A 54,537-nucleotide genomic window follows, 5' to 3' on the forward strand; every position below is an offset into this window, starting at 1 on the left:
CGACGATCTGCCGCCGGAGCTTGCCGCAATTGCGCCGATCAAGCCGGGTAGCCGGTCGCTGTGACGCTTCCTCTGAACGTTTAGGATTCCGATGCTGTTTCGGCGGCGCCAGCCAGAAACTCGATTGCAGCGCGTGCGCTCGGCCCTGTGGCCGCGCCGCTCCTGGCGCCGTTCGCTGCGCTACATGCAGAAGCGCGTTCTGCGTCTGCGCGCCACGCCCCATGCCATCGCGGCGGGTGTTGCGGCGGGCGTCTTCGCGACCTTCACGCCCCTTATCGGGTTTCACTTCCTGCTCGCCTTCGCCCTTGCCTATTGCATCGCCGGCAACATGGCGGCCGCCGCGCTCGGGTGCCTTGCCGGCAATCCGCTGACCTTTCCCTTCATCTGGGCCTCCACCTACGAGGTCGGGCGCTGGGTGCTGCGGGCCGAGGTGCCGAACGGTGAGGCGCCTCCCGGTTTGCAGGCGGCGTTGGCGCAGTTCAACATTTCCGCCATCTGGGAGCCGTATCTCAAGCCTATGCTGGTTGGCTCTGTGCCGCTTGGGTTCGGCTTCGGCTTGGTGAGTTATGTCCTGGTTCGCTGGGGCGCGAGTTCATTTCAGGCCGCCCGCGCCAGGCGTGCTCAGGAAAAGGCCGCCGCGCGCCCGCGTCCCGCCATGATGACGTCCATTCGGCAGGATGCCGCCTGATGATCGTGGGAATCGGCAGCGACCTGATCGACATCCGGCGCATCGAAAAAACGCTGGAGCGGCACGGCGAGCGTTTCATCGCCCGTGTCTTCACGCCGATCGAACAGGCCAAATCCGAACGCCGGGCTCAGCGCGCGGCCTCCTACGCCAAGCGCTTCGCCGCCAAGGAAGCCTGCGCCAAGGCGCTGGGAACCGGCTTGTCGCAAGGCGTCTTCTGGCGTGACATGGGCGTCGTCAACCTGCCGGGCGGCAAGCCGACCATGGCGTTGACGCAAGGGGCGGCCGAGCGTCTGGCGGCCTTGATGCCGGCCGGCCATCGACCCGTGATCCATGTGACGATCACGGACGATTTTCCGCTCGCGCAGGCTTTCGTCATCATCGAAGCGCTGCCGCAAGAGTGCGCTTAACACTTCTCTAACGATTGCCTGTGGGCCGGCGAGGCTTTACAGAGCCCGTTGCATAGGGCGGCCTCGATAAGGGCCGCGGCCGAATCCCTTTCAGGCATGAGACCATCCGGCACGAGCCGATGGCGCGCGGGCAGGGCGGCGAACAGGAAGGACTCCGCATGGTCGACCGGACCGTTGGCAAGAAGAAGGAAGGTTGGGGCGAGACGATCAAGGTCATCGTCCAGGCGCTTCTTCTGGCGCTCGTCATCCGCACCGTCCTGTTTCAGCCCTTCTCGATCCCGTCGGGCTCGATGATGCCTACGCTTCTGATCGGCGACTATCTCTTCGTTTCCAAATGGAGCTACGGCTTTTCCAAATTCTCGCTGCCCTTTTCGCCAGATCTGTTCGAAGGGCGCATTCTCGCCTCCGATCCGCATCGCGGCGATGTCGTGGTGTTCCGCAAGCCGAGCGAGCCGCAGACCGACTATATCAAGCGTCTGATCGGCCTTCCCGGTGACCGCGTACAGATGCGCGATGGCGTTCTCTATCTGAACGGTCAGGCGGTTCCCAAAGACCCGGCCGGCTTCTTCGTCACCGGCGGCGGCACGCAGATTCCGCAGTTTCGCGAGACGCTGCCCAATGGCGTGACCTATCTGACGCTCGACGCCGATCCCGATTCCATCGGCGACAACACGCGCGAGTTCCTCGTGCCGCCCGGTCATTATTTCATGATGGGCGACAACCGGGACAACTCGCTCGATAGCCGCTTCGACGTCGGCTACGTGCCCTTCGAGAATTTCGTGGGTAAGGCGCAGGTCATCTTCTTCTCCATGGAGAACGACGCCTCGCCTCTGGAATTCTGGCGCTGGCCGACCAGCCTGCGGCCGAGCCGGATCCTCACATGGCTCGGGTGAGGGGCTCCGGCCCCGCGCTCGACCGGCTGGAAGAGCGCCTCGGTATCACCTTCAAGGACAGGGCGCGCCTTGAGCGCGCCCTGACCCATTCCAGCCTCGTCAAATCCGGATCGAGTTCGAGCTACGAGCGGCTGGAGTTCCTGGGCGATCGGGTGCTCGGCCTCACCATTGCCGAGAAGCTGTTTCAGCTGTTTCCCCAGTCGGACGAGGGCGATCTCTCGCTTCGGCTGAACGCGCTGGTCAGCGCGGAAACCTGCGCGGCCGTTGCCGACGATCTCGGCCTGCCGGAATTCATTCGCCACGGCGCCGATTTGAAGCGCGCGGCCGCAGGGCGTAACCGCAATATCCGCGCCGATGTCGTGGAAGCGCTGATCGCCGCCATCTATCTCGACCATGGGTTGGAGGTTGCGCGCAGCTTCATCCTGACTCATTGGGAAGAGCGCTTCGGCCAAGTCGCCGAAGCCCGGCGAGATCCCAAGACCGAGCTCCAGGAATGGGCGCACAAGCAGGCGGGCGTTCCGCCCGTCTATGAACAGATCGAGCGCAGCGGTCCGGATCACGAGCCGATCTTCACCGTGCGCGCGAGCGTGCCGAATTACGAGCCGGCTGAAGGGCGCGGGCGGTCCAAGCGGATCGCCGAACAAAACGCGGCGGAGGTCATTCTTCTGCGCGAGGGCGTCTGGCAGTCTGAGGCTGGCAAGACCCAATCGTAAGTGACGCCTGCGACCAGGAGCCGAGCGGCGTCCGACATGCTAAAAGGGCCGTCAAGCATCGGCCGAAACAAGGAGATCCTATTGACCGACGACCTGCCGAACGACCAACCTGCCACCGAAGGCACTGACACGGCGACCGGCCCGACCCATTCGGGCTTCGTGGCGCTTCTCGGCGCGCCCAATGCCGGCAAGTCGACGCTCGTCAACCAGCTCGTCGGCACCAAGGTTTCCATCGTCACGCACAAGGTGCAGACGACACGCGCGCTGGTGCGCGGCATTGCGATCCGCGACCGCACGCAGATCGTCTTCGTGGATACGCCGGGCGTCTTCAGCCCCAAGCGCCGCTTGGACCGCGCCATGGTCAAGACGGCCTGGGGCGGGGCCAAGGATGCCGATCTCGTCCTGCCGATCGTGGATGCCCAGCGCGGCGTTAGCGAAGAGGTCGAGGCCATTCTGCAGCGCTTGAAGGACGTCAAGCAGCCGAAGATCCTGCTTCTGAACAAGGTGGATCAGATCAAGCGCGAGAAGCTTCTGGGCCTGACGCAGGAAATCTCGGCCAAGGGCGAGTTCGAGCGCGTCTTCATGATCTCGGCTCTGAACGGCTCGGGCTGCGACGATCTGATGGCCTATCTCGCCCAGCGCCTCCCGGAAGGGCCTTGGTACTATCCCGAGGATCAGATTTCCGATCTGCCGCTGCGCCAGCTCGCCGCCGAGATCACACGCGAAAAGCTTTTCCTGCGCCTGCATCAGGAACTGCCCTACGCCTCGACGGTCGAGACCGAGCTTTGGGAAAACCGGCCGGACGGTTCGGTTCGCATCGAGCAGACGATCTATGTCGAGCGCGACTCGCAGAAGGCTATCGTGCTCGGCCACAAGGGCGAGACGGTGAAGGCGATCGGGCAGGCCGCGCGCAAGGAAATTGCCGAAGCCGCCGAGCAGAAGGTGCATCTCTTCCTGTTCGTCAAAGTGCGCGAGAACTGGGGCGACGATCCCGAGCGCTATCGCGAAATGGGGCTCGACTACTCGTCCTGACGCGACGTTGAAGCCGGGTTCGCAAGACCTTAAATTCTACGAATGACGAGCCGCGAAACCTCCTGTTTCGCGGCTCGTTCGATTCGAAGGCTGATCTATGGAATGGCGCGAGGAAGGCATCGTGCTCGGCGTGCGCCGCCAGGGCGAGACCAGCGCCGTTGCGGAGATCATGACGCGCGATCGCGGCCGGCATCTCGGCCTCGTGCGCGGCGGGCGCTCGCGCAAGCTTCAGCCGGTTCTCCAGCCAGGCAATCAGGTCGAGGCGACATGGCGCGCCCGGCTGGACGAGCATCTGGGTTTCATGACGGTGGAGCCCGTACAGCTCAGAGCCGCGCATCTCATGGAAAGCGCCATCGGCCTTCACGGCATTCAGCTGCTGGCAGCCCATATCCGGCTTCTGCCCGAGCGCGACCCGCATCCGCGCCTCTATGACGCCATTCAGACGATCGTCTCGCATCTGGGCACACCGCTTCTGGCTGGCGCTCTCATGCTGCGCTTCGAGGTCATGCTGCTGGAGGATCTGGGGTTCGGGCTCGATCTCGAGCAATGCGCCGCATCCGGCCGGCGGGACGATCTCGTCTATGTTTCGCCGAAATCCGGCCGCGCCGTCAGCCGCGAGGCCGGTGAGCCCTGGAAGGACAGGCTGCTACCGCTGCCCGGCTTTCTGGTCGGCGCGGACGAGACGCTGGATGGCGACGGTCTGATCGAGGGGTTCAGGATGACGCGCTTCTTTCTGGCGCGCCATGTCTGGGAGCCGCGCGCGATCGATGAGCCGGTGTCGCGAAACGGCACGCTGGGAGCGATCGAGCGGGGTCTGTCAGCGGGATAGGCCTCAGAGTTCCAAAGGCAGGATGAAGGGCGTTCCGCTGAAGGCGTTCTCGCCGCGCCCGATGGACCGGATCGCCTCGATCATGCGACCCTGCCGCCCGAGCCGGCTGTCTGCGAGGGAAACCAGAAGGGCATTGGGCGTCGCCGAAGGCGCGCGGCGGCGCAGTTCCTGCGCGAGTTTCATCTCGTCCAACTCCGGGTTGATCGCACAGGCCAGAATATAGGCCGCCGCAGTGGAGCGGCTGATGCCGGCCCAGCAATGGATGGCGAGCGGTTGGTGACGGTCCCATCGCAGGCCGAATTCCAGGAGCTGGTCGAGATGGTTTTCACCGGGCTGTGTCAGCCCCTCGGACGGAGCGGAGATATCGTTCATCCCGAGAAACAAGTGCCGCTCGGGGGCGATGCCGCTTGGGCGCTCGACAGGCGTGTCGGCATTGATCAGCGTGACGACATCGAGCGCGCCATGGGTGGCGACGGTGCCGGGCAGATCGGCGAGGGAGGAGACGACGAGATAGGTCATGACGGCACCTTCTTGGGCGGCGAGGAGGAGAGGCGAGGCGCGGCGTCGAGCTGGTCGAAGCGGCGCAGAAAGAGCGCGCCGACTTCCGAGGCGGGCAGGGGGAGAAAGCGGGCCTCATCGATTGCGCCCGCGCCGGGCTGCCCGAACAGATGGGTCGCCTCTTCGGGCGTGAAGCCCGCCAGAAGCTTGGCCTCGAAATGCGCCGATTGCCGATCGGCCGATTTGATCAGGCGCAGGATCGGCGCGGGCAGGCGCTCGGGCAGGCCGAAGCGGCGGTGGATCGCAGCCTGAAGACGCGCTTCGATCCCCTTGTAATCGCCACCGAGCACGGCCTTGAACGGCGAGATCATGTCTCCGATGACATATTCCGGCCCGTCATGAAGGAGCGCGGCGAGGCGCCAGCGCGGATCGGGCTCGTACCCGGCCACGATCTCTTCCACGATCAGCGAATGCTGGGCGACGGAGAAAGCATGATCGCCCGTGGTCTGGCCGTTCCAGCGTGCAACGCGCGCGAGCCCATGGGCGATATCGCTGATTTCGACATCGAGCGGCGAGGGATCGAGCAGATCGAGCCGGCGGCCCGACAACATCCGCTGCCAAACGCGAGGCGGCGTGGTTTTTCGCGGGGGCGCAGGCTGACGTGTCATGCTTCTCCGTCGCCCGCTTCTCCCGCATCGGGCAACGTATAGCCGGCCCAGGCCGGCACCTCGGCCTCGATGGGAACGCCGTCTGCCGAGAGCGTCTGTCCGGCCCTGAGCGCGTCCGCCAGACGGTCGATCCGGATCATGCCGATGCCCAGAGATTCGCTCGCGGAGAGAACCGTGCCGAGCGATTTGCCGCTGGATTCGATGGACGCCCCCGGCGTCAGATGCCGTTCGGCCCGCAGCACCATGATGCGGCGGCGGGCCGTACCGCGATGCTGCATTCGGGAGACGACCTCCTGCCCGACATAGCATCCCTTCCTGAAGGAAACGCCCTCGTTCTGATCAAGCAGCACGTCATGCGGGAAAACATCGGAGGCGGGAAAGTCGCGCTCGGCTTCCGCGATGCCGAGCGACAGGCGCAGGCGCTCGAACCCGGCCGCATCCTCTCCGGCCGCCTCGGCCGCTGCGCCATAGACCCGAAATACGCCGTCTGGAAACCGGCGATCGATCAGAGCCTCTGGACCGAGTGAATCCTCGCCCCAAAGCGCTGCGACGGCTTCGTCCGACGGTTTGATCTCGACCTTGGCGCGCAGCTTGTAGAGCGTCAGCCGCTTGGCGAGATCGCCGCGCGCGCCCGCTGCCACGTCCAGCCGCAGCGCCTCGCCTGTTTGGCTCACGAGAAAATCGAACAGGATTTTGCCCTGAGGCGTCAACAGCGCGGCCGGGCGGACTTCGCCCGGCGTCAGCTTGCCCAGATCGGCGGTCACGAGATTTTGCAGGAAATCCTGCGCGTCGGCACCCGACAGAATGAGCACGGCGCGGTCGGTCAGGCGAGCGGAGGGCATAAGCTTGCGTCCCATTGCGGCGTTTGGCGATCGAAGCTTCGACGTCCGAAAGCTTCGGCCCCGACAGTTGGAGAGCCGGACCCGACAGGCCTGTCCATGCTTCCCAACTGCCTCTAGAAGGCGTGGGGATCGTATCTGACGGAACGGCGCAAAGAAGCAAGGAGTGGATGATGAGCAAAGGGTTCGAGCGGGTTTTGCGAGGCGGAACCGTCGTCAATCAGGACGGGACGGGTCCGCGCGACATCGGCATCCGCGACGGGCGCATCGCCTTTATCGGTTCGATTTCCGCTGGCAGCGGCGGGGAGGAGATCGACTGCACGGGGCTGCACATCCTGCCCGGCGTGATCGACAGCCAGGTGCATTTTCGCGAGCCCGGCCCGACGCATAAGGAAGACCTCGAATCGGGCTCGCGCGCGGCCGTGCTCGGCGGCGTCACCTGCGTCTTCGAAATGCCCAATACCGACCCGCTCACCACCAGCGAGGCGGCGCTGGCCGACAAGGTGAAGCGTGGCCATCACCGAATGCACAGCGATTTCGCCTTCTGGGTCGGCGGTACGCGCGAGAACGCCCCCGATGTGGCCGAGCTGGAGCGCCTGCCGGGTGCGGCCGGCATCAAGGTCTTCATGGGCTCGTCCACGGGCTCACTGCTTGTGGAAGACGACGAGGGCGTGCGCGAAATCCTGAAGCGCACCCGTCGCCGCGCGGCCTTCCATTCGGAAGACGAATTCCGCTTGCGCGAGCGCCTTGGCCTGCGTGTCGAGAACGATCCGTCTTCGCATCCGATCTGGCGCGACGAAGTGGCGGCGCTGCAATGCACGGAGCGTCTGGTGCGTATTGCCGAGGAGACCGGCGCGCGCATCCATGTGCTTCATATCTCGACGGCCGAGGAGATTCTCTTCCTTGCCGAGCACAAGACCAACGCCACCTGCGAGGCGACGCCCCATCACCTGACGCTGACGGCGGACGACTATCTCAGGCTCGGCACCAAGCTTCAGATGAACCCGCCCGTGCGGGACGCGAAGCATCGCGACGGCATCTGGTTCGGCATCGAGCAGGGGATCGTGGATGTTCTCGGCTCCGACCATGCGCCCCATACGCTGGAGGAAAAAGCCAAGCCCTATCCCGCCTCGCCCTCGGGCATGACAGGCGTGCAGACGCTGGTGCCGGTCATGCTAGACCATGTGGCCAAGGGCCGTCTGTCGCTGGAGCGCTTCGTGGACCTGACCTCGGCCGGCCCGCAACGCATTTTCGGCCTTTCGGGCAAGGGGCGGATCGCGGTCGGATGGGACGCCGATTTCACCATTGTCGATCTCAAGCGCCGCGAGACGATCCGCAACGAGTGGATCGGCTCCAAGTCGCAATGGACGCCGCATGACGGGCGCGAGGTCATGGGCTGGCCGGTCGGCACGATCGTGCGCGGACGGCGCGTGATGTGGGACGGGGCGCTGGTCGAGACCGCACAGGGCGAGGCGGCGCGCTTCGTGGAGACCCTCGCGCCGCGCGCCTGAGGCGCAAACCTAAGACAGAAAAGCCGGCGACGCTCAGTCGCCGGCGATGAAGAACTCGAACCGACCTTCGGGCGAGATGCCGACGCGGTAGAAATCATAGGAGCCGTTGCCGACCATGCGCTCGTAATCGCCGGCGGTCACGAGTTCGAATAGTTCCACGAGCTGCGGCTTGGTCAGCTTTTCCAGATTCACCTGCGTGAAATAGGGCCACATATACAGCTCGTTCTCGCCGCCCGGATCGAGCCGGACATAACCCGCCTGAAGCGTTTCGAGCAGGATCGCCAGAAGCTCGACGCCTTGGCCGTCGCCCGAGGCGTTCTTGAGAATTTCGATCGGGTCCTGCCCGTCGTCGCTGGTGGAAACGGCCGTGGCTTCCGAGCCGGTTTCCAGGAGCGGGCGAAGCTTCTCGATCTCGCCGGTCTTGGCGGCTTCGATCAGCTTTCGCCTGAGATCGCGCACCGGGGCGGGCAGCTTGTCTTCGCCATAGAGGATCTCGGCCGGCGGAACGTCGCTGACGGGGGGGGCGCTCGCGGTCTTGTCCGGGTCTGCCACCTTGCCGGCGTCAGGTCCGCTGGCTGGTGCTGTGGGGGCGGCCTGTGCCGGGGCGGGCGGAGCGGCTTCCGGCGGGCGCTCGGTTGCAGGCGGGCTGTTGGGCGCGGGCTGCGCGGCGGCGGGAGGAGCCTCGCCCGGCGGTGTCGCGGGCGGTGCGGCCGGCGGCGCGGGCTCGGTACCGGGAACCGGGGGCAGCGGCACGGAAACGATGCCGCCCTGCCGTGTGGCTGCGGCGCCGTCCTGATCGGTGATCTGCGAAAAGGCGAGGGCGGAGGAGGAGACGCCGACCGCCATGGCCAGCGCCCCCATCAGCCCAAACACGCGGAATGAGGGGGGTCGCATGGAGAGATCCTTGGGAAGGCCTACTGAAGGGAGCGGTCGTGGCGGAACTCGCCGAATTCGATGCGCTTGCGCAGCGAATCGATCATGTCGAGCACCTCGGTCTCGCCGTAGCGGCGCACGAGTTCGGTGACGGCGGTCGAGATCGCCGTCTCGGCCAGGATCTCGGTCTCGATCCCGTCGGAGATCCCGTCCGCCCAAGCCTCGTTATGATACTCGATGGCGACCTGTTTCTTTTCGGCGATGATCATCTCGTCGAGTTCGGAACCGTGCAGGTCGATCATGCCGATGTCTCCATCTTTCAAGTTCAGCCCCGCGCCTCATGCGCGGGTCGAAACGGAGCGGCAAAGCTCCGTTCTTAATGCAATCTTAATTCCCGTACCTTGCGCTGATCTCTCGCGAAAGGTTCGCACCTTCTTCGAGGTATCTTTCCATGGCCACCGTCGCAGCCGGGGTACAGTTTCGATAGGTCGAGGCGAAGGAGCGGTAGCCCTGGTTGAAACTGGCCACGAGAAGTCGCTTGTCTGCCTCGTTGGGCGCCTGCGTCTTCAGGATGTCGTCCATCTTCTCGCGCCAGACGACGGCATCGGCATCCCCGCAGAGCCCGCGTAGGAAATGCATCGAGCCGAGAATCGTCGCTAGCCGCCCGAGCGGCTTCATATAGGCGGCGTTGGTCGGCTTCACGATGTCCTCGGCCGCAGGCTTGGCCTCGTCCGGCTTGGCTTTCTTGTCCTGCGCCGCTGCCACGCCGGCCGGCAGGAGGCCGAACAGAAGACTGAAAGCGCAAACTAGGGACGGCAAAGAACGCCTGAAACTCATGAGGCGAGGTTTGCCGGTGGATTAAGGAGATTGCAAGACGCACCGGGACAGGTCCGCAACATCCCCGCATTAAGGTTATCGCGGGGCGGTCCCGTGATGCTTTCGGGCCGCCGCAATGACGTCGAGCAAGCCATCCGTGGTCGCGCCGGTTTGGGATAGCATCTCCAGCTCCGCCAGCGACACGAAGCGCGCGTCGGCCGCATCGTCGGCCGCTTGCGGGGGCGTGTCGGGTGAAGCCGCCGCGAGCGCGCGAAACACCGCGATCACGGCATGAGCGCCGTTTGGCGCATCGATCGCCTCGTGAATCTGGACGAACGCCACTTCCGCGACGGGAAGGCCGGTTTCCTCCAGCGCCTCGCGCCGCACCGCATCCTCCAGCCGCTCGCCGAGCTCCACCCGCCCGCCCGGAAGGCTCCAGAGGCCGGCGAAGGGGGCTCGGCCGCGCAGGACGAGCAGCACCTCCTCGCCGCGAAAGATGCAGATGGAAACGGCGACGACGGGGCGGGGGGCGTTCATGGGGGAAGTTCTACTGCCTGCCACAGCGTCAGGCCAGCCCTTGCGCGTCGCGGGGGGGCGCGCCACCTTGCGCTCCATGTGTGGCCGCTTCACCTTGACCGATCCTCCGCGCGCGATTTCCGAGCGCTTCCTCGTGGACGCGCTGGAGCCTTTCCCGCCGCGCTACAATATCGCGCCGACGCAGCCCGTTCTGGTGCTGCGCGCCGACGAGCACCGGCGCGGCGAAAAGGGCGTGGTGCGCCGGATCGGCCATCTCGCGCGCTGGGGTCTTATTCCCTCCTGGACGAAAGACCCGTCCGCCATCCCGCTTCTGTTCAACGCGCGCTCCGAGACCGCGCATGAGCGCAACAGCTTCAAGGCCGCGTTTCGCCATCGCCGCTGCCTCGTTCCCGCCAGCGGCTTCTACGAATGGCGGCGCGATGGCGGTCGGCGCGGAACGCCGTTCTTCGTTCGCCCCACCGAGCCGGGCCCGATCGCCTTTGCCGGGTTGTGCGAGACCTATCTCGCGCCCGATGGCAGCGAGATCGATACGGCGACGATCCTGACCACAGCCGCCAATGCGGACCTTCGCGACATTCACGAGCGGATGCCGATCGTGATTGCGCCGGGCGAGGCGGAGCGTTGGCTCGATTGTCGGGACTGCGAACCGCGCGATGTCGCCGATCTTTTGAGCCCCGCGCCGGAGGGCTTTTTCGAGCCCGTACCGGTGTCCGACCGCGTGAACACCGTTGCCAATATGGGGCCGGAGGTGCAGGAGCGCGCCGATCAGCCGGGCAACGAGCCGCCGCCCGCGCAAGGTTCGTTGTTCTGAACCTGTTGCGCGATACAGCCTTTCGATGAAATAGCCGATCCCATTCATCCCGCCTGGATCGCGGCGCGAGACCCGCGCCCGATGCCGTCCAAACGGAGCTTCCCCGCATGAACATCGATCTTCTCAAGCGCTTGTGCGAGATGCCGGGCGTGCCCGGCCATGAGCACCGTGTGCGCGATCTCATCGCCGCCGAGGCGCAGGATCTGTTCGACACGATCGAGACCGATGTGATGGGCAATCTCATCTGCACCCGGAAGGGCCAGGGGGATGATCCCGAGCGCATCATGCTGGCCTGCCATATGGACGAGATCGGTTTTCTCGTCAGCCATATCAGCGACAAGGGATTCCTCAACGTCTCGCCGGTCGGCGGCTTCGACCCGCGCAATCTGTTCTCGCGCCGCGTCCTCGTCTGTACCTCCAAGGGAGACTACAAGGGCGTCATGATGGCCGAGGGCAAGCCAGTGCATATTTCGGCACCCGAAGACCGCAAGAAAGTGCCGGAGCCCACGGAGTTCTTCGTCGATCTCGGACTCGGCGCAGAGGCCAAGAACAAGATCCGCGTCGGCGATTTCGTGGTGATGGACGAGCCCTTCCTTGAACTCGGCTCCGAGCGCATCGTTTCCAAGGCGATCGACAATCGCATCGCCTGTTGGCTGGGTCTGGAAGCGGTCCGCAAGCTCCTGAAGGACGGCCATTCGCACCGCTGCGAATTGACGGTCGCCTTCACCGTGCAGGAGGAAGTGGGCCTGCGCGGCGCCAAGACCGTTGCCTTCGCCAAGCGTCCGCATATCGGCATCGGCGTCGACACGACGCTCGCTTGCGACACTCCTGGCGTGCCGGAAAAGGACAAGACGACCGAACTCGGCAAGGGCGTCGGCCTGCACATGAAGGACGGCTCCTTCATTTCCGACATGGCGCTGGTGGAAGAGTTCGAGACGGTGGCCGAAGCCGGGTCGATCCCCGTGCAGCGCACGATCCTCGCCGGCGGCGGCATGGACGGCGCGTCGCTGCAACAGGCCGCGAGCGGCGCGCGCGCCATCGGCATCGTCGTTGGCACCCGCTACATCCACACGGTCGGCGAGATGATCGATAAGCGCGACGCCATCGCCGCGCGCGATCTTCTGGCAGCCTTCCTCGCCACGCATTGAAACCCCTCGGCGGGCGGGGCGTGGTGTCCGCTCGCCGTTTCGCGGCGACCTTTGGACGCGTCCCGCCGTCCAAGGGGTCGCCGCGCTGGCCGAGCTGATTCGCTCGCCTATCTCTCCCCCAACGGATGATGCGCCGAACGGGTGATTTGCGCGCGCTTGCGCCGGCACCGCGTCACCGTCCGAGCCCGATCAGGTCAGGCGGAGGGTTTCATGTATCTCGACGAAAAGCGGGAATGGCTGCCGCCCGAATGGCCCGAGAAGCCGGAGCGCCGCCTAACCGAGAAGCAGGAGTCGCTTCTCATGTGGATCATGGCCGCCAATCTTCTGCTGCTCTTCGTGGCTCCGATTGCGGGGGTCACGCTGTTTGGAGCACTGTTCGCGCTGCTCGGTGGTTGACGCTCGGTCAGTTCGGTTTCCGACGGCAGGCGCGGACGATCGATTCACCGACCGTTCGAAACAAAAACGCGGGCCTTTATGACCCGCGCATGGCCTGAAGGCCTTTGATCGAATGTGTCGGTCGGCAATGCGCCGGTCACTTCGCCTTCTGAGAGTTGGCCGCCTGAGGCTTGGCCTCGCTCATGCCGTCGCCGCGGCAGGACTTGTGCGCGGCTGCGGCGATCGCGGCAATGCCGATCTCGCGATAATTCTTGAGAAGATCGTTTTCACGCTCCCGGTCGCGTTCGCTGCGGGATTTGAAGACGATGTTGGCGCGGCTCATTGTGAAGGCTCACATGCTAATGGGGTGAAAGCAAGAAACAGTCTGATTGCGTCAGATTAGAGGCATTTGGCTGAAAAATCCCTGAATCTATACTTAACATATCGTTGCAGTCCGGTGATGTTGCGTGAGCGTGACATGATGCACTGCGGCAAGACTTTACCCGGTGCCTTGCGTCTTTGCGGCGCTTTCGAGGCGAAAGGCTTCACGTGATCGGGAGCGCCAAGCCATTTGTGCGGGAAGTCGTTTGGCTGTAGCAGATCGGCCTCAGCCCGGATCGGGCTCAGCTGGAGACTAGGGTTTTGGACGACGGATTTCGTGGCCTTTTCCTGACCAACACTTTGACGCGCCGCAAGGAGCGCTTCGTGCCGCTGGATTGGCGCCATTCGTGCGATCACTGCGCGGAGGCCGATCGGCGCGTGCGCATGTATGTCTGTGGTCCGACCGTCTATGACTTCGCCCATATCGGCAATGCGCGCCCGGTCATCGTCTTCGACATTCTCTTCCGTCTCCTGCGCCATCTCTATGGCGCGGACCGGGTCGTCTATGCCCGCAACATCACGGACGTGGACGACAAGATCAACGCGCGCGCGCTGCGCGACCATCCCGACCTGCCGCTCAACGAGGCGATCGCCCGCGTGACGGAGGGAACGGCCGCGCAGTTCCATAAGGATGTCGCGGCGCTCGGCACGCTGCGCCCGACCTACGAGCCGCGCGCGACGGGCTTCGTCACGCCGCGCGCCGACGGGCTGCCGGATATGGTGTCGATGATCGGGACGCTGATCGCGCGCGGGCATGCCTATGTCGCGGACGGCGAAGTGCTGTTCGACGTCGGCTCCATGCCGACCTACGGCGCGCTGTCGCATCGCAAGCTGGAGGACCAGCAGGCCGGCGCGCGTGTCGCGGTGGAGGCGCACAAGCGCAATCCGGCCGATTTCGTCCTGTGGAAGCTTTCGGCCGCAGACGAGCCCGGCTGGGACAGTCCCTGGGGCCGGGGCCGGCCGGGCTGGCACATCGAATGCTCCGTCATGAGCGAGGCCTATCTCGGCCGCACCTTCGACATTCACGGCGGCGGCCTCGACCTGATCTTCCCGCATCACGAGAACGAGATCGCCCAAAGCTGCTGCGCCCATGGCACGGAGAAGATGGCCGAGGTCTGGATGCACAACGGCTTCCTGCAAGTCGACGGCCGCAAGATGTCGAAGTCGGAAGGCAATTTCGTCACGATCGCAGACATTCTGGAAAGCGACAAGGTGGGCGGCCGCTCCTGGCCGGGCGAGGCCGTCAGGCTTCTGATGCTGAAGACGCATTACCGCGAGCCGATCGACTTCACCGCCGCGCGGCTGGAAGAGGCCGTGCGCGAGCTCGACCGATGGGAGCGCTTCGCCAAGGAGGCGGGCGCTGCGGCAGCGGAGGCTCCGGACGAGGCCTTCCTCGCCGCTCTCTGCGACGATCTCTCGGGCTCGGCGGCCATCGCGCGCGTTCATCAACTCTTCGACGAGGGCAAGGCGGCAGAGGCCCTGGCCAGCCTCGCGCTGGTCGGGATCGACCCTGTGCGCAAGGCCGACGTGAGCGACGATGTCGCGGCGCGGATCGCCCTGCGCCTCGAGCTGCTGAAGGCGAAGGACTTCGCGGAGGCCGATCGCATCCGCGCCGAACTCGCAGCCGAGGGCGTCCTCTTGAAGGACGGCAAGGACCCTCAGACCGGTGAGCGCATCACGACCTGGGAAGTGAAGCGTTGAGCGGGTCGCCGCGCACGCTCTACCCTCCGATCCAGCCGTTCCGGACGGAGCGACTGGCGGTCGGGGGCGGGCATGTCCTGTATGTGGAGCAGTGCGGCAACCCGAGCGGCAAGCCGGTTCTTTTCCTGCATGGGGGGCCGGGCAGCGGATGCAGCCCGACCCACCGTCGCCTGTTCGACCCCGCGCGCTATTGCGTGACCCTGTTCGATCAGCGGGCCTGCGGTCGCTCCACCCCGCTCGGCTCACTCGACGCCAATACGACGCCCGATCTGGTGGCCGATATCGATCGCGTGGCCGATGCGCTCGGCATCGACCGCTTCATGCTGTTCGGCGGCTCTTGGGGCTCGACGCTCGCGCTGGCCTATGCGCAGGCGCGGCCCGAGCGCGTCACCGAGATGGTGCTGCGCGGCATCTTCACCGGCCGGCGGGCCGAGCTCGATTGGTATTACAAGGAAGGGGCGAGCCGGCTGTTTCCCGACGAGTGGGCGCATTTCATCGCGCCGCTCTCGGAGGCGGAACGGGCCGATCCGATCGCGGCCTACCGCCTGCGGCTCCTGGACGAGGACCGGACCGTGCGCGCTCTGGCCGCCCGAAGCTGGACCGACTGGGAAGCGCGCACGGTTTCCATGCGCACGATCCGGGACGCGGTCGGGGCTTTCGGGGCCAGCGACGCCGCCATCGCCTTCGCTCGGATCGAGAACCATTTCTTCGTCCATGACCTCTGGTTCGAGGAAGGCCAGTTGATCCGCGAGGCTGGCCGGCTGGCGGGCATTCCGGGCGTCATCGTGCAGGGGCGCTACGATGTCGTCACCCCTCCGGTCACGGCCTGGGATCTCCACCGCGCCTGGCCGGGCTCCGAACTGCAGATCGTAGAGGACGCCGGCCACGCCTTCTCCGAACCCGGCACGCTGGACCGGCTTCTCGCGGCGACCGATCATTTCGCTTCATGAGGCGCGAGAGGAGGGTGCGATGACACTGGACAACAAGCCGATCTACACCGGCGGCTGCCAATGCGGGGCCGTGCGTTTTCGCATCGAAGGCGCGCTCGGCCGCGCGTCCATCTGCCATTGCCGCATGTGCCAGAAGGCCTTCGGCTCTTTTTTCGCGCCGCTCGCGTCGGTCGATCCTGCGACGCTGCGTTGGACGACCCGTGAGCCCGACCGGTTCCGCTCGTCCGATGTCGTGCTGCGCGGCTTCTGCGCGCGTTGCGGCACGCCGCTGACCTATGAAGCGCCCGATGGTCCCGCGCTCAGCATCGGCGCCTTCGACGCTCCTTCCGCGATCTGCCCCGACATCCAGTTCGGCTGCGAGGGCAAGCTGCCTTATGTGGACGCTCTCGCTCAACTTCCTGTGCGCCAGACGCAGGAGGATGCGGCGATCAGTCCGTTTCTCGCTTCCATCCGCTCCTTCCAGCATCCCGATCACGACTGAGATATGATGACGTCAGAACCGCTGCGCAGCTTCTACCCGCCGATCGAGCCTTATGCATCCGGCCTCCTGCCTGTGGGCGACGGGCACGAAATCTATTGGGAGCGCTGCGGCACGCCGGGCGCCAAGCCCGTGGTCTTCCTGCATGGAGGCCCGGGCGGCGGCTGCTCGGCGAAGCATCGCCGCCTGTTCGATCCCGCGCGTTACGACATCCTCCTGTTCGATCAGCGCGGCTGCGGTCGCTCGCGCCCCCATGCGCAGCTCGAGGCCAACACGACCTGGCATCTCGTGGCCGATATCGAGCGCCTGCGCGAGATGATCGGCGTCTCCCAGTGGCAGGTCTTCGGCGGCTCCTGGGGCTCGACGCTGGCGCTCGCCTACGCCGAGGCTCACCCAGATCGGGTGAGCGAGCTGGTGCTGCGCGGCATCTTCCTGCTGCGCCGCTTCGAACTGCTCTGGTACTATCAGTATGGCGCGAGCCTTCTCTTCCCCGAGAAGTGGAAGCGCTTCATCGCGCCGATCCCAGAGGCTGAGCGCGACGATCTGATCTCGGCCTATCGCCGCCGCCTCGTCGGGGACGATAGGGCCGAGCAGGTTCGTGCCGCGCGCGCCTGGAGCCAGTGGGAGGGCGAGACGCTGACGCTGACGCCCGATCCCGACACGATCGCACCCTTCCACGAGGATGAGTTCGCGGTCGCCTTCGCGCGGATCGAGAATCATTTCTTCGTTCATGCCGGATGGATGGAGGACGGTCAGCTGCTGCGCGACGCCGGGCGTCTACGGTCCATTCCCGGCGTCATCGTGCAGGGGCGCTACGACATGGCGACCCCGCCGGTCAGCGCCTACGACCTCCACGAAGCTTGGCCGGAAGCGGAATTCCATATGGTCGAGGATGCCGGCCACGCCTTTTCCGAACCCGGCATTCTGGATCGGCTGATCCGCGCGACGGACAAGTTCGCCGGACAGTGATGGCTCAGAAAGGCGTGAGCGGTCGAACGCTTGCGCCTTTCGTTTCCCTCTACTCCTAAGAACGTCGACCCCCCGATCCATTCATCGCATTGATGGATCCATCACGGGAAAACGGGTGTCGCGGGCCTGTGCGGCTGATACAAGGCGGGCTGATCGTCCCGTCCTCAGAGGTGCCGCCATGTCGGACCAGCCCGCCGAGTCCACGCGCGGATATGTCTATGCGGTTTCGGCCTATCTGATCTGGGGGCTGGTGCTCCCGATCTATATGAAGCTCCTGTCGCATGTCTCGCCGATGGAGATCGTCGCCCATCGCATTCTCTGGGCCTTGCCCTTCGCGCTGCTGGTGCTGGCCAAGGCGGGGCTGCTGCGCGATGTCGGACGCCTGTTCACGCCGCGCATCCTCGGGCTGATGACGCTGACGGCGACGCTGATCTCGATCAACTGGGGCACCTATGTCGTCGCCATCATCACCGGACATGGGGTGGAGGCGGCGCTCGGCTATTACATCAACCCTTTGATCAATGTTCTCCTGGCCGCCGTATTCTTGGGGGAGAGGCCGAACCGCCCGCAGGCCGCCGCTATCGCGCTGGCCGCCTTCGGTGTGGTGATCCTGACTGTGAAGGCCGGCGGCCTGCCGTGGATTTCGCTCATCCTCGCCGGCTCCTTCGGCCTTTACGGTCTGTTGCGCAAGACCGTGCCGGTCAGTGCCAGCGAAGGCTTCTTTCTGGAGATTGCCATTCTCTTCCTGCCGGCGCTCGGCCTTGCCCTCTGGGTCGCCTCGACGGGCCAGAACCATTTCGGCTCCAACGGTCGGGAAACCGCGCTTCTGATCGGCGCGGGGGCTGTCACCGCCATTCCGCTCATTCTCTATGCCGCCGCTGCGCGCCTCTTGCGCTTCACCACGGTCGGCCTGCTTCAATACATCGCGCCGACCTTCATCGCCCTGACGGCGGTCTTCGTTTTCGGCGAGCCCTTCGGCCTCTGGCAGGGCGTCGCCTTCGGCTTCATCTGGGCGGCTCTCGCCGTTTACACGTGGTCGATGTTCGCGGGCCGCCGATCGGCGCGCCGGCCAGCCACCGAAGCCTGCGCTGCAGAATGACCTGACGAAAAAGGGCGGCGCACGGGCCGCCCTGGCGTTGGATTACCTGGGGAGGGCGGTCAAAGACGCTCGATCACCGCTTCCACGCCATCGCGTTCGGCCGGCTGTGCGGCCGCTTCGATGGCGGGAAGCAAGTCCTCGATCCGATCCTTGATGATGGGGCGGACCTGATGGGCCGTATGGATGAAGCCGGCCTCGCGCATATGCTCCAGGAGCTTCGAGAACGGATCCCAGAACCCGTCCACATTGGCGATGGCGATGGGCTTGCGATGCCGGCCGAGCTGGCTCCAGGTCATGATCTCGACCAGCTCTTCCAGCGTGCCGATACCGCCGGGCAGGGCGACGAAGGCGTCCGAGCGCTCGAACATCATGTGCTTGCGCTCATGCATGTCCTCGGTGATCACCAGTTCGTCGAGCCGCTTCAGCTCGCTTTCGGTAGCTTCCATATCGATGAGGAAGCGCGGGATGATGCCGGTCACCTGACCGCCAGCGGCGATCACGGCGTCCGACACGGCGCCCATGATGCCGCGCGTGCCGCCGCCATAGACGAGGCGGATGCCGCGATGCGCCATGGCCGTGCCGAGCGCCTCGGCAGCTTTGACATAGGAAGGATCGCGGCCGGAGGCCGAGCCGCAATAGACACAGAGAGATCGAATCGTCGTCATAAGGAGAAAGTCGGCCGAGGCGGCTTTGGGGTCAAGGCGCATTCGGCCAAAATGCTGCGCCGCGTCAGCTTCGCGCGTCGATCGCCTCGGCCACCTCGTCCGCCATTTTCAGAGTGCGAACCACCAGTGGCACTGCGAGCGCGAAGATCGAGCGATCGAGCCCCCGCGCGCTCTGCGCTTCACGAATGTCGGCGGCGACGCTCGCCAGCACCGGCATGAAGCGGACCGCGAGCCCGAAGGCGAGGCCGACGCGAGCGGGATCGACACCGAACACCCGGAGCGGCGTCACGAGAGTCGTGATCGTATCGGCCATATCGGAGGGGCGTGCTGTCGCGGTGACCGTCCCGGCGATCAACAGCAGAGCGGCCAGCCGGGCGGAAAACACCGCCGCCTCACCCCAACCCGCCGCCCAGGCCTGGAACCCGCCAACGAGAATGACGATCGGCAGGATGCTCTTCACCGATCGCAGCGCAAAGGCCCAGCCGAGCCGCGCGAGGGCGATCAGCGCCAAGGCGAGGCCCAGTCCGCTGAGCGAAAGCAAGAGATTCGGCAGCACGAATAACACCGTGCCCAGCATCGCCAATCCCAGGAGCTTCGCCCCGGCCGGCATTCGGTGCAGAACCGAGCCGCCGGGACGGTAGAGATCGGCGATCATTGCCCCGCGATCCGGCGATAGGCCGCGAGCGCCTCGGCGGGTGCGGCGTCGCAGACGAGCCCACCCGCTTCGAAGACGAGAACCCGGTCGAAGCGCTCCAAGAGCGAGAGATCGTGCGTCACCATCACCACCGGCCGCTCTGTCGCCTTGACGGCTTCCATCACGCGGCGCGTGTTGCGCAGGTCGAGCAGCGTCGTCGGCTCGTCCAGCACGAGAAGGCGCGGCTCCAACACCATGATGCCGGCCAGCGCCACGAGTTGCCGCTCGCCACCCGAAAGCTCATGCACCAGCCGCTCGCCGAAACCACTCAGGCCGAAGCGGGTGAGGGTAGCCTCCACCTTCGGCGCGATCTCGCCTTTCGACAGCTCGCGGTTCTTCAGGCCGAAGGCGAGGTCTTCGGCCACGGTAGGGTAGACGATCTGATGATCGGGGTTCTGGAACAGGAAGCCGACATGCCGCCGTGCCGCCTTGGGGTCGGCGACCGTATCGGTGCCGAACACCCGCACGGTGCCTTCGCTCGGCTTCAGCAAACCATTGAGAAGGCGCGCGAAGCTCGACTTGCCCGACCCATTCGCCCCGACGATTCCGATCCGGCGCTCGGTCAATGTAAGGTCGAGGCCGGATAGAACGCGCCGCCCCCTGCGATCGAGGGCGACGTTGATGAGCTCTATCATCCCGCGCGGTGGACGCCGCGCGTCTCGATCAGCGGATAGGCTTTGGACACCGTCACCATGATCGCCGCAGCGAGTCCCGCCTTAACGAGGTCACCCGGAATGAAGGCCAAGGAGCCCTTGGCGGCCATCAGCAGCGGAGCGCCCGTCACCAGCGAGATGCCCGGGATGCCGCAGGCGTAGAGAACGAGGATACCCCCGGCCGTGGCCGCCACGAAGGCCGAGACGAAATGAAGCTTGGGGCTGGCGCGTTCGACCAGCGCACCCGTGACGAAAGCGGCCGGGAGCCAGCCGAGGAAGAAGCCGACCGTCGGCCCGGCGAGGACCGCCAGACCGCCGCGCCCGCCCGACAGAAGCGGCAGGCCGGCGAGCACGATCACCATGAACAGGAGCACCGCGAGCGTTCCGCGACGCGCGCCCAGAACGCCGCCCGCCAGCATGACGCCCATCGACTGGGCCGTGATCGGCACGTTGATGACGGGAACCTGCAGCGCCGGAAAGGTGCCGAGCACCGCCATTAGGGCAGCGAACAAGGCGATGAAGACGATGTCGCGAGTGCTCATGCGTTTCTTCCTCGAAACGGGACGCGGGAAAGGGTGAACAGCCTCTTAAGCAACCCTTGACCGGCCGTCGAGACGGCTTCGTCAGATCGCTTGCGCGAGGGCCGCTTCCAGATAGGCCGTCCGCAGCCGACGGGCGATCGGGCCCGGACGCCCGTCCCCGATCGGCGTCTCGTCAATTTCGACAACCGGCGTCACGAACGCGCCGGCCGAGGTGATGAAGGCCTCGCGAGCGCCCTGCGCTTCGGCCAAGGTGAAGGGGCGTTCTTCCACGTGTAGCGCCAGTTCCCCAGCGACTTTCATGATGGCGGCGCGGGTGATGCCGTGCAGGATGTCATGGCCCAGCGCACGCGTGACGATCGTGCCGTCCTGCGTCACGATATAGGCGTTGTTGGATGTGCCTTCGGTGATCGTGCCGTCTTCCACCATCCAGGCGTCGTCCTTGCCACGGCTCTTGGCCTCCATCTTGGCAAGCGAGGGATAGAGAAGCTGCACGGTCTTGATGTCGCGCCGGCCCCAGCGCAGATCCGGTACGGTGATGACGCGCAGACCTTCGATCGCTTCGCGCGTTTCGATCGCATCCCGCTTCTGCGTGAACAGGACGAAGCTCGGCGGCGTGCCATCCTTCGGCCAGACGAAATCACGGTCCGCTTCGCCACGCGTCACCATGAGGTAGATATGGCCCTGAATGAGGGCGTTGCGCGCGAGAAGCTCGCGGTGGATCGCGAGGATCTCCTGGTCGCTGCCGGGCGAGGGCAGGCGAAGCTCGGCCAGCGAGCGGCGCAGGCGCGCCATATGGCCGGGAAAGTCGAGCAGCTTGCCGTCGATCACGGCCGTCACCTCATAGACCGCATCGGCGAAGAGCAGGCCCCGGTCGAAGACCGACAGCTTGGCCTCGGCCTCGGGAACATAGGTGCCGTTCACATAGACGATGCGGCTCACGGGGGCACTCCTCGACATCAGGCCAATGGTTTTCGACCCCGTCCTGTAACGCGAAGAGTCGCATCGGGGAAGAAAAGTCCTTATGGAATGGAGCGAGGCGAGGGGAGGCGCCGCGCCGCGATGCGGCCAGACGGCTGTCCCCCGAGCCCCTGGACGATCATTCGCCCGCTCGGGAAGCGGGGTTTCGGAGGCTTCGCTTTCACATGGGTCATTATCTCGGGCTCGATCTCGGCACGTCCTCCTTGAAGGCGCTGGTGATCGACGAGAACCAGAAGCCGCTGGCGAGCGCCACGGCGCCGCTGACGGTGGAACGCCCGCATTTCGGCTGGTCGGAGCAGGACCCGGCCTCCTGGATCGCCGCCTGCGAGGCTGCGATCGCGGAACTGAACGACAAGGACCCTTCCTTGCTCGCAGGTGTCATAGGTATCGGCCTGTCCGGTCATATGCACGGCGCGACGCTGATCGGCGAGGGTGACGAGGTTCTGCGACCCTGCATCCTCTGGAACGACACGCGTTCGCATGTCGAGGCGGACGAACTGGACGACGAAGAATCGCGCGGCATCACCGGCAATATCGTCTTCCCCGGTTTCACCGCCCCGAAGCTTCTCTGGGTCGCGCGGCATGAGCCCGCGATCTTCGCCAAGGTGCGCCGCGTTCTTCTGCCGAAGGATTATCTGCGCCTGTGGCTGACCGGCGAGGCCGTGGCCGAGATGTCGGATGCCGCCGGCACGTCCTGGCTCGACACCGGCGCGCGCGATTGGTCGCCCGAGATGTTGGAGCGCACGGGGCTGACGGTCGAGCAGATGCCGCGCCTCGTGGAAGGCACGGAAGTCAGCGGCACGCTGCGCTCGGAACTCGCTTCGCGCTGGGGCATGAAGGCGGGCACCGTGGTGGCGGGCGGCGGCGGCGACAACGCGGCCTCGGCCTGCGGCGTCGGCGTCACGCGGCCGGGCACCGGCTTCCTCTCGCTCGGCACCTCGGGCGTCCTGTTCACGGCGAGCGCGGGCTACGATCCCGTGCCCGATACCGCGCTCCACACCTTCTGCCACGCCATTCCCGGCCTGTGGCACCAGATGGGCGTCACGCTCTCGGCCGCGGGCTCCATCGAATGGCTGTCGCATGTCCTGAAGGAGAAGCCCGGTGATCTGACGGCGGCCGTCGGCAGCGAGCTGAAAGCGCCGGGCCGGCTTCTGTTCCTGCCCTATCTCTCGGGTGAGCGCACGCCGCACAACGACTCGGCCGTGCGCGGTGCGTTCATCGGCCTGCAAGCCGACACGACGCGCGAGGACATGACGCGCGCCGTGATGGAAGGCGTCGCCTTCTCGATCCGCGATTGCCTCGATGCGGCCCCGAACGCCTCCTGGGTGCGCCAGCTCATCGCGGTCGGCGCGGGCTCGCGCTCGGAGCTTTGGCTGAAGATGATGGCGAGCGTTCTGGAAACGCCGATCGCGCTGCCGGCGGCCGGCGATTTCGGCGCAGCCTTCGGTGCCGCCCGCCTTGGCCTCTGCGCGGCGACCGGGGCCGATCCGGCTAGCGTCATGGTCGATCCGCCGATCTCGGCCCGCTTCGAGCCCGACACCTCCCTGGTGGAATCCTTCGCCGCTGCGCATCAGCGCTATCAGGCGATCTATCCCGCGCTGAAAGAAGCTGCGCGCCGTCATTAAGCCGGAGGGGGGCTCTAGCCCCCTTTCATCCTTCTCGATCCACCCCAACGAAAAACCCCGGCCGCATCGCAGCCGGGGTTTTTTGATGCCGAAGAGCGCCGCCGCAGCGGCGCCCGGAAGGCCATGCAGCTTACTTGGAAGCCGACAGGTAGTCGTACTTGCCGCCCTTCCACTCATAGATCACGTAGCCGGGCAGGGTCACGTCACCCTTGGAGTCGAACTTCAGATCGCCGATGACGGTCGGCAGCGTGTCCTTGTCGAGAACGGCGGTGACTTTCTTGAAGTCGGTCGAGCCGGCCTTCTTGGCCGCTTCCGCCCAGGCCTGAATGGCGGCGTAGGTGTAGAGGACGTAACCCTCGGCGGTCTTGCCCTGCTTCTCCAGCTCGGCGACGATCGGCGCGGCCTGCGGGTTGCGGCGCGGATCGGGCGAGAAGGTCATGAGCGTACCTTCGCCGGCATTGCCGGTGATCGCCCAGTATTCGTTGGTCACGATCGCGTCGCCCGACATGATCTTTGCGTCGAGGCCCTGCTCCTTGGCCTGACGGGCGATCAGGCCCGCTTCGGTCTGGTAGCCGCCGATATAGATGAGCTTGACGTTCGCCTGCTTCAGCTTGGTGATGAGCGAGGAGAAGTCCTTGTCGCCGACCGTGTAGGATTCTACGATCGCGGGCTTCTTGCCGGCCGCTTCCATGAACTTGATCGTCTGGTCGGCCAAGCCCTTGCCGTAAGCCGACTTGTCGTCGAGCACGGCCACCGCGTCGTTCTTGTAGTTCTCGGCGATGTACTTGCCGGCGACTTCGCCCTGCTGATCGTCACGGCCGCAGACGCGGTAGATGCCGTCGCCGGCGCGCTTGTCGGTGAAGTCCGGGTTGGTCGAAGCCGGCGAGATTTCGATGATGCCTTCTTCGGCATAGACCTGGCTGGCCGGGATCGAGGAGCCCGAGCAGAAATGGCCGGCCACGAAGGGTACGCCCTGCGAGGCGAACTGGTTGGCCACGGCGACGGCCTGCTTCGGGTCGCAGGCGTCGTCGCCGACCGAGAGCTTCAGCTGCTCGCCATTGACACCGCCAGCCTTGTTGATGTCGGCAATGGCCTGCTCGGCACCGATGCGGAGCTGCTCGCCGAAGGCCGCGTTCTGACCCGTCATCGGACCCGCGACGCCGATCGTGATGTCGGCGAAGGCAGCGCCCGACAGAAGCACATTGAAGGCCACGCCGGCCAGGAACGCTTTTTTCATGTCGAACTTCCCTATTGAAACCTGACCCGCAGCGATTCGCTCTTCATGAGCGTTTTCAATTCGTTGCGGTCCGGCGATTAAAGACCAAGGTGCGGGCGTCGAAAATAGGCAAAACGCCTTCCCGACGCTTTTTTGCGCGAAAAGTCCGGTCGAACCTAGCGTCGCTCGGCCGATAGAAAGCGGTACTGCCGCGCCATCTGCGCCGAGCGCATCGTGGCGCGCCCGGCGGCCCCGAAGAGCAGAAGCACCACGAAGTCCACCAGACCATAATGCAGGGCGGTGCCGAACGTGGCGGGCGGCAGGAAGAACGTGCCGTGGAACAGGCTGAAATGGAGGAAGCGGATCGCGATCGTCAGAAGCGCGATGCCGAACACGAGAAAGCCCCAGCCGCTCCAGCTTTGCGCCGTCGAGCGGCCGACCGCGAAGGCCAGGCCGCCGCCGATCACCAGAGTGACGACGAGGAACTCCACCAGCGAGACTTCCCAGAGAAGCGCCATTTCGGGTGTCATCAGTGATGCCCTCCTTCCAGATAGGCGCTGCGCACTTCCTCGCGGGCGAGAAGCTCGCGGCCCGTGCCCTTCATCGTGATGCGCCCGTTCACCATGACATAGCCGCGATGGGCCAGACGCAGCGCGTGGAACGCGTTCTGCTCCACCAGGAAGACCGTCAGCCCTTCCGTGCGGTTCAACTCGCGGATCACCTCGAAAATCTGCTTCACGACGATGGGAGCGAGGCCGAGCGAAGGCTCGTCCAGAAGAAGAAGGCGTGGTCGGCCCATGAGCGCGCGGGCGATCGCCAGCATCTGCTGCTCGCCGCCCGACAGGGTGCCGGCGCGCTGCGAGGCGCGCTCGCTGAGGCGCGGGAACATCTCGAACATGCGCTTGAGGTCGCTGTCGAAATGCTCCTGGCCGACGAGGGTCGTGCCCATCTGCAGGTTTTCGAGAACCGTCATGCGGCCGAAGATGCGCCGGCCTTCCGGCGACTGGGCGATGCGGCGCGACATGATGGAGTGAGTCGGAAGCTGCGCGATGTCCTCGCCGTCATAGAGAATCTGCCCGGCGCGCGCGCGCGGGTTGCCGCAGATCGTCATCATGAGCGTCGATTTGCCGGCGCCGTTGGCGCCGATCAGCGTGACGATCTCGCCTTCATGCACATCGAGATCGACGCCCTTCAGAGCCTGGATCTTGCCGTAGAAGGTCTCGACGCCGCGAATGCTCAGAAGCGGGCGCGAGGTGGCCTCGAGGGTCGGCGTCGTCAGCGGTTCGATCGTGCTCATGCCGGGGTCCCTCCGCTCACGTGCGCGCTCTGGACAGCCCCATCGACATCGCCCCGTTCCAGCTTCTCCTCCACCGCTTCCACTTCCTCGTCATCCACGCCCAGATAGGCCGCGATCACCTTGGGATCGTTGCGGACCTCCGAGGCGGTGCCGTCGGAAATCTTTTTGCCGTAGTCGAGCACCACGATGTGGTCGGAGATTTCCATGACGACGCCCATGTCGTGCTCGATCAAGAGGATCGACGTCCCGAATTCGGTGCGGATCGAGCGCAGCAGCGCGTTCAGCTCCGCCGACTCGCGCGGGTTCAGGCCGGCGGCGGGCTCGTCCAGGCAGAGAACGGACGGGTCCGTGCACATGGCGCGCGCGATCTCCAGGCGGCGCTGATCGCCATAGGAGAGATCGGCCGCCGGATCGTCGGCCCGGTGGATCAGCGCGGTGCGCTTCAGCCAGTCCACCGCGACGTCACGCGCAGCCTCGCGTGCCCGCCGGTAGCCCGGCAGCCCAATCAGGCCGGCGATCGTGAAGCCCGACGCGCGCATCAGCTTGTTGTGCTGCGCAACGAGGAGGTTCTCGAACACGGTCATGCCGCCGAACAGGCGGATGTTCTGGAAGGTGCGGGCGACGCCGGCCGTGCGCGTGATGCGAAAATCGCTCATGCGCTCCAGCAGGAAGACTTCGCCCTGTTGGGTCTTGAGGCTCTGCGCGCCCGAGCGCGTCAGTTCGGCCACGGCCTCGTCCGTGATGCCGCGCCCGCGCCGAAGCGAGATGCGCCCTTCGGTCGGCTTATAGAAGCCGGTGACGCAGTTGAAGACCGTGGTCTTGCCCGCGCCGTTCGGGCCGATCAGGGCGGTGATGTCGCCGCGCCCGACCGAGAAGGAGAGATCGTTGATCGCCGTCAGACCGCCGAAGCGCATCGTGAGATGCTCCACGGTGAGGACGGGATCGTCGAGCCAGCGGCGCGGCTCGCCCGAGGCGAGGGCAGGGGTCATGGAATGATCGCTCATGGTCAATGTCCCTCGCCCTGCGCCACCATGTCGGCACCGATGGCCTTGCGCTCCTTATAGACAGCCGAGGGCTGGCGGGACGACACGAGGCCGCGCGGCTTCCAGACCATGATTGCGACCATGGCGACGCCGAAGAGCACCATGCGATAACGGCCGGGGTCGAAGTCGCTGCCCAGAATGTCCTGGATGAAGGTGAGGTTTCGCATCAGCTCGATGCCGCCGATCATCACCAGCGAGGCGAAGACGACGCCGAGCTGCGAGCCGAGGCCGCCCAGAACCACGATGGCGAGGATGATCGCCGATTCCAGGAAGGTGAAGCTTTCCGGAGAGATGAAGCCTTGGCGCGTGGCGAAGAATGAGCCCGCGAAGCCGCCGAACATCGCGCCCGTGGCGAAGGCCGTGAGCTTCACATTGGTCGTGTTGATGCCGAGCGCGCGGCAGGCGATCTCGTCTTCCCGCAGGGCTTCCCAAGCGCGGCCGACCGGCATCTTGCGCAGGCGTAGCGTCACGAAATTGGTGAGAAGGGCGAGCGCCAGGATGATGTAGTAGAGGAAGATGAAGCGGTGAATGCTGCTGTAGGGAATGCCGAAATAGTCCGAGAACGAGCCTTCGCCGCGTCCGAACTCCAGTCCGAACAGGGTCGGGCGCGGAATGCCCAGAAGCCCGTTCGGGCCGCCGGTGAACTGGCCCCAGTTGAGCAGCACGACGCGGATGATCTCGCCGAAGGCCAGCGTCACGATCGCGAGATAATCGCCGCGCAGACGCAGCACCGGAAAGCCGAGCACAATGCCCCAGAGGGCGGCGAACAGGCCGGCCATGGGCAGGCAGACCCAGAAGCCCAGCTCGAAATTGATCGCCAGAAGCGCGAAGGAATAGGCGCCCACGGCATAGAAGGCGACATAGCCGAGATCGAGAAGACCCGCGAGGCCGACCACGATGTTCAGCCCCCAGCCGAGCATGACATAGGTCAGGATCAGGATGGCGAGGTCGATCAGATAGCGGTCGCTGGAGGGGAAGAGCGCCTGGATGAGGAAGGGCAGCACCAGTGCGATCAGGAGAAAGACGATGCTGAGCGCCTTGCCGATCGAGAAGCCGCCAGCCGCCTTGACGCTTTTGGCGGTCTTGCTCTTGCCGGACACGCCCGCCGCGCGGCGCTGGAACAGGGCGAGGCTGAGGACGAAGCGCACACCGAAGGCAATGGCGACGAAGGTCAGCCAGAGGTCCCAGCGCGTGTAGAGGACGAGGCCGCCCGGCGCGATGTCGCTACGAACGGCGACGAAGAAGACCGTCAGCAGACCGACGATGGCCGCCGTGATCGCCGCTTCGCGCAAAGCTTGTGCGACGGACAGCCGCACGACGGGCTCGGGCGTGAAGGGCGGCTCGCCCGCGACGGCGTCCCGCTGGTTTTCGAATTCGCGCTCGGCGCCGACCGGCGAGGCGGAGGGTACGTTGGGTGTCGATGCCATGGGGATCAGACCTTCTCGACTTCCGGGCGGCCGAGAAGGCCGGAGGGCAGGAAGATCAGCGTGATCGCGAGGATCGAGAAGGCCGCGACGTCCTTGTATTCGACCGAGAAGTAGCCGGACCAGAAGGTCTCGATGAGACCGATCGCAAGGCCGCCAAGCATGGCGCCCGGCAACGAGCCGATGCCGCCCAGAACCGCTGCGGTGAAGGCTTTCACGCCGGCCAGGAAGCCGATGTAGAAGTCGATCACCCCGTAATAGAGAAGGTACATCGTGCCTGCGACGGCGGCCAGCGAAGCGCCCATGACGAAGGTCAGCGAGATCGTGCGGTCCACGTTGACGCCGAGAAGCGAGGCCATCTTGGCGTCCTGCTCGCAGGCGCGCTGCTGGCGGCCGAGCGGTGTGCGCGTGATCAGCGCGGTGAACCCGGCCATCAGGACGAGCGTCGTCAGGATGATCAGAATCTGCATGTAGGAAATCTGCACGCCCTCCATGACCGTGATGCTGCCCTGCACCTGTGGCGGCAGCGGCTTCACGCGCGCGCCCTGCGCCAGCTGCACGAAGTTCTGCAGGAAGATCGACATGCCGATCGCGGTGATCAGCGGCGCGAGGCGAAAGGAGCCGCGCAGCGGGCGATAGGCGATGCGCTCGATGGACCAACCCCAGAGCGCGGTGAAGATCATGGCGACCACGACCATCAGAAGCAGGATCAGCGGAAGGAAGGTCAGGCCGATCGCGGTCAGGATCAGGAACACGGTCAGGGCGATGAACGACCCGATCATGAAGACCTCGCCATGGGCGAAGTTGATCATGCCGATAATGCCGTAAACCATCGTGTAGCCGATCGCGATCAGGCCGTAGATCGACCCGAGCGTGACGCCATTGATGAGCTGTTGGAGAAAATAATCCATGAAACGCCTTTGTTTCGGGCCAGTTTCGTTCGATCTCGAAGCGCAGCGGCGAGAATTTCGTCTGCCTGACGAAGAGGCATGAATAATGGCTTAGCAATCAGTTCCCGCTTCGCCAATGGTCGCACGCGGTTCGGTCGTGGAAAACAAGTGCGGAAGACACGGAAGTGTCACATTCGACGGGCCGGCTTCCCATGAACTTGGAATTATTCTAATAAGTCCTGCAACGACTGCGCTCGCCGACCGGTTCGGCGCCCTTCGAGGAGTGCGCCATGCGCCTGACCCGCCAGACCAACTACGCCATCCGCATTCTCATGTATTGCGCGGCCAATGACGACCGTCTCAGCCGGGTCGGTGAAATCGCGGCGGCCTACAACGTGTCCGAACTCTTCCTCTTCAAGATTCTCCAGCCGCTGGTCGAGGCGGGTTTCGTCCAGACGGTGCGCGGTCGCAACGGCGGCATTCGCTTGGGGCAGCCCGCCGGCGCGATCACGCTGCGCGCCGTGGTGGAAGTGACGGAGGAGAGCTTCGCCATGGCGGAGTGCTTCGAGACCGGCGCGGTGGACTGCCCGCTGATCGACAGTTGCGCTCTGAACGCGGCGTTGCGCGACGCGCTGAACGCCTTCCTCACCACGCTGGGCGGCTACACGATCGAAGCGCTCGTCAACTCGAGCGGCTCGATCCGCAACCGCCTCGGCCTGTCGCTGCCGGTCGCCGCGCCGACCCCCGCTTTGGCGCCCGCGCTGAACTGAGAGCCTGCGGGTTCAGCCGATCATGTCCCGCACCAGCTTGAGCTGCGCGGGCAGGCAGACGCGTTTGAGATCGTAGCGTTCCTCCACGGTCCGCCGCGCCGCCGCCTGCAGCGCCTCGAAGCGCGCGGGCTCGCGTAGCGCTTCCGTTACTCTCTCGGCGATGCCGGCCGGATCGAAGAAATCCACCAGAAGCCCGTTTTCGCCGTCCTGAACGACCTCTTCGACCGGGCTGGTGCGCGAGGCGATCAGGAGGCAGCCAGCCGACATCGCCTCCAGCATCGACCAGGACAGGACGAACGGGTAGGTCAGATAGACATGCGCCGAGGAAATCTGAAGCAGCCTGAGATAGAGGTTATAGGGTAACTTCCCGGTGAAATGGACGCGCGAGGGGTCGGGCGAGACCTCCCGAAGGGCGCGTTCGCGAAAGCTCTCGCCGTTCGGCAGACGCTGGCCGTAGCTCACCTCGTCGCCGCCCACGATCACGATATGGGCCGTTGGGTGGGATTCCAATATCGAGGCGACCGCCCGCATGAAGACGTGAAAGCCGCGATAGGGTTCGAGATTGCGCGCGACATAGGTGACGACGGCCTTTGAGCGGTCGAGCACCGTTCCATCGGGCAGTTCCAGCCGCGCCTCACGGTCGGGCCGCACGGCATCGCTATCCACGCCGTCATGGATGACGGCCACCTTCGGCCGATAGGCCTCGGGCAGTCGCGAATGCTGCCAGAGCGTCGGGGACAGACCCCGGTCTGTCGCCTCGAGGCAGGAGAGAATAGCCTGGTTGCGGATGCGCAGCCGGAACCTCACCTCCGGATCGGATGGGAATTCGGGATCGAAGCCGACATCCGCTCCGTCGGCGCTGTAGAAGAACTCGAAATAACTGAGCAAGGGAACGTCCGGGAAGACGTCCTTGACGAAGAGCGTCTCGCCCCACCCCGTATGCCCGACGATCAGATCGGGCTTGATACCCTGGCGCCGAAGCTGGATCAGCTTGCGCGCGACGGCCTGTCCGTAGAGGACCCCGCGCTCCGAACCCGACAGATAGGGGTGGATGCGCGGATCGGGTTCGCGATGAAGCGCATAGGCCTCAACCTCAACGCCCGACAGCCGGTTGGGTGTCTTAAGCGACAGGAAGATGACCCGATTGTCCTGCGCCAGATGCCGGCAGAGATGCAGAAACTGGCCGGGGAAGTTCTGATGGATGAAGAGGAATGTCCGATGACGCGGCATGGGTGGTAAGATCTGTCTTTATCTGACGCGTCGCCGCGGCTTGGAAAGGGCGCGAATTCGGCCGGGGTGGGGGCGAAATAGGCGCCAGACATTGAACCGTCGTTAAGGATCCGATCCTAGCATGAGCGCGTCTGGTCGAGGCGGTCGCGACGATGATTATTCGCATTCAGTATCTGCGCGGGATCGCGGCTCTCATGGTCGTGGTTTTCCATGCGTTCGAGATGCTGGAGCGCCAGACCGGTTTCGGCAATCCGTTTCGCGTCGGCGCGCTGGGCGTGGACGTGTTCTTCGTGATCAGCGGCTTCATCATTTTCGTCGCCGCCGACAAGTCGGACGCCAAGCCCTTCGATTTCATGCTGAAGCGCCTCCTGCGCATTGCGCCGCTTTATTGGGCGCTGACGCTGCTCGTGGCGGCCATCGCGCTGTTCAAACCGGCGCTTCTCGCCTCCACGGTGTTCGATCTGCGTCACCTCGTGGCCTCGCTGCTCTTCATTCCGATGCAGCATCCCAAGCTCGATGCGATCTTTCCGGTTCTCGTTCCTGGCTGGACGCTGAACTACGAGATGGCCTTCTACTTCGTCATGGCGAGCGCGCTCTTCGCGCCGCGTGTGATCAGACCTTGGATCGTCATGGGCGTTCTGGGAGCGGTCGTGGCGCTCGGCCGTCTCGGGGCACCGATCCCGGTTTTCTACGCCGATGCGATCATTCTGGAATTTGCGCTGGGCATCGCCATCGCCCTGGTGTTCCGATCCGGTTTTCGGATAGCGGCGGGCACGGGCGTTCTCCTGACGCTCACCGGCTTCGCGCTCCTGATCTGGCTGGAGCCGGTGGACCTCTCGCGCTTCGTCAAGGCCGGCTTGCCGGCGCTCCTGATCGTTGCCGGCGCGGCGCTCGGCCGGCGGGATGCGGCCAAGCCCGCGTGGCGGCCACTGCTTCTTCTGGGCGATGCGTCCTATTCGCTTTACCTCACCCACGCGCTCGTTCTGCCGGTCTTCGGCAAGCTCTGGGTCGGGCAGGGCTGGTCGATGATGACAGGCGGCGGTTTCGTCTTCATCGCGAGCGTGGCGGCCGTGTCCGCTCTGATCGGCGTGCTCTGCTATCGCCTCGTCGAAAAGCCGCTGCTCGGGCTGACCGCCCGCACCCATTTCGCACGCAAGCCGCCGATCGGCGTCATGGTAGGGCAGCCCCAATGACGGCAGCGAACCAAGCGAAACCGTTCAGTGATATGCGCTTCGACGCGCTCGACGGATGTCGCGGCCTCTGCGCGCTCATGGTGGTTCTGCTGCACGCGCCCATCGCCGGCCCCATCGGGCAATCCGGCTTCGTGCGGCACAGCTTTCTCTTCGTGGATTTCTTCTTCGTCCTGTCCGGCTTCGTGATCGCCCATTCCTGGGGGGCGCGGCTGATGGCGGGCAAGCGATGGGCCGATTTCATTCAGGCGCGGTTCTGGCGCGTCTATCCACTACACGTCGCGATGCTGATGCTGTTTCTCGTGTTCGAACTGATGATGCGCGGCGGGCGCGGCTGGGAAGGTGCGCAGACGCCCGAGACCTTCCTGCACAATTTGCTGCTGACGCATTCGCTCGGCTTCGTCAGCCAGCTCAGCTGGAACTATCCGAGCTGGAGCATCTCCGCCGAGTTCGTCTCCTATATCATCTTCACGGCTCTGGCCGTGGGCGCCGCCCGCTGGCTGCGCGCCATCCTGCCGATCCTCGCCGTGGCGGGCAGCGCCTTTCTTCTCGTGCGGCTCGGCCATATCGAGGCGCATGTGGATTATGGCTGGCTGCGGTGCCTCGTCGGCTTTTCGTTGGGGGCCTTGCTGCGCCTTTTCCTCTGGGAGCGCCTGCGTTGCGACGTGCCTCCGGTTCCGACCATGCGCTGGACGCTGCTGGAACTCGCGACCGTTCTCTATGTGATCGGCTTCGTCAGCCTGTTCGGCACGGCCAAACTCTCCATCGCCGCGCCGTTCGTCTTTATGGCGGCGATCTTCGTTCTGGCGCATGAGGGCGGCTGGGTCAGCCGGCTCCTGAAATCGCGGCCCGTCATGCTGCTCGGGCTCCTGTCCTATTCCCTCTACATGACCCATGCCTTCGTGATCGCGCGGCTGACCAACGCGGCGACCCTGACGGAGAAGCTTTGGCACCGGCCGATCTTCGTGGAGGTCGCCCCCGGTACCAAGATCATGGCCGATACGCTCACCGGCGAGATCGTCGTTCTGGCTCTGATCCTGTCGGGAACGATCGCCGTTTCGGCTCTCACATGGCGCTTCATCGAGCGTCCCGGCCAAGCCATCGGAAAACGTCTGGCGTCGGGGGGCACGATGGCGTCCCGGCGGCCGGCCGAAGCGGCTCAACCCAGCCGCTGATCTGGTACAGCGCCCTAGACAGTGCCACGTTACCAGCCCTGATCGGCCTTCACGCGCTCGATCAACCTTTCCGCCATGCCGCGCTGCGCCTCGACGCCGGGATGCCATGCGCAACCGAAGGAAGTGGGCGGCGGGGCAAAGGCGAGGAAACGAACCTGTCGGTCACCCTCCCGCTGCCGCGTTTCGACCGCGCCCCGGATCGCCCTTGATGCGGCGTCGAACCGGTCGGGTGCGAGCATCGGGCCAATCAGAGCGTAGATCGAGGCGTCGGGGTAGCGTTGGCGCAAAGTCCTCAGCCCGGCCTCATACGCCTCTCCGAAGCGAGGCGGTGCGCCGTCCTTGACGAAATCATTCGTGCCGAGATGAACCAGCACGAGATCGAACGGCCCCTGTGCCGGGCGGTTCGGCTCGGCTACCGACTGCACCGCCCGGTCCACGAGATCGCGCATCGTGCCCTCCGTCGCGCCATTGTAGTTTCGAACCAGCCCGCGCCCGGAAGCCGCCAGAACCGTCGCCTCCGCATCGAGCGCCGCCGCAGTCTGGCCGGCATAGGTCAGCATCTGGTTCTGTGTCTGAGGCGTCGCGAGGCATTCGGGCCCGCGCCCTTCGATGCCATAGCCGGTCGAAATGGAATCCCCGATCACGAGAATGCGACGCCGTGGCGCTTCGGGCGGGACGAAGCGCCCGTCGGTCTCGGCTGAAACGAGGCGGACAGCGCCCACATCGCCTTCCGTGCGCTTCAGGAGCTTGATCTGGTGGCGGCCTTGGGTGCCGTCGAAGATCTCATAATCCTGCTCGCCGATCCGAAGATCGAGCCTGCGAGATACCCCGTCCACCACGATTTCCAGACTGTTCTCGCCTTGATTGTCGAGCCGCACCGAAAGCCGGGATCCTTCGATCGCAAAACCGGCTCCGCTGCCTGGCCAGTCGAAAAGCCTCCGGCTCTCGTCCACCTGCCCGATCCACCGCCCGGGACGCTCGGCTGTTTCGCTGTGCGCCGCGACCGGCAGGGCGATGGCGAGCGCAAGCCCGAAGGCAGGGCGCAGGAGGAGGGAGCGGGCGCGAAGCATGGGCGATCCGGGTGGTGTAGAGGCAATCGACTGGAAGGATTTGCCGGGATGAAGCCATCATGCAAGCTCGGGAGACATTTCCAAATCGCGGGGCTGGCAGGTTCGAAGGCCATGCCGATCTTGGGTCGATCGATTTGGCGGAGGTTGATGGTCTCTGAGCCACGATCGTCCCGGCCTCTTGGAGATCGCTTGCCAGCCACCCAAAACGCGCCGGATGCTTCCCCCGCTAACCTTCCTGTGCCATGGAGCGTTGCCGCACCAGCCCAGCAACGGTAAAGTGTGTTTGTAATCAATTTTTTAGGTCAAATTGGCGAGATTCGATGAAGGCGCGTCTGGGAGTTTCGGTTCTGGCCTTGGCGGCAGTGGCCTTTGCGGGCGGCTGGCACTACGGCTTGTTCGAGATTCCAACGAGCCGTTCAACGAACGCCGTGCCAGTGGCGAGCTCTGCGTCGGGCGTGACGTCGGATGCGCCGGCGGCCAAGCCTGTTGCCCAAGCGCCGACACCAGCGCAGCCGAACGCGCCGGGCGCTCAGATTACCACCACCGAGGCATCCGCCACGCCGAGCTTCGACGTGGTGCGGGTGGAGCCGGACGGTGCGGCCGTGGTGGCCGGGCGCGCCGCGCCCAACAGCACCGTCTCGCTGCAAAGCGGCTCCGAGCGTTTGGCGGAAGCCAAGACCGATGCGACGGGTGCGTTCGCGCTCGATCTGACATTGCCGGTCGGCCAGCATCGGCTGGCTTTGTCCGGCACCGCCGAGCCGGCGGACCCCGAGCGGGCGGAAACCGCGATCGTCAATGTTCCACAGAAGGGTCGCGAGGGCGAGCTCCTCGTAATGGTAGAGCGGCCCGGCGAAGCCTCCGAAATCGTGGTGAAGCCCGAAGCGCAGGGACCGGCCGCCAAGCCGCAGGCGCCGAGCGCGGCGGCGGCTTCGAGCCGAACCCCTCCGGCGGACGCGCCTCAAACCGCAGCGTCGGACATGACCCCGACGGCCGGCGAGACCAAAGCTCCGCCAGCACCGCTGTCCGTCGAGGCTGTTGAAGCCGAAGATGGCAAGCTCTTCATTGCGGGCGCGGCCCGCGAGCGCGCCAAGGTCCACGTCTATCTCGACGATACGTTCGTCGCGGAGGCGATGGGCGGCGCGGGTGATCGCTTCATCGCCAGCGCGAACGCTCCCGTTTCGGTCGGGGACCATGTGGTGCGCGCCGACGAGCTGGACGCGGCGGGCCAAGTGGTGGCGCGGGTCGAGGTGCCATTCAACCGGCCCGACACAGCGCCTCTCGCCGCGATTGCGCCTGCCGACGCTCAGCCGGCAACCGCACCGGCCGAAGGAAGCGCCCAGGAGGCGGAAGCGCCCGCGACCACGGCGGACGCGCAAGCTCAGATCATGCAGCCGGCCTTGGAGCGGGTCGATGCCCGTGTGATCATCCGCAAGGGCGACACGCTCTGGCGCATCTCGCGCAACACCTATGGGCGCGGCAGCCGCTTCACAGTGATCTACCTCGCCAATGGCGATCAGATCCGCAACCCGAACCGCATCTATCCCGGCCAAGTGTTTCGCGTTCCCGAAAAGGACGGTTGACCGCCGCATCTTTGGATCCCGCAAGGGGCCGAACGCCGTCGATGCCTGGGCGTCGGCTGAAATGGGAACGAAACGGTGGGCGGGAAACATCCCTCGCTCCGACCCGCCCGAGTTTCCAAACAAGCGCCAAGAGTTTCGTGCCGGTCCGTTCACCAAAGGCATGGCTTGGGGGACTGGTTTCCGTAAGGCTACAGGACTAGAACCGATCCAAATCGGGCGGCGCAAGAGCCGCTGCTGCAGCCTTGCGCGGGCTGCCTTCTGAATGGATCGCTTCCTTGTCCGATACAAAACCGAAAGCCGTGTCCGGCGATGGCAGCGCCATGTGGCGCACGCTGGCCAATCTCTGGCCCTATATGTGGCCGCAGGAGCGGCCCGATCTTCGCGGCCGCGTGCTCTGGGCGAGCTTCTTCCTCGTGCTCGCCAAGATCCTGACGGTCGGCATTCCCTATTTCTACAAATGGGCGACGGATGCGCTGAACGGGGTGAACTCCGCGCAGGGCTGGCTCCCGCTGGTGCTGACCGGGGCGGTGACACTGGTCGTCGCCTATAACATCGCCCGTGTCGTGTCCGTGGCGCTCAATCAGTTGCGCGACTCGCTCTTCGCCAGCGTCGGCCAATATGCCGTTCGCATCCTGGCCTACCAGACCTTCGTTCATATGCATCAGCTCTCGCTGCGCTTTCATCTGGAGCGGCGTACCGGGGGCTTGAGCCGCATCATCGAGCGCGGCACCAAAGGCATCGAGACGATCGTGCGGTTCACGATCCTCAACACGCTGCCGACGATTCTGGAATTCGCGCTGACGGCGGCGATTTTCGGCTTTTCCTATGGCCTGTCCTATCTCGTGGTCATCAGCGCGACGGTGGTGCTCTATGGCTGGTTCACCATCAAGGCGAGCGACTGGCGCATCACCATTCGCCGCGAGATGAACGACAGCGACACGGACGCCAACACCAAGGCGATCGACTCGCTCCTGAATTTCGAGACGGTCAAATATTTCGGCAACGAGACCATGGAGGCCGATCGCTACGACCGCTCCATGGCGCGCTACGAAAAGGCGGCGACGGAAACCTGGACCTCGCTCGGCTGGCTGAACTTCGGGCAGGGTGTGATCTTCTCGGCCGGCATGGGCATCGCCATGGTCATGTCGGCGATGGAAGTGCGCGCGGGCACGCAGACGATCGGCGATTTCGTCTTCATCAATGCGCTTCTCATGCAGCTCTCCGTGCCGCTGAACTTCATCGGTTTCGTGTATCGCGAAATCCGCCAGGGGCTGACCGATATGGAGGAGATGTTCAACCTCCTCGATATCCGGCAGGAGGTGAAGGACCGGCCGGGTGCGCCCGATCTGGTCGTGGCGCAGGGCGCGATCCGCTTCGAGGACGTGCGGTTCGGCTACGACCCCGAGCGCCAGATCCTGCGCGGCGTGTCCTTCGAGGTGCCGGCGGGCAAGTCGGTCGCGATCGTCGGCCCATCGGGCGCGGGCAAGTCCACCATTTCGCGCCTCCTTTTCCGCTTCTACGATCTGGATTCCGGCCGCATCACGATCGATGGTCAGGATATTTCGGAGGTCCGGCAGGAAAGCGTACGCAAGTCCATCGGCATCGTGCCGCAGGACACCGTGCTCTTCAACGACACGATCCGCTATAACATCCGCTACGGCCGGCCCTCGGCCTCGGACGAGGAAGTCCAGAAGGCCGCGGACCTCGCGCAGATTTCGCGCTTCATCGAGCTTCTGCCCGATGGGTTCGACACGATGGTGGGCGAGCGCGGTCTGAAATTGTCGGGTGGCGAGAAGCAGCGCGTGGCGATCGCCCGCACTCTGCTGAAAAGCCCGCCGATCCTCGTCCTGGACGAGGCGACCTCGGCGCTCGACACGCATACCGAGCAGGACATCCAGAGCGCGCTGCAACTCGTCTCCCGCCATCGCACGACGCTGACCATTGCCCATCGCTTGTCCACGATCATCGATGCCGACGAGATCATCGTCTTGCGCGCCGGTGTGATCGTGGAGCGCGGCTCGCATCGCGATCTCCTCCAGTCCAACGGCCTCTATGCCGAGATGTGGCGGATGCAGCGCGAGGAAAGCGAAGCGGAAGAAACGCTGCGCCGCGCCCGCGAGGCCGATGCGCTCGGCATTCTCGATCGCAAGCGACCGACCGAGACGGTTTGAGATCATAAGCTCGCGCGCCAACGTTGAGCGCGAGCCCGTTTCTCCCTATGTGTCGTGTCCCGATGGCTGCGAAATCGCGGCCACGATACCCCACGAAGGACCAATTCCCCGATGGACATGATCGCCTCGATCCGAAACACCTTGGTGCCGATTCACCGGGCGGGCTATCCTTTCATCGCCGGGTTCTTCGTCGCCTCTCTGCTTCTCGGGCTCGTCTGGCAGCCGCTGTTCTGGGTCGGGCTCGTGCTGACCCTCTGGTGCGCCTATTTCTTCCGCGATCCCGAGCGCGTGACGCCCGTCGCCGATCACCTTGTGGTGAGTCCGGCGGATGGGCGCGTGTCGCTGGTCGGCCATGTGGTGCCCCCGGCCGAACTCGGCCTCGGAGACGAGCCGCTGCTGCGCGTGTCGATCTTCATGAATGTCTTCAACTGCCATGTGAACCGCGCCCCGGCGCGCGGGCGCATCGCCCGCATCGCCTATAAGGAAGGCAAGTTCGCCAATGCTGAGCTGGACAAGGCCAGCGAGGTGAACGAGCGCTCCTCCATGGTGATCGAGAACCCGCGCGGCGAGGTCGGCGTCGTGCAGATCGCGGGCGCGATCGCACGCCGCATCATCGTCTTCTCGCGCACGGGCGACCATCTGGAAGCCGGCGAGCGCTTCGGCCTGATCCGCTTCGGCTCGCGCCTCGACGTCTATCTCCCGGATGGCACGGTGGCGCGTGTCGCCGAAGGGCAGACGGCCATTGCGGGTGAAACCGTGATCGCGGAATTTGCCGTGAACGCCCCCCACGTCTCCTGGCGCAAGGACTGATCCATGAGCGCCGCGCCTCCGCCCAGCGATCCCGCCACACCGCGCCAGCCCGCCGCGCGCGTCACCTTCCGTCAGGTTCTGCCGAACCTCATCACGATCCTGTCGATCTGCGCGGGCGTGACGGGCATTCGCTTCGCCTTCGAAGGTCGCTTCGAACTCGCTGTCGGGCTCGTGCTCGGCGCGGCTTTTCTGGACGGGATCGACGGGCGCATCGCGCGGCTCGTCAACGGACAGAGCCGTTTCGGGGCGGAAATGGATTCACTCGCCGACATCGTGAATTTCGGCGTCGCACCCGCACTGCTTCTCTACGCGCATTCGCTCCATGCGGTCGGCTCGATCGGTTGGATCGCGGCGCTTCTCTACATCGCGGGCTGCGCGCTGCGCTTGGCGCGCTTCAACACGATGCTGGACGAGCCGAACCGCCCGGCTTGGAAAAGCGCCTATTTCACTGGCGTACCCTCGCCGGCAGGGGCGGGGCTGGCCCTGTTCCCGGTTTACCTGAGCTTTGCCGGCAATCTCAACGTACCGGAGGTCTCCGGCGCTTTCGCATCCATTTATCTGGTCTGCGTCGGTCTTCTGATGGCGAGCCGCATCCCGACCTTTTCCGGCAAGACGATCGGCCTCCCTGTCCGGCGGGACCATTTCGTCTGGATCGTGCTGATCGTCGTTCTCTATATCGGCCTGCTTCTCAGCTTCTTCTGGGAAACGCTCACCATCTCCGCGCTCGCCTATTACGCATCGATCCCGTTTTCGGTCCGCTCCTACAGGCGCCAGGACGCGGCCCATCACGCCCAATCCGTCTGAGGCATCATCATCATGGCCAAGCAGTTTTCCGAGATCGATGAGCGCTTGGCCGGCTTTATCGATGCGCAGAAGATCTTCTTCACCGCGAGCGCGGCCGAGGGAACGCGCATCAACATCTCGCCTCGGCCGACCGACCATTTCCATCGGCTCGGGTCCAATTCCGTGGCCTATCTCGACCTCACGGGTTCGGGGAGCGAGACGGCGGCGCACCTACGCGTGGACGGTCGCCTGACCATCATGTTCTGCGCCTTCGACGGCGCTCCCCTGATCCTGCGTCTCTATGGCCAGGGCCGCGTCGCCTTTCGCGGCTCGCCTGATTATCGCGCCTTTCTCGACGCGCATTATGAGAGCGAAGAGCCGCTCGGCGCGCGGCAGATCGTGTTTCTCGACATCGACCTCGTGCAGACGTCCTGCGGCTTCAAGGTGCCCTTGTTCGAGCCAGCGGGCGAGCGCCCGACGCTGGATCGATGGGCGGAGGCCAAGGGCGAGGAGGGCCTGCGCGCCTATCGCCAGGAAAAGAACCTCGTGAGCATGGACGGGCTTCCAACGGGCTTCGTGGAAAGCTGACAGGCATCGGCGGCCCGGAGCCGCCAATGCCGGCCTCTCTCACTCCGGGTCGCGATAGGAGAGGAAGCGGTTCTTGCGCACGTCGAAGAGCCGGCCGGTCTCGGTGAGGTTCGGGAAGGCGAGCGGCAGGATTTTTGCGGCAACCTCGGCCGGCGAGGGCAGAGTGGCCGGATCTTCGCCCGGCAGGGCCTGTGCGCGCATGGCCGTGCGCGTGCCACCGGGATTGACGGAATTGACGCGCAGCGGTGTGTTCACCGTCTCGTTTGCCCAGGAGCGCACCAGCGCCTCTTCTGCGGCCTTGGTAGCCGCGTAGAGCCCCCAGAAAGCCTTGCAGGAATGCGCCGCTCCGGATGACAAGACGATGGCGCGTCCCGCGTCCGACAGGCGCAGGAGCGGGTCGACCGAGCGGATGACGCGCCATGTGGATGTCACGTTGACGTTCATCGTCTTTTCGAAAGTCTTGGCTTCGATATGGCCGATCGGAGCGAGAATACCGAGCACGCCGGCATTGGCGACGAGCACATCGAGCTTGCCCCAGCGCTCGTGGATCGCGCCGCCCAGGCGATCGATCCCGGCCATGTCGGTGAGGTCGAGAGGCACGAGCGTCGCGGAGCCGCCGGCGGCCTTGATTTCGTCGTCGAGGTCTTCCAACCCGCCGACCGTGCGGGCCACGGCAATGACATGCGCGCCTTCAGCCGCCAAAAGCTTCGAGAGTTGATAGCCGATGCCGCGCGATGCGCCCGTGACGAGCGCGACGCGCCCTTCGAGTTGACGAGCCATATCCTGAAGCCTCCCATTGCGAAGGCAGCCGACAGACCGCCTCGTTCGGCGGTCTGTCTAGCGGATGGCGCGGCGTGTTTGAACCCGGCTTAGCCGTTGCCGCCCAGCATGGAGAGCTGGCGCACATTGTCGGCGCCGTCGAAATCGGTCAGCGCCGTCGGGTAATCGCCCGTGAAGCAGGCGTCGCAGAACTGCGGCGCGTGCGGGTTGCGCTCCGGCTCGAAGGACGCGCGGTACAAGCCGTCGATGCTCACGAAGCCGAGGCTGTCGACCTGGATATAATCGCGCATTTCCTCGATCGTCATGCGCGACGCCAGAAGCTTCGACTTCTCCGGCGTATCGACGCCGTAGAAGCAGGAGGCGCGCGTCGGCGGCGATGCGATGCGCATGTGGACTTCCACCGCGCCGGCCTCTCGAACCATCTGGACGATCTTCTGCGAGGTGGTGCCGCGAACGATCGAATCGTCCACGAGAATCACACGCTTGCCCTCGATCATCGAGCGGTTGGCATTGTGCTTGAGTTTGACGCCCATGTGGCGGATCGAGTCGGTCGGCTGGATGAACGTGCGGCCGACATAGTGATTGCGGATGATGCCGAGCTCGAAGGGAAGCTTGGCTTCCTGCGCGTAGCCGATGGCGGCGGGCACGCCGGAATCGGGAACGGGCACGACGATATCGCCCATTTCCTTGCTCTCGCGCGCCAGTTCCGCGCCGATGCGCTTACGGATTTCATAGACGTTGCGCCCTTCGACATTGGAGTCGGGCCGGGCGAAATAAACATATTCGAAGATGCAGAAGCGCGACCGACGCGCCTGGAACGGAAAGGCCGACTCGATGCCGCTGTCGGTGATGGTCACCATCTCGCCGGGCTGAATGTCGCGAACGAAATCGGCGCCGATAATGTCCAGCGCGCAGGTCTCGGAGGCGAGAATCAGCGAGCCTTCCAGCTCGCCCAAGACGAGCGGGCGAATGCCGAGCGGATCGCGCACGCCGATCATGCGGCCGGGCGCCATGCCGACGAGCGAGAAGGCGCCTTCGAGCCGCGACAGCGCGTCGATCAGCTTGTCGTTGAAGTGCCGCGCGCCGCTCGTCGCGACCAGATGCAGGATCGTTTCCGTGTCCGACGTGGAAGAGAAGATCGAGCCGCGCCGCTGCAACTCGCGCTGCACGGTGAGGGCGTTGGTGAGATTGCCGTTATGCGCGACGGCGAAACCGCCGGCCGAAAGCTCGGCGAAGAAGGGCTGGACGTTGCGCAGGCCGCCGCCGCCCGTCGTCGCGTAGCGCGTGTGGCCGATGGCCGCTTCGCCCGGCAGGCGTTCCAGAACGGATTGCTTGGTGAACGTGTCGCCGATCAGACCGGCATGGCGCTCGACATGGAACTGCTTGCCGTCGAACGAGACGATGCCGGCCGCTTCCTGCCCACGATGCTGGAGAGAATGCAGCCCGAGCGTGACGAGCGCCGCTGCGTCCGCGCGGCCGAAAATGCCGAACACGCCGCACTCTTCATGCAGGCTGTCGTCGTCGAAAGGTGTCTCGTCCATGCGCTCGAACTTTCCCTGCACGCCGTCCCGATCATCGCTCCCCCAAGTGTCATATAAGGGTTCGGCTGATGAAACACGAATGAAAAACCTAAAAGGCCCGGAGCACTAAGCTCCGAGCCGATTCTTTCAAGGAGGAGGATGGGCCGAGCCCGAGTCCTCTCAGTTGGCCGGCGCTTCGGCCGGCTGTTCCTCGTTCTGCTGGATCGCGTCTTCGATCGAAGCCGGCTGATCCGAGGCAGATCCATTGTCCTGCGCCGCGCCGCTGGCCGGCGTCTGGGTCGCCTGACCACCCTGGAAGCGCTGACGGATCGTCGCCTCGGGATTGTCGGGCAGGGCGGCAACGAGCTTGGCGCCGAGTTCGTCCAGCATGGGCTTGGAGCGCGCCTGCGTGACCCAGACCGGCTGATTGCCGCTGTCGGGCGGCGTCAGCCAGTTGAAGAACACCATGGCGACCACGACGAGGAGGAGGCCGCGCGCCGCGCCGAACAGGAAGCCGAGCGTGCGGTCGAGCGCGCCGATGCGGCTGTCGATGATGAAGTCGGCGATCTTGAGCGTGATGAACGAGACGATCAGCAGCGTCAGGAAGAAGATGCCGGCGGCCGACGCGGCCATCGCGACCTTCTCGTTGTGAATATATTGCAGGGCAAAGGGGGTGAGCTTCTTGTAGAAGAAGAAAGCCGCAGCGGCGGCGGCCACCCAGCTCAGCACCGAAAGCACTTCGCGCGAGAAGCCGCGCACCATGGCGAGCAGCGCCGAAACGAGCATGATGGCGACGAGGATCGCATCGAGGAGCGTCAGGGTCATGGATTCCGTGCCTTCGGCGGGCCGTGTTTGGCGGCTCTGCGCCCGATCCGAGTTCTTTGCCGTGTGATGGCGCTGAAAATCAAGTGTCGTCTTCGATTTGGCGGCCCGCGACTTCGGCCACGAGATGGGGAAGCGTCTCGATTTCGAGCGCTTTGACATCGCGCTGCTTGGGCAGATCGGCCGAGGATGACGGCAGGATCGCGGTGCGGAAGCCGAGCTTCTCCGCTTCCTTGACCCGCTGGCCCGCGTGGGACACAGGCCGCACCGAGCCCGATAGGCTGATCTCGCCGAAGAAGACGCTGTCGGCCGGAAGCGGCCGGTTCGACAGGGACGAGACGAGGGCGGCAGCGACCGCGAGATCGGCCGCCGGCTCGCGAATGCGATAGCCGCCCGCGACGTTCAAATAGACGTCATGCTGCCCGAGCCGGACCCCGCAATGGGCTTCGAGCACCGCCAGCACCATGGCGAGGCGCGGCGTGTCCCAGCCGATGACCGAGCGGCGCGGCGTTCCGAGCGGCGAGGGTGCGACCAGAGCCTGGATTTCCACCAGCACCGGCCGCGTGCCCTCCATGCCGGCAAAGACGGCTGCGCCGGGCGATTTGCCATTGCGCTCGCCCAGAAAGAGTTCGGACGGGTTGGCCACTTCGCGCAGGCCCGCATCGCCCATTTCGAACACGCCGATCTCGTCGGTCGGCCCGAAGCGATTCTTCACCGTACGCATAATGCGATAGTGGTGTCCGCCTTCGCCTTCGAAATAGAGAACCGCGTCCACCATATGCTCGACCACGCGGGGTCCGGCGATCTGGCCTTCCTTTGTGACATGGCCGACCAGGATCACCGTCGCGCCGCTCGACTTGGCGTAGCGGATCAGCGCCTGACTCCCTGCGCGCACCTGCGTCACCGTGCCCGGCGCGGACTCCGCCATATCGGTCCAGACGGTCTGGATCGAATCGATGATCACGAGGTCCGGGCGCTTGTCCTGCGCAAGGGTCGCCAGGATGTCCTCGATATTGGTTTCGGCCAGAAGCTGGACGCTTGTGTCGCCCGCCTTCAAGCGCTGCGCGCGCAGGCGCACTTGCGCCACCGCCTCTTCGCCCGAGACATAGACGACGCGGTGACCGCCGCGCGCCAGCGCCGCCGCCGCCTGCATCAGGAGCGTCGATTTGCCGATGCCGGGATCGCCGCCGACCAGCAGCGCCGAGCCGCGCACGAAGCCGCCGCCCGTCACGCGGTCGAGTTCCGCAATCCCGGAGATGATGCGCGGCGCCTCCTCCATGTCGCCCGACAGCGGGAGGAGGGTCGCCGGGCGACCCTTTCGGCGCGACTTCATCGGCCCGCCGCCGATGCCACCCGTGTCGCTCTCCTCGACGATCGTGTTCCACTCGCCGCAGGCTTCGCACTTGCCCATCCAGCGGGAATAGACCGAGCCGCAGTTCTGGCAGATGAAAGAGGTCTTGAGCTTGGCCATGCGTCAGATCGCGAAGCGCTGCACGCGGCTGCCCAGTGCGGTCAGAAGCTCGTAGGAGATCGTGCCGCAGCGCGACGCCACCTCGTCGATCGGGATGTTCGGGCCGAAGACCTCTGCGACATCGCCGGGCTGCACGGCATCGTCCGGCAGGTCCGTGACGTCGAGCAGGGTCATGTCCATGGAGATACGGCCGAGAACCGGCGCGCGATGGCCGGCGATCGCCATCTCAGGCGCGGGTTGGGCGCTCCGCAGGGATGTGACGCCCGAAGCGGTGCGAGGATAGCCATCGGCATAGCCGATGCCGACCGTCGCGATGCGCGTGGCCCGATCAAGCCGCGCCGTCGCGCCGTAGCCCGCCGCTTCGCCGCGCGTGGCCGTGTGGACTTGGAGAACTCGAGCGTAGAGCGTCGCCACGGGGCGCAGCGCCCCCATCGGGTCAAGGCGAGCTTCACCGCCGTAAAGCGCGATGCCGGGGCGCGTCAGGTCGAAATGATAGGGCGCGCCGAGAAACACGCCGCCGGAATTGGCGAGCGAGCGCGCCACCTGCGGAAACAGCGCCGCCAGATGCTGAAAGCTCAGTCTTTGCTGCTCGTTCTGCTCCGAGGCGGGATCGTCGGCCGAGGCAAGGTGGCTCATGACGAGCGCGACGTCGAAGCCGCCGAGACGCGCGATGGTGAGGGCATCCCGCGCGTCGGCTTCGGCAAGGCCCAGCCGGTTCATGCCGGTCTCGAATTGAAGTGCGGCGGGCGCGGGCAGGGTGCCCGCGGCCGACTCGGCGAAGATGCGGACATCCTCGCGGCTGGACAGAACAGGGATCAGCCGATGCGCGCGGCAAAGCTCCGCCGCTTCGCGGTCCATTCCCTGAAGCACGAAGACGCGGCAGTTCGTATTGGCCAAGGCCTGTCGTATTTCCACACCTTCGCTTGCCCAGGCGACGAAGAACTCCCGGCAACCGGCCGCAAACAAGGCCTTGGCGACCAGCGGCGCGCCCAGACCATAGCCATTGGCCTTGACCGCCGCGCCGGTGCGCGCGCCCGGCGCTAGATTGGCCATGTGGCGCCAGTTGGCCTTGAGCGCCCAGCCGTCGATCGTGACGAAGGGCGCGCGTCCGCTGACGGGCAGAGTGGAAAGGAGGGGATGCGTCATGAAGGTCAGTCTGCTTATTCGAACCGTTCCGGCATGTGGCTTTCTTCGGCCAGATCCGTGAATCTCGTGAACTCCGCCTGGAAGGCGAGCGGCACCGTGCCAGTGGGGCCGTGGCGCTGCTTGGCGATGATGACCTCGGCTTTGCCACGCGCCTCGTTCATCTCCTGCTGCCACTTCATATGGTCGTCGGTGCCGGGTTTCGGCTCCTTGCTCTGCAGGTAATATTCGTCGCGATAGACGAAGAGCACCACGTCCGCGTCCTGCTCGATCGAGCCCGATTCACGAAGATCGGACAGCTGCGGGCGCTTGTCGTCGCGCGACTCGACCTGACGCGAAAGCTGCGACAGCGCCAGGATCGGCACTTCCAGTTCCTTCGCCAGAGCCTTCAGGCCCGTGGTGATTTCGGTGATTTCCTGCACGCGATTGCCGGCCGTCTTGGCCGAACCCTGCATCAGCTGCACGTAGTCGATCACCATCACGTCGAGGCCGCGCTGGCGTTTGAGGCGGCGGGCGCGGGCGGCGAGCTGGGCGATCGAGATGCCGCCCGTCTGGTCGATATAGAGCGGAGCCTTCTGCATCATCTCGGTGCAGGCGACGAGCTTGGAATATTCGGCATCCGTAATGTTGCCGCGTCGGATCTTGGAGGAGGACACCTCGCTCTGCTCGGAAATGATACGCGTCGCCAGCTGCTCGGCCGACATTTCCAGCGAGAAGAAGGCGACCACGCCGCCGTTCTTGGCCTTATGCGAGCCGTCAGCCTGCTCGGCCGGCTCGTAGGCCGAGGCGATGTTGAACGCGATATTGGTGACGAGCGATGTCTTGCCCATGGCCGGGCGCCCCGCCAGGATGATCAGATCCGAGCGCTGCAAGCCGCCGAGGCGGCGATCCATCTCGCGAATGCCGGTGGAAATGCCCGACAGGCCGCCGTCGCGATCCTTGGCCGCGCCGGCCATCTCAATAGCCTGCGCCATTGCGTCGCCGAAGGACTGGAAGCCGCCATCGTAGCGGCCCGTCTCGGCCAGCTGATAGAGCGCCCGTTCGGCTTCTTCGATCTGCTTGCGCGGCTCGGCATCGACCGGCGCGTCATAGGCGATGTTGACCATCTCCTCGCCGATGCCGATCAGCGAGCGACGAATGGCCAGATCGTAGATGGCGCGGCCGTAATCATTCGTATTGATGATCGTCGTCGCCTCGGTTGCGAGGCGGGCGACATATTGCGCCATGGTCATATCGCCGACGCGGTCGTTGGCGGCGAGGAAGGTCTTGATCGTGATCGGCGTCGCGATCTTGCCCATGCGGATCATGGAGCCGGCCTTGGAGAAAATCTCCTTGTGGATCGGCTCGTAGAAATGCTCCGGCTTCAGAAAATCATGAACGATGTAATAGGCATCGTTGTTGACCAGGATAGCGCCGAGGAGAGCCTGCTCCGCCTCGATATTCGCGGGGGCCTCCCGATAGAGTGGCTGCTCCTCCTCGAATTTGCGCGCGGCTTCCGCCATTCGTCTCGTCTCCATGCGTAGGGTAGGGAACCCTTCTACAGGAGATCGTCACTCAGAACCAATTTCGCGAGAGGTCGGGGCAAAGATTCCCATCCTCCGGACGACGCCTCAGGGAAAAGCTGGGCGCGCTTTGGGGATAAGCTGTGGACGACCGCGTGAGGCGGGGAAGGGCTTCGCCGCACAACCACCTACCTACGCGACATGAAAAAGGCCGGCGCATGGCCGGCCTTTCCCTTGAAGGTCGAAGGGTAATCGCGACGAAAGCGTCGCGGCTCGAAGCGGAAATTAAGCGGCTTCTTCTTCGGTCTCGCCTTCGGCGTCGTCTTCGTTCTCTTCCAGCTCTTCCTCGTCGATGCCGTAGATGGCCTCGGCGGAGTTGAGCTGCTCGCCGCGAGCCTGACGCTCGGCTTCATCGGGCGAACGAGCGACGTTGACCTGAACCGAAACTTCGACTTCCGGGTGCAGGGCGATCTTGACCGAGTGCAGGCCGATCGACTTGATCGGCAGGTTCAGCTCGACCGCGTTGCGGTTCACCGCGAAGCCCTGCTCCTTCAGAAGGTCGGCGATGTCGCGCGCCGAGACCGAGCCGTAGAGCTGGCCGGTTTCGCCGGCCGAGCGCACGATCACGAAGCTCTTGCCGTTGAGCGATCCGGCGACGCCCTGCGCTTCCGTGCGGCGCTCTTCGTTGCGGGCGATGAGCGAGGCCTTCTGCGCTTCGAACTTGGCGCGGTTGGCGTCGTTGGCGCGCAGCGCACGGCCGGTCGGCAGGAGGTAGTTGCGGGCATAGCCGTCGCGGACGCGAACGGTGTCGCCGATGCTGCCGAGACGGTTGATGCGCTCGAGAAGGATGACGTCCATGGTCTTTTTCCTTGTTGGTTAGCGAGGATTGTCCGTGCCGGCCGCATCGGCCGGCGATTTCGCGGTCTCGAACAGGCCGAGAGCCAGGAAGGCGAGAAGCGGGATCGACAGAAGCAGGATCGCCGCATAGGCGGTGAAGAGCATGAGGCCACGCGCCGCGCGCCCGCGCGACTTGCGGTGCATGGCGGCCAGCCCGACCATCGTGAGCGCACAGCCGAGCGCGCCGGTGAAGACCGCGCCCAGAAGCCCGGCTGCGCCACCCACGAAGCACAGCGCCAGTGCGCCCGCGAAGAGCGGCAGCGCGATGCGGGGCAGGCCGGCTTGCGCGGGAATATCGTCCTTCGGCCGGGGCAGACGCCCGCTGAGGCGCGTGATCGCTGCCGAGAGGTAAAGGCAGATGACCAGCGTCAGAACCAGGAAGGCCGGCTGGATATAGGGAATGACCGTGACGACGAAGCGTCCGAGATCGGCCATCTGTTCGGGCGAAACGGCCGAGGACGCTTCCGAAGACAGGGCCTTGGCGATTTCCGGCGCGAGTTCGGCAGGGTTGTAGCCGATCAGCCAACCCATGACGATGCAGCCGAAGGCCGAGAGAAGCGCCGCTGCCAGAAGTACGCGCTCCAACGGATACCAGAGGAGCGCCAGCGGCTTGCCGTTTTCTGCAGGCTCGCTGTCGGACGGGCGCGCAAGGCCGCAAAGATGGCCGAGGATCGCGGCGGGCAGGCCGACGCTGAGGAGAATGGTGAGGCCCGCATAGAAGGAGCCGAGCGCACCGGCCACAGCGCCGAATGCGGCGAGGGCGGCCACGAAGCCCGCGACGCTGCCCCAGCCGAGGCTTGCGATCATGATGGGCATGGGCGCGACGAAGGCCAGCCCGACCGCGCTCGATGACTGCGTCACGAGGCCGGCGAACAGAAGGGCCGAGGCAAGGCCGGCCAGCAGTCCGATCAGGAGGGCTTGGGGATTCATCGAAAGATTTCGCTGTCCTGCATCGAGGCAGTTAGGGGCTCGTGCCCCAACTCGGCTGGCATGTCGCGATCCGGAGGCGCCGAACGGAACCGGACCGGGGAAGGAGCGCGGCGATAAACGCCGCGCCCCGAAAGGCGATTACTTCAGAACGTAGGGCAGGAGGCCCAAGAAGCGTGCGCGCTTGATGGCCTGAGCCAGAGCGCGCTGGTTCTTCTGCGACACCGCGGTGATGCGCGAAGGAACGATCTTGCCGCGCTCGGAAATGTAGCGCTGCAGGAGACGCACGTCCTTGTAGTCGATCTTGGGCGAATCGCTCGCCGCGAACGGATCGGACTTGCGGCGGCGATGGAACGGACGCCGGGTGGGGAGCTGAGCGACATCAACCATTATGCGGCCTCATCGGTACGGTCACGACGCGGGCGATCCTCGCGGGGACGATCGTCGCGGTCACGGCGCGGCGGACGGTCGCCGCCGTCGCGGTCGCCACGACGCGGACGGTCGTCGCGCTTCTGCATCATGGCCGACTGGGCGTCCTCATGCGCTTCGACGCGCACGGTAAGGTAGCGCAGCACGTCTTCGTTGATGCGCATCTGACGCTCCATCTCGTCCACGGCCGCGGCCGGGGCGTCGATGTTCATGAGCGTGTAATAGGCCTTCCGGTTCTTCTTGATCCGGTAGGTGAGGGTCTTGAGACCCCAATTCTCGACCTTGCCGACCTTGCCGCCATTGGCTTCGATCACACCGCGGTACTGTTCCACGAGTGCCTCGACCTGCTGGCCGCTGATGTCCTGTCGGGCAAGGAATACGTGCTCGTAGAGCGCCATATCTTGTCGCCTTTCCTTCGGTTGCGATTGCGTCGAACCAGCGGCTAAGCCTCTGCGACTCTCCTGTTGGCCAAAGGCCGAATGGGGAAAGGCGCGCTCTTAGAGACGGTCGAGAGCGGGAACACGGGAAGCGGACGCGCAAGGCATCCAACGGGCAAAAGCAAGCCGTCTTCCGTTCAGCCCCCGGCTGGTTCGGACAATACGGTGCGGCCCATACAGCGTTTTGCGCAAAGTGGCAAGGCGCTCGGACGAATCAGTGCCTCGCGCCATGACATGCGAATCGCGAAACCGCAGCGTTTCGAAGGGCGGTAAATTTGGCGCTAAACTTGACACTCTGGAAGCCTGCCCCCATTCAGCCGGCAAAGCTCAACAGTCAAATGGGATGGCGATGTCGCTTGCCTTAGTGTTCCCCGGCCAGGGAAGCCAGACCGTCGGCATGGGCCGCGACCTCGCGGACACCTTCCCGCAAGCGCGGCGCGTCTTCGAGGAAGTGGACGAGGCGCTGGGCGAGCGTCTGAGCGACACGATCTGGAACGGCCCGGACGACAAGCTGACGCTGACGGCCAATGCCCAGCCGGCCCTCATGGCCGTTTCAGTGGCCGCAATGCGCGCGTTGGAAGCCTCCGGCTTCGATCTAGGCCAAAAGACATCCTTCGTGGCCGGCCATTCGCTGGGCGAGTATTCCGCTCTGGCAGCGGCAGGGTCACTCTCGGTCACGGACGCGGCGCGTCTCCTGCGCATTCGCGGTGAGGCGATGCAGGCGGCGGTGCCGGCAGGCGAGGGCGCCATGGCGGCGATCCTGGGTCTCGACGAAACCGTTCTGGCCGAGGTCTGCACCGAGGCCGGCCAAGGCGGCGTCTGCCAGATCGCCAACGACAATGGCGGCGGACAGATCGTGATTTCCGGCACCAAGGCCGCCGTCGAGCGCGGCATGGCGCTGTCGCTCGAAAAGGGCGCCAAGCGCGCGATCCCGCTGCCCGTGTCCGCGCCCTTCCATTCCATGCTGATGCAGCCCGCCGCCGATCGGATGCGCGAAGCCCTGTCGAGCGCTGAGATTAGAGCGCCGCGCGTGCCGCTCGTCGCCAATGTCCTTGCGTCGGCGATCTCCGACCCCGACGAGATTCGCCAGCGCTTAGTCGAGCAGGTGACGGGTCAGGTGCGTTGGCGCGAAAGCATGACCTATCTCGCCGACGCCGAGGTCGATCTCCTGTTCGAGGTGGGCAACGGCAAGGTCTTGGCCGGTCTCGCCAAGCGCATCGACAAGCGGCTTTCGGCTGTCTCGATCGGCGCACCCGCCGACATTGAGGCCGCGCTCGCCAAGCTCGCCTGACGTTCCTTTCATTCGAGGATTTCCTATGTTCGATCTGACCGGCCGCAAGGCTCTCGTTACCGGCGCCAGCGGCGGCCTGGGAGAGGCGATCGCCAAGGCGCTGCACGGCGCGGGCGCTACCGTCGGCCTGCACGGCACCCGCCGCGAGAAGCTGGAGGAGGTCGCCGCCTCCCTCGGTGACCGCGTGCATGTGCTTCCTGCCGATCTCGGCTCGCGCGCGGATCAGACGGCCTTGGCCGAGGCGGCCGATGCCAAGCTCGGCGGCGTCGATATTCTGGTCAACAATGCCGGCATCACCAAGGACGGCCTCTTCGTTCGCATGTCGGACGAGGACTGGGACCGTGTGATCGAGGTCGATCTGACCTCCGTGTTCCGTCTGACGCGCGCGCTGACGCACCAGATGATGCGCCGTCGCTACGGCCGCATCATCAACATCACCTCGATCGTTGGCGTGACCGGCAATCCGGGGCAGGCCAATTACTGCGCGGCCAAGGCGGGCATGATCGGCTTCTCGAAATCGCTGGCGCAGGAAATCGCCTCGCGCAACGTCACGGTCAACTGCATCGCGCCGGGCTTCATCCAGAGCGCCATGACCGACAAGCTGAACGACAAGCAGAAGGACGCGATCATGGGTGCCATCCCGATGCGCCGCATGGGCGCGGGGGAGGACATCGCGGCCGCCGCGCTCTATCTGGCGTCCAACGAGGCGGCCTATGTCACCGGGCAGACGCTGCACGTGAACGGCGGCATGGCCATGATCTGAGGTCCTTGGCAGGGCGTCTCCCGCCTTGGATGGCGGGCGGCGCCGTGCTAAGCCGCCGAGGTGGGGCTTTCCCCCGTCGTTCGGCATGTTAGGCGTGACCTTCCCGGCTGCGCTGCTTGATTAACCAGACTCCGGCGTCTAACGAAGCGACGGAAGCCAATCCAACTGAGGAATGACTATGAGCGATACCGCTGAACGGGTTAAGAAGATCGTCGTTGAGCATCTCGGCGTCGAGCAGGAGAAGGTCACCGAAAACGCCTCCTTCATCGACGATCTCGGCGCCGACAGCCTCGACACGGTCGAGCTCGTCATGGCGTTCGAGGAAGAGTTCGGCGTCGAGATTCCGGACGATGCGGCCGAGACCATCCTCACGGTCGGCGACGCGGTGAAGTTCATCGAGAAGAACCAGGCCTGACGCTCTGGCGGACGCGTCCGCCCTGCACGTGAGTACCGTATGAGACGAGTCGTCATTACCGGCGTCGGCATGGTCAGCCCGCTTGGCGCCGGTGTCGAAGTCACTTGGAAGCGTCTCCTCGAAGGCCGCAGCGCGGCCGGTCGAATCGAGGGCTTCGAAGCGTCCGACCTGCCTTGTCAGATCGCCTGCCAGATCCCGAAAGGGGATGGCAGCGACGGGACTTTCAATCCAGATCTCTGGATGGAGCCCAAGGAACAGCGCAAGGTCGACGATTTCATCGTGTACGCCGTCGCGGCCGCGTCCGAAGCGCTGGATGATGCCGACTGGCATCCCGAAACGGACGAAGATCAGTGCGCCACTGGCGTGCTGATCGGCTCCGGCATCGGCGGTCTCCAGGGTATCGAGCGCAACGCGTTGATCCTGGCGGAGAAGGGGCCTCGTCGGATCAGCCCCTTCTTCATTCCCGGCAGCCTGATCAATCTGGCGTCCGGCCATGTTTCGATCCGCAACAAACTGCGTGGGCCGAACCATTCCGTCGTGACGGCCTGTTCCACGGGCGCTCACGCCATTGGCGACGCGGCGCGGCTGGTCATGCTCGGCGATGCCGACGTCATGGTGGCGGGCGGCGCGGAATCGCCTGTCGGTCGTTTGTCGATCGCGGGTTTCTCGGCCTGCCGTGCGCTGTCGACGAGCTACAACGACAACCCGACCGCCGCGTCGCGTCCTTACGATAAAGGTCGAGACGGCTTCGTCATGGGCGAAGGCGCTGGCATCGTCGTTGTCGAAGAGTTGGAACATGCTCTGGCGCGCGGTGCGCGCATCTATGCCGAGGTGATCGGCTATGGCATGTCGGGCGATGCCTATCATATCACCGCGCCGGCCGAGAGCGGCGACGGCGCCTATCGTTGCATGTCCATGGCGCTGAAGCGCGCCGGCATCGCGCCGGCTGAAATCGACTATATCAACGCGCATGGCACCTCGACGCCGCTGGGCGACGAGATCGAGCTTCGCGCTATCGAGCGTATGCTTGGCGACGCGGCGGCCGGAAAGCTGATGTCGTCCACCAAATCCTCGATCGGGCATCTCTTGGGAGCAGCTGGATCGGTGGAGGCCATTTTCTGCGCGCTGGCGATTCGCGACAATGTCGCTCCCCCCACGCTGAACCTGGACGATCCGTCGGTGGAAACGCCGATCGACCTCGTGCCCAAGGTGAAGCGCGAAAAGGCGATCGATATCGCGCTGTCGAACTCCTTCGGTTTTGGCGGCACGAACGCGTCTCTCATACTGCGCCGCTACCGCGGCTAGAGTCGGCCAAGCCGTTCGAACCGGCTTTCGCCACATTCGGATGGTGGTTCGGGCATCCATGCCGAGAGGCCGCGTGATGTCGTGGCCCGAACCATTTCGAGAGTCAGCGCGCCGCCGGCAAAGATGCGGCCCGCCCAGTCTCGTTCCGATTCGAAGGGAACATCATGACCATCGGTTCAGACGAGACCGTCCGCGAACCCGTTCCGGCCGAGACCACGGCGGAGC

Annotated in this window: 61 protein-coding genes (2 of these 61 running past the window's edge); 30 read left to right on the forward strand and 31 right to left on the reverse strand. The window is 65.1% G+C overall.

What is annotated here, in order from left to right; translation table 11 throughout:
- From pyrE to recO, 7 genes are all read left to right on the forward strand, one after another.
- A protein-coding gene (gene pyrE / locus AUL28_RS16060; protein ID WP_058636708.1) for an orotate phosphoribosyltransferase crosses the window boundary here: on the forward strand, positions 1-64 show its final stretch. 515 nt of this gene lie to the left of the window's left edge; the window shows 64 of its 579 coding nt (coding positions 516-579); the start codon falls outside the window, past its left edge; it ends in the stop codon at positions 62-64.
- A 27-nt stretch (positions 65-91) separates the two neighbouring features.
- Positions 92-688 carry a DUF2062 domain-containing protein gene (locus AUL28_RS16065; protein WP_058636707.1) on the forward strand — a complete coding sequence of 199 codons (597 nt, stop codon included), beginning with the start codon at positions 92-94 and terminating at the stop codon, positions 686-688.
- The gene (gene acpS / locus AUL28_RS16070) at positions 688-1,095 is read left to right on the forward strand and encodes a holo-ACP synthase (RefSeq protein WP_058599849.1); all 408 of its coding nucleotides are present in this window, start codon (positions 688-690) and stop codon (positions 1,093-1,095) included. Before AUL28_RS16065 ends, acpS begins: the two co-directional genes overlap by 1 nt.
- A 158-nt stretch (positions 1,096-1,253) precedes the next feature.
- A complete protein-coding gene (gene lepB, locus AUL28_RS16075) occupies positions 1,254-1,988 on the forward strand; it encodes a signal peptidase I (protein WP_058636726.1) in 735 nt (244 codons plus the stop codon).
- Positions 1,976-2,701: a ribonuclease III gene (gene rnc / locus AUL28_RS16080; protein WP_062234463.1), complete on the forward strand. Its 726-nt coding sequence runs from the start codon at positions 1,976-1,978 to the stop codon at positions 2,699-2,701. Before lepB ends, rnc begins: the two co-directional genes overlap by 13 nt.
- Before the next feature lie 81 nt (positions 2,702-2,782).
- On the forward strand, positions 2,783-3,733 hold the full coding sequence (gene era / locus AUL28_RS16085; RefSeq protein WP_244493545.1) for a GTPase Era: 951 nt from the start codon (positions 2,783-2,785) through the stop codon (positions 3,731-3,733).
- 97 nt (positions 3,734-3,830) lie between these two features.
- Positions 3,831-4,562 (forward strand): DNA repair protein RecO, encoded by a 732-nt coding sequence (gene recO, locus AUL28_RS16090; protein WP_062234466.1) that lies wholly within the window; start codon positions 3,831-3,833, stop codon positions 4,560-4,562.
- A 3-nt stretch (positions 4,563-4,565) separates the two neighbouring features.
- Here recO and AUL28_RS16095 read toward each other — a convergent pair whose 3' ends face one another.
- The 3 genes from AUL28_RS16095 to ygfZ are packed head-to-tail and all read right to left on the reverse strand — an operon-like array spanning position 4,566 to position 6,570.
- Complete coding sequence (locus AUL28_RS16095) at positions 4,566-5,081, reverse strand: tyrosine phosphatase family protein (RefSeq protein ID WP_058636705.1); 516 nt, start codon at positions 5,079-5,081, stop codon at positions 4,566-4,568.
- Positions 5,078-5,728, reverse strand: a complete 651-nt coding sequence (locus AUL28_RS16100; protein ID WP_062234470.1) for an HD family hydrolase — start codon at positions 5,726-5,728, stop codon at positions 5,078-5,080. The genes AUL28_RS16095 and AUL28_RS16100 overlap by 4 nt, the downstream gene beginning before the upstream one ends.
- Positions 5,725-6,570, reverse strand: coding sequence for a CAF17-like 4Fe-4S cluster assembly/insertion protein YgfZ (gene ygfZ / locus AUL28_RS16105; RefSeq protein ID WP_062234715.1), 846 nt, complete (start codon positions 6,568-6,570; stop codon positions 5,725-5,727). Before ygfZ ends, AUL28_RS16100 begins: the two co-directional genes overlap by 4 nt.
- 167 nt (positions 6,571-6,737) lie before the next feature.
- On the opposite strand from ygfZ, the gene AUL28_RS16110 reads away from it, so the two are divergent.
- Entirely contained in the window at positions 6,738-8,078 is a 1,341-nt protein-coding gene (locus AUL28_RS16110) for a dihydroorotase (protein WP_374701432.1), read from the forward strand.
- A 33-nt stretch (positions 8,079-8,111) separates the two neighbouring features.
- Here AUL28_RS16110 and AUL28_RS16115 read toward each other — a convergent pair whose 3' ends face one another.
- The 4 genes from AUL28_RS16115 to AUL28_RS16130 form a co-directional block, all read right to left on the reverse strand.
- Positions 8,112-8,972 carry a hypothetical protein gene (locus AUL28_RS16115; RefSeq protein ID WP_156420032.1) on the reverse strand — a complete coding sequence of 287 codons (861 nt, stop codon included), beginning with the start codon at positions 8,970-8,972 and terminating at the stop codon, positions 8,112-8,114.
- A 20-nt stretch (positions 8,973-8,992) separates the two neighbouring features.
- Complete coding sequence (locus AUL28_RS16120; RefSeq protein WP_058599843.1) at positions 8,993-9,253, reverse strand: hypothetical protein; 261 nt, start codon at positions 9,251-9,253, stop codon at positions 8,993-8,995.
- Positions 9,254-9,338: 85 nt separating this feature from the next.
- Positions 9,339-9,770 carry a TIGR02301 family protein gene (locus AUL28_RS16125; protein ID WP_062234476.1) on the reverse strand — a complete coding sequence of 144 codons (432 nt, stop codon included), beginning with the start codon at positions 9,768-9,770 and terminating at the stop codon, positions 9,339-9,341.
- 93 nt (positions 9,771-9,863) lie between these two features.
- Positions 9,864-10,304: an NUDIX domain-containing protein gene (locus AUL28_RS16130; protein WP_062234479.1), complete on the reverse strand. Its 441-nt coding sequence runs from the start codon at positions 10,302-10,304 to the stop codon at positions 9,864-9,866.
- Between the two features lie 76 nt (positions 10,305-10,380).
- Between AUL28_RS16130 and AUL28_RS16135 the strand changes: the two genes are divergently transcribed.
- The 3 genes from AUL28_RS16135 (at position 10,381) to AUL28_RS16145 (ending at position 12,659) form a co-directional block, all read left to right on the forward strand.
- Positions 10,381-11,115: an SOS response-associated peptidase gene (locus AUL28_RS16135; RefSeq protein ID WP_062234721.1), complete on the forward strand. Its 735-nt coding sequence runs from the start codon at positions 10,381-10,383 to the stop codon at positions 11,113-11,115.
- Between the two features lie 107 nt (positions 11,116-11,222).
- On the forward strand, positions 11,223-12,263 hold the full coding sequence (locus tag AUL28_RS16140; protein WP_062234481.1) for a M42 family metallopeptidase: 1,041 nt from the start codon (positions 11,223-11,225) through the stop codon (positions 12,261-12,263).
- Positions 12,264-12,473: 210 nt separating this feature from the next.
- Entirely contained in the window at positions 12,474-12,659 is a 186-nt protein-coding gene (locus AUL28_RS16145; RefSeq protein ID WP_058599840.1) for a hypothetical protein, read from the forward strand.
- A gap of 136 nt (positions 12,660-12,795) precedes the next feature.
- Here the strand turns inward: AUL28_RS16145 and AUL28_RS16150 are convergent, their stop codons facing one another.
- Positions 12,796-12,981 carry a hypothetical protein gene (locus AUL28_RS16150; protein WP_058599839.1) on the reverse strand — a complete coding sequence of 62 codons (186 nt, stop codon included), beginning with the start codon at positions 12,979-12,981 and terminating at the stop codon, positions 12,796-12,798.
- A gap of 299 nt (positions 12,982-13,280) precedes the next feature.
- Here AUL28_RS16150 and cysS point away from each other — a divergent pair, with 299 nt between their 5' ends.
- From cysS to rarD, 5 genes are all read left to right on the forward strand, one after another.
- Positions 13,281-14,720, forward strand: coding sequence for a cysteine--tRNA ligase (gene cysS / locus AUL28_RS16155; protein WP_062234484.1), 1,440 nt, complete (start codon positions 13,281-13,283; stop codon positions 14,718-14,720).
- Positions 14,717-15,670 carry a prolyl aminopeptidase gene (gene pip / locus AUL28_RS16160; protein ID WP_082640517.1) on the forward strand — a complete coding sequence of 318 codons (954 nt, stop codon included), beginning with the start codon at positions 14,717-14,719 and terminating at the stop codon, positions 15,668-15,670. Before cysS ends, pip (AUL28_RS16160) begins: the two co-directional genes overlap by 4 nt.
- Positions 15,671-15,689: 19 nt before the next feature.
- On the forward strand, positions 15,690-16,151 hold the full coding sequence (locus AUL28_RS16165) for a GFA family protein (protein WP_062234491.1): 462 nt from the start codon (positions 15,690-15,692) through the stop codon (positions 16,149-16,151).
- 6 nt (positions 16,152-16,157) lie between these two features.
- Positions 16,158-17,117: a prolyl aminopeptidase gene (gene pip, locus AUL28_RS16170; RefSeq protein WP_062234724.1), complete on the forward strand. Its 960-nt coding sequence runs from the start codon at positions 16,158-16,160 to the stop codon at positions 17,115-17,117.
- 178 nt (positions 17,118-17,295) lie between these two features.
- The gene (rarD, locus tag AUL28_RS16175) at positions 17,296-18,216 is read left to right on the forward strand and encodes an EamA family transporter RarD (protein WP_062234494.1); all 921 of its coding nucleotides are present in this window, start codon (positions 17,296-17,298) and stop codon (positions 18,214-18,216) included.
- Between the two features lie 59 nt (positions 18,217-18,275).
- Here the strand turns inward: rarD and AUL28_RS16180 are convergent, their stop codons facing one another.
- The 5 genes from AUL28_RS16180 to AUL28_RS16200 form a co-directional block, all read right to left on the reverse strand.
- Positions 18,276-18,881: a TIGR00730 family Rossman fold protein gene (locus AUL28_RS16180; protein ID WP_058636626.1), complete on the reverse strand. Its 606-nt coding sequence runs from the start codon at positions 18,879-18,881 to the stop codon at positions 18,276-18,278.
- A 64-nt stretch (positions 18,882-18,945) separates the two neighbouring features.
- Positions 18,946-19,536 (reverse strand): energy-coupling factor transporter transmembrane component T family protein, encoded by a 591-nt coding sequence (locus AUL28_RS16185; RefSeq protein WP_062234497.1) that lies wholly within the window; start codon positions 19,534-19,536, stop codon positions 18,946-18,948.
- A complete protein-coding gene (locus AUL28_RS16190; protein ID WP_062234500.1) occupies positions 19,533-20,210 on the reverse strand; it encodes an energy-coupling factor ABC transporter ATP-binding protein in 678 nt (225 codons plus the stop codon). Before AUL28_RS16190 ends, AUL28_RS16185 begins: the two co-directional genes overlap by 4 nt.
- Positions 20,207-20,770 (reverse strand): biotin transporter BioY, encoded by a 564-nt coding sequence (locus tag AUL28_RS16195; RefSeq protein ID WP_062234503.1) that lies wholly within the window; start codon positions 20,768-20,770, stop codon positions 20,207-20,209. The genes AUL28_RS16190 and AUL28_RS16195 overlap by 4 nt, the downstream gene beginning before the upstream one ends.
- 81 nt (positions 20,771-20,851) lie before the next feature.
- Positions 20,852-21,709 carry a D-amino-acid transaminase gene (locus AUL28_RS16200; protein ID WP_062234506.1) on the reverse strand — a complete coding sequence of 286 codons (858 nt, stop codon included), beginning with the start codon at positions 21,707-21,709 and terminating at the stop codon, positions 20,852-20,854.
- A 203-nt stretch (positions 21,710-21,912) separates the two neighbouring features.
- On the opposite strand from AUL28_RS16200, the gene xylB reads away from it, so the two are divergent.
- Entirely contained in the window at positions 21,913-23,373 is a 1,461-nt protein-coding gene (gene xylB / locus AUL28_RS16205) for a xylulokinase (RefSeq protein WP_062234509.1), read from the forward strand.
- Positions 23,374-23,503: 130 nt separating this feature from the next.
- On the opposite strand, the gene AUL28_RS16210 is transcribed toward xylB, so the two are convergent.
- From AUL28_RS16210 to AUL28_RS16235, 6 genes are all read right to left on the reverse strand, one after another.
- Positions 23,504-24,610, reverse strand: coding sequence for a branched-chain amino acid ABC transporter substrate-binding protein (locus AUL28_RS16210; RefSeq protein WP_058636584.1), 1,107 nt, complete (start codon positions 24,608-24,610; stop codon positions 23,504-23,506).
- Positions 24,611-24,765: 155 nt separating this feature from the next.
- Positions 24,766-25,119, reverse strand: coding sequence for a DUF6867 family protein (locus tag AUL28_RS16215; protein ID WP_058599829.1), 354 nt, complete (start codon positions 25,117-25,119; stop codon positions 24,766-24,768).
- Positions 25,119-25,886 carry an ABC transporter ATP-binding protein gene (locus AUL28_RS16220; RefSeq protein WP_062234511.1) on the reverse strand — a complete coding sequence of 256 codons (768 nt, stop codon included), beginning with the start codon at positions 25,884-25,886 and terminating at the stop codon, positions 25,119-25,121. Before AUL28_RS16220 ends, AUL28_RS16215 begins: the two co-directional genes overlap by 1 nt.
- Positions 25,883-26,890, reverse strand: coding sequence for an ABC transporter ATP-binding protein (locus tag AUL28_RS16225; RefSeq protein ID WP_244493546.1), 1,008 nt, complete (start codon positions 26,888-26,890; stop codon positions 25,883-25,885). Before AUL28_RS16225 ends, AUL28_RS16220 begins: the two co-directional genes overlap by 4 nt.
- A gap of 2 nt (positions 26,891-26,892) precedes the next feature.
- Complete coding sequence (gene livM, locus AUL28_RS16230) at positions 26,893-28,356, reverse strand: high-affinity branched-chain amino acid ABC transporter permease LivM (protein WP_192843476.1); 1,464 nt, start codon at positions 28,354-28,356, stop codon at positions 26,893-26,895.
- Positions 28,357-28,361: 5 nt separating this feature from the next.
- Positions 28,362-29,264: an ABC transporter permease subunit gene (locus AUL28_RS16235; RefSeq protein ID WP_058599827.1), complete on the reverse strand. Its 903-nt coding sequence runs from the start codon at positions 29,262-29,264 to the stop codon at positions 28,362-28,364.
- 269 nt (positions 29,265-29,533) lie between these two features.
- Here AUL28_RS16235 and rirA point away from each other — a divergent pair, with 269 nt between their 5' ends.
- Positions 29,534-30,013, forward strand: coding sequence for an iron-responsive transcriptional regulator RirA (gene rirA / locus AUL28_RS16240; protein ID WP_058599826.1), 480 nt, complete (start codon positions 29,534-29,536; stop codon positions 30,011-30,013).
- Between the two features lie 12 nt (positions 30,014-30,025).
- Here the strand turns inward: rirA and AUL28_RS16245 are convergent, their stop codons facing one another.
- On the reverse strand, positions 30,026-31,243 hold the full coding sequence (locus tag AUL28_RS16245; RefSeq protein WP_062234514.1) for a glycosyltransferase family 4 protein: 1,218 nt from the start codon (positions 31,241-31,243) through the stop codon (positions 30,026-30,028).
- Between the two features lie 152 nt (positions 31,244-31,395).
- Here AUL28_RS16245 and AUL28_RS16250 point away from each other — a divergent pair, with 152 nt between their 5' ends.
- Both AUL28_RS16250 and AUL28_RS16255 read left to right on the forward strand, forming a co-directional pair.
- Positions 31,396-32,436 carry an acyltransferase family protein gene (locus AUL28_RS16250; RefSeq protein ID WP_062234517.1) on the forward strand — a complete coding sequence of 347 codons (1,041 nt, stop codon included), beginning with the start codon at positions 31,396-31,398 and terminating at the stop codon, positions 32,434-32,436.
- A complete protein-coding gene (locus tag AUL28_RS16255; RefSeq protein ID WP_062234520.1) occupies positions 32,433-33,608 on the forward strand; it encodes an acyltransferase family protein in 1,176 nt (391 codons plus the stop codon). The genes AUL28_RS16250 and AUL28_RS16255 overlap by 4 nt, the downstream gene beginning before the upstream one ends.
- Before the next feature lie 29 nt (positions 33,609-33,637).
- Here the strand turns inward: AUL28_RS16255 and AUL28_RS16260 are convergent, their stop codons facing one another.
- Complete coding sequence (locus tag AUL28_RS16260) at positions 33,638-34,678, reverse strand: SGNH/GDSL hydrolase family protein (RefSeq protein WP_062234522.1); 1,041 nt, start codon at positions 34,676-34,678, stop codon at positions 33,638-33,640.
- Between the two features lie 320 nt (positions 34,679-34,998).
- Here AUL28_RS16260 and AUL28_RS16265 point away from each other — a divergent pair, with 320 nt between their 5' ends.
- From AUL28_RS16265 to AUL28_RS16285, 5 genes are all read left to right on the forward strand, one after another.
- Positions 34,999-36,258 (forward strand): LysM peptidoglycan-binding domain-containing protein, encoded by a 1,260-nt coding sequence (locus tag AUL28_RS16265; RefSeq protein ID WP_062234525.1) that lies wholly within the window; start codon positions 34,999-35,001, stop codon positions 36,256-36,258.
- A gap of 320 nt (positions 36,259-36,578) precedes the next feature.
- Positions 36,579-38,429: an ABCB family ABC transporter ATP-binding protein/permease gene (locus AUL28_RS16270; RefSeq protein WP_062222667.1), complete on the forward strand. Its 1,851-nt coding sequence runs from the start codon at positions 36,579-36,581 to the stop codon at positions 38,427-38,429.
- 66 nt (positions 38,430-38,495) lie between these two features.
- The gene (locus AUL28_RS16275; RefSeq protein WP_280137283.1) at positions 38,496-39,239 is read left to right on the forward strand and encodes a phosphatidylserine decarboxylase; all 744 of its coding nucleotides are present in this window, start codon (positions 38,496-38,498) and stop codon (positions 39,237-39,239) included.
- Between the two features lie 3 nt (positions 39,240-39,242).
- Positions 39,243-40,043, forward strand: a complete 801-nt coding sequence (locus AUL28_RS16280; RefSeq protein ID WP_058599819.1) for a CDP-alcohol phosphatidyltransferase family protein — start codon at positions 39,243-39,245, stop codon at positions 40,041-40,043.
- 12 nt (positions 40,044-40,055) lie between these two features.
- Entirely contained in the window at positions 40,056-40,610 is a 555-nt protein-coding gene (locus AUL28_RS16285; protein ID WP_062234531.1) for a pyridoxamine 5'-phosphate oxidase family protein, read from the forward strand.
- A gap of 39 nt (positions 40,611-40,649) precedes the next feature.
- Here the strand turns inward: AUL28_RS16285 and AUL28_RS16290 are convergent, their stop codons facing one another.
- The 10 genes from AUL28_RS16290 to rpsF all read right to left on the reverse strand — a co-directional run bounded on the left by AUL28_RS16290 (position 40,650) and on the right by rpsF (position 50,499).
- Positions 40,650-41,390 (reverse strand): SDR family NAD(P)-dependent oxidoreductase, encoded by a 741-nt coding sequence (locus AUL28_RS16290; protein WP_062234534.1) that lies wholly within the window; start codon positions 41,388-41,390, stop codon positions 40,650-40,652.
- Positions 41,391-41,479: 89 nt separating this feature from the next.
- A complete protein-coding gene (purF, locus tag AUL28_RS16295) occupies positions 41,480-42,931 on the reverse strand; it encodes an amidophosphoribosyltransferase (RefSeq protein ID WP_058599816.1) in 1,452 nt (483 codons plus the stop codon).
- Positions 42,932-43,090: 159 nt separating this feature from the next.
- Complete coding sequence (locus tag AUL28_RS16300) at positions 43,091-43,735, reverse strand: CvpA family protein (RefSeq protein WP_062234537.1); 645 nt, start codon at positions 43,733-43,735, stop codon at positions 43,091-43,093.
- A gap of 79 nt (positions 43,736-43,814) precedes the next feature.
- A complete protein-coding gene (gene radA / locus AUL28_RS16305) occupies positions 43,815-45,203 on the reverse strand; it encodes a DNA repair protein RadA (RefSeq protein ID WP_058599814.1) in 1,389 nt (462 codons plus the stop codon).
- A gap of 3 nt (positions 45,204-45,206) precedes the next feature.
- Positions 45,207-46,349, reverse strand: a complete 1,143-nt coding sequence (gene alr, locus AUL28_RS16310) for an alanine racemase (protein WP_062234549.1) — start codon at positions 46,347-46,349, stop codon at positions 45,207-45,209.
- 14 nt (positions 46,350-46,363) lie between these two features.
- The gene (locus AUL28_RS16315; protein WP_058599812.1) at positions 46,364-47,848 is read right to left on the reverse strand and encodes a replicative DNA helicase; all 1,485 of its coding nucleotides are present in this window, start codon (positions 47,846-47,848) and stop codon (positions 46,364-46,366) included.
- Positions 47,849-48,133: 285 nt separating this feature from the next.
- Positions 48,134-48,706, reverse strand: a complete 573-nt coding sequence (gene rplI, locus AUL28_RS16320; protein WP_058636599.1) for a 50S ribosomal protein L9 — start codon at positions 48,704-48,706, stop codon at positions 48,134-48,136.
- A gap of 18 nt (positions 48,707-48,724) precedes the next feature.
- Positions 48,725-49,675: a hypothetical protein gene (locus AUL28_RS16325; protein WP_062234551.1), complete on the reverse strand. Its 951-nt coding sequence runs from the start codon at positions 49,673-49,675 to the stop codon at positions 48,725-48,727.
- A 138-nt stretch (positions 49,676-49,813) separates the two neighbouring features.
- Entirely contained in the window at positions 49,814-50,062 is a 249-nt protein-coding gene (gene rpsR, locus AUL28_RS16330) for a 30S ribosomal protein S18 (RefSeq protein WP_019995679.1), read from the reverse strand.
- Complete coding sequence (rpsF, locus tag AUL28_RS16335; protein WP_058636601.1) at positions 50,062-50,499, reverse strand: 30S ribosomal protein S6; 438 nt, start codon at positions 50,497-50,499, stop codon at positions 50,062-50,064. Before rpsF ends, rpsR begins: the two co-directional genes overlap by 1 nt.
- A gap of 388 nt (positions 50,500-50,887) precedes the next feature.
- Here rpsF and fabD point away from each other — a divergent pair, with 388 nt between their 5' ends.
- The 5 genes from fabD to mltG form a co-directional block, all read left to right on the forward strand.
- On the forward strand, positions 50,888-51,829 hold the full coding sequence (fabD, locus tag AUL28_RS16340; protein ID WP_062234732.1) for an ACP S-malonyltransferase: 942 nt from the start codon (positions 50,888-50,890) through the stop codon (positions 51,827-51,829).
- Positions 51,830-51,854: 25 nt separating this feature from the next.
- Positions 51,855-52,592, forward strand: a complete 738-nt coding sequence (gene fabG / locus AUL28_RS16345) for a 3-oxoacyl-[acyl-carrier-protein] reductase (RefSeq protein WP_062234555.1) — start codon at positions 51,855-51,857, stop codon at positions 52,590-52,592.
- A 178-nt stretch (positions 52,593-52,770) separates the two neighbouring features.
- Entirely contained in the window at positions 52,771-53,007 is a 237-nt protein-coding gene (locus tag AUL28_RS16350; RefSeq protein ID WP_026358398.1) for an acyl carrier protein, read from the forward strand.
- 39 nt (positions 53,008-53,046) lie between these two features.
- Positions 53,047-54,312, forward strand: coding sequence for a beta-ketoacyl-ACP synthase II (gene fabF / locus AUL28_RS16355; protein ID WP_062234558.1), 1,266 nt, complete (start codon positions 53,047-53,049; stop codon positions 54,310-54,312).
- 164 nt (positions 54,313-54,476) lie between these two features.
- Positions 54,477-54,537, forward strand: the 5' end (the start) of a protein-coding gene (gene mltG / locus AUL28_RS16360; RefSeq protein ID WP_062234561.1) for an endolytic transglycosylase MltG. Its footprint extends 1,052 nt past the window's final position; the window shows 61 of its 1,113 coding nt (coding positions 1-61); its start codon is at positions 54,477-54,479; its stop codon lies off the right edge, out of view.

The sequence above is a fragment of the Aureimonas sp. N4 genome (genome assembly GCF_001463925.1).
Lineage (GTDB): Bacteria > Pseudomonadota > Alphaproteobacteria > Rhizobiales > Rhizobiaceae > Aureimonas > Aureimonas ureilytica_A.

Coding starts and splice junctions, on each gene's coding strand:
- AUL28_RS16065 (WP_058636707.1), top strand. CDS start 92: ATGCTGTTTCGGCGGCGCCAGCCAGAAACTCGATTGCAGCGCGTGCGC.
- acpS (WP_058599849.1), top strand. CDS start 688: ATGATCGTGGGAATCGGCAGCGACCTGATCGACATCCGGCGCATCGAA.
- lepB (WP_058636726.1), top strand. CDS start 1,254: ATGGTCGACCGGACCGTTGGCAAGAAGAAGGAAGGTTGGGGCGAGACG.
- rnc (WP_062234463.1), top strand. CDS start 1,976: ATGGCTCGGGTGAGGGGCTCCGGCCCCGCGCTCGACCGGCTGGAAGAG.
- recO (WP_062234466.1), top strand. CDS start 3,831: ATGGAATGGCGCGAGGAAGGCATCGTGCTCGGCGTGCGCCGCCAGGGC.
- AUL28_RS16095 (WP_058636705.1), bottom strand. CDS start 5,081: ATGACCTATCTCGTCGTCTCCTCCCTCGCCGATCTGCCCGGCACCGTC.
- AUL28_RS16100 (WP_062234470.1), bottom strand. CDS start 5,728: ATGACACGTCAGCCTGCGCCCCCGCGAAAAACCACGCCGCCTCGCGTT.
- ygfZ (WP_062234715.1), bottom strand. CDS start 6,570: ATGCCCTCCGCTCGCCTGACCGACCGCGCCGTGCTCATTCTGTCGGGT.
- AUL28_RS16110 (WP_374701432.1), top strand. CDS start 6,738: ATGATGAGCAAAGGGTTCGAGCGGGTTTTGCGAGGCGGAACCGTCGTC.
- AUL28_RS16115 (WP_156420032.1), bottom strand. CDS start 8,972: ATGCGACCCCCCTCATTCCGCGTGTTTGGGCTGATGGGGGCGCTGGCC.
- AUL28_RS16120 (WP_058599843.1), bottom strand. CDS start 9,253: ATGATCGACCTGCACGGTTCCGAACTCGACGAGATGATCATCGCCGAA.
- AUL28_RS16130 (WP_062234479.1), bottom strand. CDS start 10,304: ATGAACGCCCCCCGCCCCGTCGTCGCCGTTTCCATCTGCATCTTTCGC.
- AUL28_RS16135 (WP_062234721.1), top strand. CDS start 10,381: ATGTGTGGCCGCTTCACCTTGACCGATCCTCCGCGCGCGATTTCCGAG.
- AUL28_RS16140 (WP_062234481.1), top strand. CDS start 11,223: ATGAACATCGATCTTCTCAAGCGCTTGTGCGAGATGCCGGGCGTGCCC.
- AUL28_RS16145 (WP_058599840.1), top strand. CDS start 12,474: ATGTATCTCGACGAAAAGCGGGAATGGCTGCCGCCCGAATGGCCCGAG.
- AUL28_RS16150 (WP_058599839.1), bottom strand. CDS start 12,981: ATGAGCCGCGCCAACATCGTCTTCAAATCCCGCAGCGAACGCGACCGG.
- AUL28_RS16165 (WP_062234491.1), top strand. CDS start 15,690: ATGACACTGGACAACAAGCCGATCTACACCGGCGGCTGCCAATGCGGG.
- pip (WP_062234724.1), top strand. CDS start 16,158: ATGACGTCAGAACCGCTGCGCAGCTTCTACCCGCCGATCGAGCCTTAT.
- rarD (WP_062234494.1), top strand. CDS start 17,296: ATGTCGGACCAGCCCGCCGAGTCCACGCGCGGATATGTCTATGCGGTT.
- AUL28_RS16180 (WP_058636626.1), bottom strand. CDS start 18,881: ATGACGACGATTCGATCTCTCTGTGTCTATTGCGGCTCGGCCTCCGGC.
- AUL28_RS16185 (WP_062234497.1), bottom strand. CDS start 19,536: ATGATCGCCGATCTCTACCGTCCCGGCGGCTCGGTTCTGCACCGAATG.
- AUL28_RS16190 (WP_062234500.1), bottom strand. CDS start 20,210: ATGATAGAGCTCATCAACGTCGCCCTCGATCGCAGGGGGCGGCGCGTT.
- AUL28_RS16195 (WP_062234503.1), bottom strand. CDS start 20,770: ATGAGCACTCGCGACATCGTCTTCATCGCCTTGTTCGCTGCCCTAATG.
- xylB (WP_062234509.1), top strand. CDS start 21,913: ATGGGTCATTATCTCGGGCTCGATCTCGGCACGTCCTCCTTGAAGGCG.
- AUL28_RS16210 (WP_058636584.1), bottom strand. CDS start 24,610: ATGAAAAAAGCGTTCCTGGCCGGCGTGGCCTTCAATGTGCTTCTGTCG.
- AUL28_RS16215 (WP_058599829.1), bottom strand. CDS start 25,119: ATGACACCCGAAATGGCGCTTCTCTGGGAAGTCTCGCTGGTGGAGTTC.
- AUL28_RS16220 (WP_062234511.1), bottom strand. CDS start 25,886: ATGAGCACGATCGAACCGCTGACGACGCCGACCCTCGAGGCCACCTCG.
- AUL28_RS16225 (WP_244493546.1), bottom strand. CDS start 26,890: ATGAGCGATCATTCCATGACCCCTGCCCTCGCCTCGGGCGAGCCGCGC.
- livM (WP_192843476.1), bottom strand. CDS start 28,356: ATGGCATCGACACCCAACGTACCCTCCGCCTCGCCGGTCGGCGCCGAG.
- AUL28_RS16235 (WP_058599827.1), bottom strand. CDS start 29,264: ATGGATTATTTTCTCCAACAGCTCATCAATGGCGTCACGCTCGGGTCG.
- rirA (WP_058599826.1), top strand. CDS start 29,534: ATGCGCCTGACCCGCCAGACCAACTACGCCATCCGCATTCTCATGTAT.
- AUL28_RS16245 (WP_062234514.1), bottom strand. CDS start 31,243: ATGCCGCGTCATCGGACATTCCTCTTCATCCATCAGAACTTCCCCGGC.
- AUL28_RS16250 (WP_062234517.1), top strand. CDS start 31,396: ATGATTATTCGCATTCAGTATCTGCGCGGGATCGCGGCTCTCATGGTC.
- AUL28_RS16255 (WP_062234520.1), top strand. CDS start 32,433: ATGACGGCAGCGAACCAAGCGAAACCGTTCAGTGATATGCGCTTCGAC.
- AUL28_RS16260 (WP_062234522.1), bottom strand. CDS start 34,678: ATGCTTCGCGCCCGCTCCCTCCTCCTGCGCCCTGCCTTCGGGCTTGCG.
- AUL28_RS16265 (WP_062234525.1), top strand. CDS start 34,999: ATGAAGGCGCGTCTGGGAGTTTCGGTTCTGGCCTTGGCGGCAGTGGCC.
- AUL28_RS16270 (WP_062222667.1), top strand. CDS start 36,579: ATGTGGCGCACGCTGGCCAATCTCTGGCCCTATATGTGGCCGCAGGAG.
- AUL28_RS16280 (WP_058599819.1), top strand. CDS start 39,243: ATGAGCGCCGCGCCTCCGCCCAGCGATCCCGCCACACCGCGCCAGCCC.
- AUL28_RS16285 (WP_062234531.1), top strand. CDS start 40,056: ATGGCCAAGCAGTTTTCCGAGATCGATGAGCGCTTGGCCGGCTTTATC.
- AUL28_RS16290 (WP_062234534.1), bottom strand. CDS start 41,390: ATGGCTCGTCAACTCGAAGGGCGCGTCGCGCTCGTCACGGGCGCATCG.
- purF (WP_058599816.1), bottom strand. CDS start 42,931: ATGGACGAGACACCTTTCGACGACGACAGCCTGCATGAAGAGTGCGGC.
- AUL28_RS16300 (WP_062234537.1), bottom strand. CDS start 43,735: ATGACCCTGACGCTCCTCGATGCGATCCTCGTCGCCATCATGCTCGTT.
- radA (WP_058599814.1), bottom strand. CDS start 45,203: ATGGCCAAGCTCAAGACCTCTTTCATCTGCCAGAACTGCGGCTCGGTC.
- alr (WP_062234549.1), bottom strand. CDS start 46,349: ATGACGCATCCCCTCCTTTCCACTCTGCCCGTCAGCGGACGCGCGCCC.
- AUL28_RS16315 (WP_058599812.1), bottom strand. CDS start 47,848: ATGGCGGAAGCCGCGCGCAAATTCGAGGAGGAGCAGCCACTCTATCGG.
- rplI (WP_058636599.1), bottom strand. CDS start 48,706: ATGGACGTCATCCTTCTCGAGCGCATCAACCGTCTCGGCAGCATCGGC.
- AUL28_RS16325 (WP_062234551.1), bottom strand. CDS start 49,675: ATGAATCCCCAAGCCCTCCTGATCGGACTGCTGGCCGGCCTTGCCTCG.
- rpsR (WP_019995679.1), bottom strand. CDS start 50,062: ATGGTTGATGTCGCTCAGCTCCCCACCCGGCGTCCGTTCCATCGCCGC.
- rpsF (WP_058636601.1), bottom strand. CDS start 50,499: ATGGCGCTCTACGAGCACGTATTCCTTGCCCGACAGGACATCAGCGGC.
- fabD (WP_062234732.1), top strand. CDS start 50,888: ATGTCGCTTGCCTTAGTGTTCCCCGGCCAGGGAAGCCAGACCGTCGGC.
- fabG (WP_062234555.1), top strand. CDS start 51,855: ATGTTCGATCTGACCGGCCGCAAGGCTCTCGTTACCGGCGCCAGCGGC.
- AUL28_RS16350 (WP_026358398.1), top strand. CDS start 52,771: ATGAGCGATACCGCTGAACGGGTTAAGAAGATCGTCGTTGAGCATCTC.
- fabF (WP_062234558.1), top strand. CDS start 53,047: ATGAGACGAGTCGTCATTACCGGCGTCGGCATGGTCAGCCCGCTTGGC.